Here is a 56,978-nt window from a genome sequence, read left to right as displayed (position 1 = left end):
CGACGCCGCCGCCCGCAATCTGTCGACACAGGCCGAGCTGGTGCGCTTCATCACCAGCCTGCGCGAAGACCACGCCCGCCACGGCACCGTATGGAAGCCCCAGAATCTCGCCACCTTCCTCGCCGCCCTTGAAACGGCAATGGCTTCGGCCAACGTTCCAGACGCGGAGCCGCGCTGGCGCACCATCGCGCGTGCCCTCCTTGCGGCAAGCAAGTGAATACAAAACGTAACGAGTTGAGCGCGTGAACAAGGACGAGCCAGCCTTCGGCGTCTACATCCACTGGCCCTTCTGCGCGCAGAAATGTCCGTACTGCGACTTCAACAGCCATGTGCGCTTCGGCGGCTGGGACGAGCCGCGGTATCTCGCGGCCTACAAACGCGAGCTGGACCATGTCGCGGCGCTCATCGCCGATGCGCCACGCGAAGCTCGCCCAAGGACCGTAAGCTCGATCTTCTTCGGCGGCGGTACGCCGTCGCTGATGAAACCCGAGACGGTCGGCGCAATCCTCGACCACATCGCGCACCTCTGGCCAGTCGATCCAAACGCCGAGATCACACTTGAAGCCAATCCAGGCAGCGTCGAAGCGGCCCGCTTCGCGGGATACCGCACGGCAGGCGTAGACCGCGTCTCGATCGGCGTACAGTCCCTGCGCGACGCGGATCTGAAGCGCCTCGGCCGCATCCACTCCGTCGATGAAGCGAAAGCTGCGATCGAGATCGCGCGGCGAACCTTCGATCGGTTTTCCTTCGATCTCATCTACGCCCGCCCCGAGCAAACTCTGTCCGGCTGGCGTACGGAGCTATCCGAAGCCCTCGAAATCGCGGGCCACCATCTCTCGCTCTATCAGCTCACCATCGAGCCCGAGACGCGCTTCGCGGATCTTTACGCAAAGGGTCGTCTCGTCATCCCGCCAGCCGAAGCCGCACACGATCTCTACGAGGCCACGCAGGAGCTGACAGCGAAGGCGGGCCTGCGCCAGTACGAGATCTCGAACCACGCCTGTCCCGGCGAGGAAAGCCGCCACAACCTGCTCTATTGGCGCTATGGCGAATACGCCGGCATTGGCCCCGGCGCCCATGGCCGCATCGAAACGGCAACGGGCCACCTCGCGACCTCGACCGAACGCAGTCCCGAGCGCTGGCTGGCGCGCGTGGAAAAGGCCGGACACGGTATCACGGAAACGGAAGAACTGTCGCCCGAAGCCCGCGCCGACGAAATGCTGCTGATGGGACTGCGCCTCGAAGAGGGCATCGACCTGGACCGGCTCGCACGCATCGGCGGTCTGGTGCCCCGAGCATTCGTCGTGTCCAAGCTGATCGAGCAGGGCTTGATCGAGCGCCTGCCGGCGCCCGACATCACGCCTGAAGGTCTCGACGAGATCCGCGCCTGCCTCGGGCCTGGTCTCCTACCCAGCCTCGTGCCGGCCGCTGCATACGGCGCGCGACTTGGCCGCATCCGGGCCTCCGGAAGCGGCCGCTTCATTCTGAACAGTCTCGTGCTCGAGCTTTCCGCGAGCTTCGAGCCCGCCACACATCCGGCGTCGCCACGATAGACAACCGGCCCCGCTGCCACTAAGCACGCCGGTGGCGTTTCCGGGGAGCACCGACATCATGCGGCGGTTGTACGATTGGGTGATGGCAAAGGCCAGCGACGAGCGCGCGCCTCACGCCCTGTTCTGGGTGTCCTTCATCGAAAGCTCGTTCTTCCCCATCCCGCCGGACGTCATGCTGGTGCCGATGGTGCTGGCCAACCGCCTCAAGGCTTGGTGGTACGCAACCGTCGCCACCATCGGGTCCGTCATCGGCGGCGTCGCGGGTTACGCGATCGGCTACTTCTTCTTCGAGCAGATCGGCCGCCCCATTCTGGAATTCTATGGCAAGTCCGAGGGCTTCGCCGATTTCCAGCACTGGTTCAACGAGTGGGGCGTTTGGATTCTCATCATCAAAGGCATGACGCCCTTCCCCTACAAGGTGCTGACCATCACCGCGGGCGTGACCCACATGCCGCTGCTTGAGTTCATGTTGGCGAGCGTCATCGCGCGGGCCATGCGGTTCTACCTGGTTGCCGGCCTCCTCTATTTCTTTGGCGAACCCATCCGCGACTTCATTGAAAAGCGCCTGAGCCTGCTGACCACGATTTTCGTGGTTCTGCTTGTACTTGGCTTCGTCTCCATCAAGTATGTGTTCTAGTTGACCGGCCAAACGCCGCTGCGGAGCGTAAATATGATGCTGTCGTCCGACTCCCCCGAGAAGAGCGCGGCCTATCGCTACGGCGGACTGACCCTGTTCTTCGCAACCGGCATCATTCTGGGGGCGCTCGCATTCGAGTATCTGGGCGGCTTGGCGCCTTGTCCGCTGTGTCTGATGCAGCGCTACGCGTATTACGCTGCGATCCCCGCGCTCTTCATCGGCATGGCGCTCGTTTCGGAAATGCCGCGCCTTGCGGCGCTGATCTTCTTCGCCGTCGCCCTTGCCTTCCTCGCCAATGCCGGCCTCGGCGTCTATCACGCGGGCGTGGAATGGAAATTCTGGCCTGGACCCGACACGTGCGCGACGGCTCAGACCCTCCCGACGTCGGCGTCCGATCTCCTGAATGGGCTCTCCGAAACCCACGTCGTCCGATGCGACCAAGCCGCCTGGACATTCATGGGGTTATCGCTCGCAGGCTGGAACGTGATCGCGTCGCTGCTCGCGTTCACCGGCGCGCTGAAAGCCGCCTCGCTCGCGGCATTCGCCCGAACCTGAAACCAGAGTCATTTCAAGCACTCAGGTTATCAACAAGCGATAGTGCTCGAACAATTATCGAGCCGCCGTAAGCTCTTGCGCACGTCGCATGTGGCAGTGTCGCATCAAGTCAAGATCATATCTCCGGCCAGCCAACTTTGCGCCCTCGCGTGGCCACAGTGTCACGGTTAAGTGTTCTCATTCGCGGAACACAAAAGGAACTTATGGTGTGAGCGTACCGCGTAGGGAGGAAATGGCGAACGAGGGTGTGTCCAATCGGAGTGATCAGCGCGAGCGCCTTGTGATCGGCGCAGCCTGGACTGTCTCTCCCGGTACTGCCCCATTCAAAGTTTTCGAAGACAGGAAAGAGCATCAACACTCCTTCCAAAGGTTATCAACAAGAGTCCGTTCCGCTAGCCGGAACCCTTCGAGTAGGCGTTGCGTCAATTGCGTACCGAGTGCCGTTGCGTTGCGTAAGCGTACCCCAGAGTTGCGTACCGAAGTGCTGCGTACCCCAGTCTTGCGTTCCCTAGTCCTGCGTACCGAAAAGTTGCGTACCCAGTTGCGTCCATGCGTACCGCGTAGTGTTGCGTCAGCGTATCCCCCAGCATCATCCCCCAAGAGCACGCTCGCCGGCGTGTTCGAAAGAATGAAGCGAGCCGCCCGGGCCCAAAAGGTCTCGCGTATCTCGGAGCGGCTCGCGCCCCAGTTCAAATCCTCGGCGCCTCCAGCGGAGGCTGCTCGTTGGCTCGCGGCAAAGCGTGTGCGTGAAAGCGAGAGAACGATCGAGGGCAGTGAGAGTGAGTAAAGTCTATGCCCTGCGAAGACAATGTATGGCGTTCGTTGCATGACGTGATCGGTGCCGTGCTCGAGAGTGCGCGAGACGGCAACTACGACCCGGCAACGGACGGCAGCGCTGAATAACACGGGAACAGGCCGAACCCGAAGTTTTGCGTATTTCGGCCGTGAGATTGGGAAGCCAGACGATCGGCTTCCAACGAGTAGGCAAGCATACCGGACACCTGACATCAGTCCCAGTTGGTGCCGCATGTACCGGTCGCGCGTAGCGGCACTGAAGAGCGCTGGTGTGCTTGCCGAAACTCTCTTGCGTAACAGTTGAATATCAGGAGCGATCGATGATCCCCGAGCACATCAATCCCATGCAATGGCATCAGGCTGTCGGCGTTGCGCGCCAGTCCTGCGCTCGCTTTTTCCGCGACGGCGGAACGGCAACGGACGCCATCCGCGCCTTCGGCGCCGAAACGGCAACCGCCGATGCAGCCGATTGGAGCAAGGCCGTCGAAGCCATCGCCCGTGTTCTCTGCGCAAAGCCCGAGAAGCGCGCCGCCTAAGCCGCGCTCCAGGCACGATGTTCGTTAGACCTTCCAATCTTGGCCCCTCGCAAGAGGGGCCTTTTTTCTTCGCGCAGCATCGAAAGGACGCGCAGTCTGACCGGGCGATCTTCGAAAAACTTGCGGAACAGGATTGGAACGCTGCCTACGGCTCGAGCTCGGTATCCCAATAGAGATAATCGAGCCAGCTATCGTGCAGATAGTTGGGCGGGAACAGTCGGCCGTTCCGGTGCAGCTCGAACACCGTGGGCCGGTACGGCATCTGGTAAGGGCGCATGCCGGCATCCCACGGCATCGCGCCGCCCTTCTTGAGATTGCAGGGGGCGCACGCTGTCACGACATTGTCCCACCGCGTCTGACCGCCACGCGAGCGTGGGATCAGATGGTCGAACGTCAGATCTTCGCGGCAGCTGCAGTACTGGCACGAGAAGCGATCGCGCAGGAACACGTTGAACCGCGTGAAGGCCGGATAAAGCGCTGGCTTGACGTAGGTTTTGAGCGAAACGACGCTCGGTAGCCGCATCTCGAAACTCGTGCTCCGGACCGTGCGGTCGTATTCGGAGACGATGTTGACGCGATCCAAAAATACGGCCTTCACCGACTCCTGCCAGCTCCAGAGCGACAACGGGTAGTAGCTCAGGGGCCGGAAGTCGGCGTTGAGAACCAGTGCCGGGAACGAGTCCGGCGTGGCAGCATGAGCATTCACAAGCTTGCTTCCAGTCGGTTCGACGAATCGGGGCGTCACCCCCGCTTTCGGGTGCGGATACTAGCGACGCATGTCAGCTCTGTGAAGCTCCAGGATTCTACGGGAACTTTTTGTCGGTCATCGCTGCGATACTCCTCAAAATACGGGCGAAATCGCCAATCGGATGACAATCCCGCTTCAGGCCCGGTGGACGTAGAACGCCCAAAGGAGCCGGGCGGCCACGCCACGCCACGGTCTCCAGCGCTCGGCGATCTCGACGAGGTCCTGCGCGGATGGGCGGCAATCGAGGTCCAATGCACGCTGCGCCGCGATTTGAAGCGCGAGATCACCGGGTGCAAACCCGTCCGCGTGTCCGAGGCAGAACATCGTGTAGATGTCCGCCGTCCAGGGACCGATGCCAGTAATGCCGAGCAACGCCTCCCGTAAGGTTTCGTCCGACTGTCGTTCGTCGAGCCGAAGCGCACCGGACCGGACGGCTTCGGCCGCAGCCCGCAACGTCCGGACCTTTCCTTGCGAGAGCCCAGCGCCCCTGAGCGTTGCATCGCTCTGCGCTAGGAGCGTCGGCGCATCGAACGGGTCGACGGCAACGACCACACGCTTCCAGATGGCAGCCGCACTCGCAATCGAGAGCTGCTGACCGACGACGACTTGCGCAAGCCCGACAAAACCCGACGCGTTACGGCGCAACGGCGGATCGCCGACGAGGTCGTGAATGCGCCGCATCGACGGGCAAACCTTCCTCAACGCAATCGCGCCGGCACGAATGTCGGCGATCGTTTCTATCGTCCGCGGCTTGATGGGCTTTGCTTTGTGTGGACGAGTTGCCTTCTGCACGATGCTCGCACGCTCCACGCTTTTCGACACGCACCGCTCAAAGTAGGGTGAAGTGCTTCAGAAGGAAACGTCTTGTGTGCATGGAGGGGCGTATGAGGCAGATCAGGAAAGGTCGCAGCACATCGTTGTTGTTGATGTTCGTTGCTGCGTGGATCGCCGGCACTGCCGCATCCGCCGCTCATGCCGGGGCGAAACTCAAGCAATGGCAAACAATCTCGAACGAGCGGTACGGATTTGAGATCGCTTACCCGGGATCGGTCTTTACCGAGCGCCAAGGAACGCCATCCCTGGATGGCCAGGTTCTTATCTCCCACGATGGAGGCGCGCGCCTCCTCGTTGGCGCGTTTCCGAATGACTCGGACGCCACGTTGGCCGAGTATCGCGCGCAAATCCTATCCGAAAGCTACCAGGGCGCAGAAATCGACTATGCCCCCATGAAAAAGCGTTTTTTCGTGCTGTCCGGCACACGTGGCGACACGCACTTCTATGAGCGCGTGAGCTTCACCTGCGATGGGAGGCTGATCAACAGTTGGGCCTTGCTCTATCCGGTTTCCGAACGGCATATCTACGACCCGATCGTGGAAGCAATAGCGCCCACCTATTCGCCGGGCGCAGGGCGCACGGGCCAATGCGATTGATGGGTTGCGAGAGAAAGCCCTCTCTATGAGTGCGAGACCTGTGCTGCGTTTTGCGCCGAGCCCCAACGGCGAGCTTCACCTCGGCCATGCGTTCTCGGCGATGGTCGGCTTCGATATGGCTCAGCACCTCGGCGGCCGCTTCCTCGTCCGCATTGAGGACATCGATACCACCCGCTGCCGCGAAGAGTACGTGACCCAGATCTTTGAAGATCTCCGATGGCTCGGCATCGAATGGGAAGAGCCCGTGCGGCGGCAGAGCGAGCACTTCACCACCTACAGCGCGGCCTCAGACTGGTTGCTAAAGCTGGGACTTCTCTATCCCTGCTTTGCGACGCGCTCCGAAATCAGCGAAGCCACCGAGCTCAATCCGCATCTCACAGATCCCGACGGCACACCGCTCTATCCCGGTCTGCACAAGAACCTTCCGAAAGAGGAAGTGGCCGTGCGCCTCACACGCAACGAGCCGTTCGCGCTACGCATCCACATGGACCGCGCGCTCGACGCGCTGGAAAGAATTACCGGCGCACGCACCGTCACTTTCACCGAGCTGGATGGTGCGGGCCACCCCCAGCATATCGAGATGAACCCCGCCGACTGGGGCGATGCGGTCATTGTGCGTAAGGATGTTCCGGCAAGCTACCACCTCGCAGTCACAGTCGATGATGCACGCCAGCGCGTAACTCACGTCACCCGGGGCCGCGATCTCTACGCTGCCACCAGCCTGCACCGCCTGCTGCAAGCGATCCTTGGCCTCCCCGAGCCCATCTATCATCACCACCGGCTCTTGACGGACGGGCAGGGCAACAAGCTCTCCAAGAGCGCCAGGGATACATCCCTGCGCTCGCTGCGGGAGGCCGGAGTGGATGCGTTGCAGATCCGACAACGCGTGGGACTTGCCAGCAACGAAACCGCCGCAAATGGTACGTAAACTAATTTTTCCGATGGTGAGACATTGGGTTATCGCGTAAAGTTCACGTATTGATTTCCCGTACTTTTATCGGGCTCTCGAGGTGAAGAAGCCACGCCAGCCAAAGCCGAAGGCAAGGGCCCGCCCGAGCAGCGTGGCGGCGATGCCGGTGCGCGTCCACCAGCTCTCCCATGAGCCCGTCCCGTTGGACGGCGTCCTAGATAACGCTCAGAAGAAACTGGCGGGCCTCGCACGCGCAAGCTCGGCCCTGGTCCAGCGCACCCGCGCCGGCGTGACAAGCTTCGCTCATCGCCTCGCAGACTATGACGTCAGGCCGACATTGCGCCGCCTGAGAGCAGACATCCGCTCGCTCGCTCTGCCCTACTCGCATGACGAACGTGAAGCGCTGGCCCTGCTTTTCCTGCCCTTCCTCCTGGTGGCGTCCGCGATGGTTGTCCACCAGTCGGTACGCACCTTGCAGTCCCTTCTCGTTGCCGTTTCAGCCCCCGAGACGGAGCTTTCGCCGGTACGCCCTGGCTCAGTGAGCGCCCCACTGGTGCTCGGACCAGCCCCAATCGTGCGCGAGACAACGCCTGATTTGGCCACCTTGGCAGCGGTCAGCGGCATTCCACCCGAACAGCAGGTTGCGAGGTCAGCCGGTGTGCCGCTCGTTCCAGTCCGGCTGGGTCAGCCGATAAAAGCTCCGGCCACTTCTGATCTGCAACAGCGGCCCGTGCGAATGACTGAGCTGGCACCAGCACAATCGCAATTGACCCTTTCGCGCGCAGCCAGGACGGACCTCGTTATGCTGGCCCCGTCTCCGGTACCCCCCGGCAGCATCCGGCCGGCCGGCCCAGACCTCATCGACGCCTACGAAGCGGATGACGAGGGCAACCTAATACTCCCCGGCATTTGCTCGATCGAGAATGGCACGCAGTCCGTTGCGAAAACCCCGATCCCCATTGACCCTTCATCGAGCGCCGAGGAATTCGGTCTTCGCCTCGCCGCCGCAGCGGAAACTCAGGTCGCAAATTTCGTAATCTACAACGATGCCTACCGCACTATTCCCTTTCCCATGGGAGACGTGAACCCGCTGTTCGGCGTCTGCACCGACGTTGTCATTCGCGCCTACCGTGCCTTGGGCATCGATCTTCAACCCCTTGTCCATGAGGCACGTACGGGCTCCGGGGATACCAGCATCGACCACCGGCGCACGGAAGTTCTGCGCCGCTTTTTCGCAAAGGAAGGCGAAAGCCTGCCCGTCACCTCGTTCCCGGAAGACTATCGTCCTGGCGACATCGTCACCTACCATCGTCCGCAGAACCGGCGCAGCCAGGCGCACATCGCCATGGTGTCCTCGGTGATCGCACCATCTGGACGCCCGATGATCGTGCACAACCGCGCTTGGGGACCGCAGTTGGAGGACGCCCTGTTCGTCAACGAGATCACGGGGCACTACCGCTATCGCGGCCCCACTTCGACCCGCAACGCCCGCCAAGACGGCGCCCCCGTCACGACGCGACCGGGCCGTCGACCTGCCGGCGCATCGTCGACGGTCGTCCCGACCTCATGGGGACGCGAACCGAACGGAGCCTCGGGCGTTTCAGGCAAGTGAACGGCGGTGGGCACCGTTCGTGTCCACATCGCCGGTCATCCGAATTTTCGCATTAACGAATAATTAGCTCTCCATTTTCAGTATCAATTTCCAGAAGTTGTATGTTGCGAAAAACCATACGGCACGAAACAGACTTGCATAACGCAGCGAATAAGCTCAGCTTTCCAGCGCCCACCGAAACGCTGCGAAAGCCATCTGCGCCGCAAAGCGCGGTCGCGACTTTTGCGTTGACTCTACAGCACACGGAAACTTTGAATGCTGGGATTCCGCATAAACCCGCCAGGTCCCTTCTGGCTCGAAGATTTCATCTTCTTCGTCGTTGACGAAACGCGCCGGCTGCCCGAGCGGGTTTCGAAAGCGGCTGGCGAGATCCGCAAACGCGCCGCCCGGGCAACCGAGTCCGCACGCGCGGCTATCGGTCCCGCAATTTCTTCACGTCGAGAGGTTGTAGCCGCTCAGGCACGGCAGAGTTCCCCGATCCTCGCACGAGAGGAAGACCGCCTTGAAGAGATCGAGGCCTGGAGTCTCGCCACGGAGCCTTTGACGGCCGTCGGCACCGGCGCAACTGCCGCCGTCGCGCTGCACGAGACCGCCGGCGAACAGCTGGATGCCCTATCGTATGTGCTGGACCGCATTCGCGACGATGTGCGCCCGCTGATGACCTATGCCGCCCTCCAGGGCGAAGGCGTGCACCAGCTCAACACCCAGGCCGCGCTCGACACCTCCATCGAAGCCCTGCTCGCCCTGTCACGCACCAACGCCGCCACCCGGCCCAAAAACCGGGTCCTTACGGCCGCCTGATCTTCGTTCGACGCTATTGGGCGCCCGCCGCTGACACCCGCCCATCCGGAGGCTGAACAGCCTGCGGTGGATCGAGCACATTGCCCCCGAACGTCTGAAGCTCGAGCACGGCAAGCCCACGCTCGGACAGCCCATCGGCGCGGAATCTCAAGCTGCCATCGACGCCGGTGAACCCGGCGGGCCGCGTCAACGCCTCGACCGTAAACCGCTGTCCCGGCTCCGCCGAGGACAACGTGATGGCGACGCTGACGGCGTCGTAGGCCAGACTCGCCAGCCGCGGCGGCGCTTGCCCGAACGATCGCGTGAAGCGCTGAGAGAAATCCGCCCAGCCATGCGGATCGGGGCCAGGATACCAGCCGCGAACAAACGCCGGACTACGGCCGGCATTGGGCGTATCCCAACCGCCCGTTCCGAGAAGCTGAAGCCGGTCGCTGCTGATACCCGCATAGGTCAGGATCGGATCGATCTGCGGCAGCATCTCGGCTCCTGCCGCCACGAGCAAAGCATCGATCGGCACGGCCGAATCCGCACTTTGCTTCACCTCGTCGGCAAGCGCACGGACCGGCGCCAGCATGGCGTTGGGTTCGAGAGGGTAGCGGCTGACGCCGGCCACCGTACCGCCGCTGCGCTCGACCGCGCGTCGGAAAGCAGGTTCGACCACTTGGCCGTAGGCGTCATCCGGCACCAACGCCGCGAAACGTTTCTTGCCACGGACAGCGGCGTAAGCGACGACCCGCTCGATCTCCTGCTCGGGCAGCACGCTCATGAGATAGACGCCATTGCCCGCAACGCGCCGATCGTTGGAAAAGGTGAGCACGGGAACATTGGACTTGCGCGCAACCGGCGCAACAGCGGATGCAGCGGCTCCAGTCAGCGGTCCAACAATGATTTCCGCGCCCTCGGAGATAGCCTCTTGCGCCGCCTGAGCCGCACCCTGAGGCGACCCCTTGTCATCCTTGACGATGAGCTGGACGAGCGGATTGTCGAGCTCGAAGAGAGCGAGTTCACCCGCCTGCTTCATCCCCTTCGCCGTGATCGCATTCGGCCCGTAACCCGAGACGGGAAGCAGCATGCCGATGCGAACTGGTTTTTTCGGTTTGCCATCCTCAACCGGTGGCTTCTGCTCGCTCAGCGCCGAAGTCGGATTGGCCCCGCCAAGATTCGTGGCGCAGGCGGCAACCAAAGAACCGGCGATGGCAACGGCGGCAAGAGAGCAGACACAACGGACACGAGCGCGAAGTGCGGACACCCAGCCCCGCCCGCGCACCGCGGGTCCGGCATCGGTCCTGTTTGCGATCCTCTGCGGGCGGCGAAACAGCGTCGTCACGCGGGAAGCACCATGACCATGTCGGCAGCGATCTCTCTCAACGTTCGCGGCCATGGGCGGCCTCGCGCAGTTTTGAGCGCCCTGGTTACAGGGCGCGACCGGCAGGGTGAAGTGAATTGTGTCACGGCGTTAGCAATATGTCCTGGATTTTCCACCACGAAAGGCGCGAAGAAAGGGGCCGCGACTTGGTGCTGGGGGACCGTAGTGTCCCGATTCCGAAGTTCGCCTCAGTTCGTTCCTAGGGACCGAGCGAACTTCGGAATCAAAGGGACACTACCAAGTCTATGATTGGCTAGTGTGATTCAGACCGAGAAATTCGCTTGGCACCTTGCCGCCAATGATGGCGAATTTCTCGATCATCACACTAGTCCCCGTTACAGGCGGAATGATGAACGACGAGACTTCTGAAATTGCGATGGTAAATGCGGCTGCGATCGCAGGGCGTGCATCGTTCGAGCTCGAACGCCAGCTTGCGCTGCCGCACCCTCCGGGTCTTTACCTCGTCGCTACACCGATCGGACATCTCGCCGACATGACCCTTCGCGCCATCGCAACGCTGGCCCGCGCCGACGTGGTTTATTGCGAGGACACGCGCCACAGCCGCACCCTCCTTGCGCACTATGCGATCCGCGCGCCGCTTCGCCCCTATCATGAGCATAACGCCGAGGAGCAGCGGCCTCGGATCCTGAATGAGCTCGCCGACGGGAAGGTCGTGGCGCTTATCAGCGACGCGGGAACACCCCTGGTGTCCGATCCCGGCTTCAAGCTCGTCCGCGAGGCTGCGGCGCATGGCCATGCGGTCGTCTCCGTGCCCGGACCATCTGCCTCGCTCACCGCTTTAACCGTGTCCGGATTGCCGACGGACGCCTTTTTTTTCGCGGGATTTCTTCCCGCCAAGGAAGGCGCGCGCAGAACACGTCTGGCGGAGCTGGCGGCAGTTCCCGGAACGCTCGTTTTCTTCGAGGCCCCCACACGCACCGCCGCGACACTGGCCGACCTCGCACACGTGCTTGGCGACCGCGAAGCAGCCGTCGCGCGCGAGTTGACCAAGCTGCACGAAGAGGTCCGCCGGGGTTCGCTCTCGACGCTCGCCCGTGACACGGCAGAAGAGGCATTGAAAGGCGAAGTCGTGATCGTGGTGGGACCACCCGCTGCCGGCGATGTGGACGACGCGGCCATTGAAGCGAGCCTTGCGCGGGCTCTCGAGACGTTGAGCATCCGCGATGCCTCCCGCATGGTGTCCGAAACGCTGAAGGTACCCAAGGCGCGGGTGTACGATCTCGCGCTTGAATTGAAACGTCGCGACCCCAGGTGAAAACGGTGCCGTCGCGTCTCAAACCGATGGACGGAGACAGACGGCGGGAGGAGCGCCAAGCCCGGGATCGCCGTGGCAGACAGGCCGAATGGTTGGCTGCTCTCGCTTTGCGGTTGCGTGGCTATCGCATCCTTGCGCGAAGAGAAAGGACACCGCTTGGCGAGATCGACCTCATTGCCGTTCGCGGTCAGCGCCTCGCATTCGTAGAGGTCAAGCGGCGTGCGACGCTCGAAGCCGCGGAAGCCTCTATCAGCGCCGCCCAGCGCACACGCATCCGGCGCGCGGCGAGCCTTTGGCTCGCTCAGAACCCCCGCTACCAGGCCCACGCGCAGGGTTACGACCTTATCTTCCTGATAGGCCGCCGCTGGCCACGCCATCTCGAAAACGCGCTCTGACAGCAGACTTGGTTCGACGACGGACTACACTAAAACACGAACATGTGTGATTGCCAGGTCTTCCCGTCCGTACCCGTGATGTCTTATACGCTACACTGTAACAAACGCATGCCGAACGAGGCCCTTGGAGGAGACACGATGAGAACTTCGATTGCCGCGCTGATGCTGGCCGCTGGGGCCGTGGCCGTAGGAGCCGGAACCGCTTCCGCCGCAAGCCTCGTTTCGGCGAAGAAGCTCGAGATCAATGTCGACGAGACGAAGACCGAAGCCGAGCGCAAGGCGCTCTGGGAAAAGATCGGCGGCTGGTGCGCGATCAAGGACTGGCACCCTGCCGTTGCCGCTTGCGATGAGAGCAAGGAAGGCGACGCCACGTTCCGCACGCTGACACTCAAGGACGGCGGGAAGATCAAGGAGAAGCTCGTCGATACGGGCACGACGAGCTACCGCTACGAAATCATCGAAAGCCCGCTTCCGGTGAAGAACTATGAAGCGCAGTTCTCGGTGACGCCCGACGACGACGACCTCGACGAGATCAACGTGAGCTGGAGCGCCACCTACGACCCGGCCGACGGCAAGGAAGACAAAGAGGCCCGCAAGGTCATCGATGGCATCTTCAAGGACGGCATCGAGAGCATTAAGGCCAAGTTCGTCGCCAAGAAATAGTCCGATCCTCGCGGACAACACCGGACAAACCCAAGGATGCGATCCCGCGATCGCATCCTTTTTTGTATGCGGTACCCGCGGAGGCCGGTGCCGAGTGAGCGGATGATGGTGCGGCGAGCGCACGCTGCGATTGACTTCGAGCGCAAAACCTCTTCATCCGCCGTCTGCGGACGGGGCCACTGCCCGCGGGTGACACGATAGGCAATCAGTTTTTTTCGGCTAGTATGATCCCCGAACAAAACCGACAAAAAATCCAAAACAGACAACGGAGGAAGCCTCCCATGAGCCGCCTTTATGGGCCCCAGCATCGCGAGTTTCAGGACGCGTTCGAGAGCCGTGCGATGGCCGACCGCGTAGAAGCCATCGCGGCTAAGACCGAGATCGACGACATGGCACGCGCCTTCATCGAAAGCCGCGACATGTTCTTTCTCTCAACGGTCGACCACCAGGGACGGCCGACGGTCTCCTACAAGGGCGGCGACCCCGGCTTTGTCCGCGTGCTCGATGCGACGACAATTGCTTTCCCGAGCTACGACGGCAACGGCATGTATTTCTCGATGGGCAACATCAACGCCCATCCGCAGATCGGTTGCCTCTTCATCGCTTTCGATCGCCCGTTCCGCTTGCGGCTTCAGGGCCGCGCGGAGGTGCTGAGGGAGGGCCCGTTGCTGGGTCTCTTCAAGGAAGCGGAATTGGTCGTGAAGGTCGCCGTGGAAGACGTCTGGATGAATTGCCCGCGCTACGTCCATCGCTACGAGAAAGTCGCCGCGTCTCGCTACGTGCCACGCGCCCAAGCAGAAACGCCGCTCTGCGAGTGGAAGCGCATCGACGGGCTGCAGGACATCCTTCGTCCGCACGAGCTGTCTGCTGTCGAAAACGCCGGACACATCTCCCTCGATGAGTGGATGGGTCACGTCCTGGCGGGCGACGAAAAGGCCTGAGATCGACGCTCAGCATCCTTTTGCTCTGCATGAGACTCGCGGCGTGGTGGTCATGAGCCGTCAAGATTAACGGCACGAGACCACCACGCGGATTGCAATGGCAAGGACACCCACGATTGATCCGGCTATGATGCTCTGTGCCGGGATCATGGAGTGTACCATGCGTATGACCTGGGGCTTACCGTTGTGCGGCCTCTTGACCGCAGTCGGCCTTTCAACGAATTCGGGAATGGCCCTGGCCCTTCCTGCCACCGCCGGTGCGGCTTCGAAACATGAGACGGCGACCGTCGAAGTCGGAGACCGCTGGTATCGCGATTACGAAGACGACGACTATTACTATCCGCCGGAATACTACCTACCTCCGCCGCCACCGCCGCCCCCAGTCGCACGCGTCGTACCACCGCCGGCTGCCGTCTATGAACCGCCGGTCTATGGTTGGATCTCGCCGCCGAGGCCGTCAAATTGCGGCAAGTATCGCTATTGGAACGGAGAACGCTGCGCCGATGCGCGGTTCGATCCGCCTTACGTGGGGCCGCGCTGGTAGGGCGCGCTGTTTCCGTCGTTAGTGTCGGGCCGGAAAGATGCCAATGCTGGTCTTCTGCACTGTCCTTGCGTGCACATTCGGTGCGACGCTCATTGCTGCCTACATCGCACCCACACTTCCAAAGGAGAACTTGACCGGTCCCTCGAAGGAGGTCGTGCACGCCTTCATGGCCGTCGTCGCCCTGCTGGCGGCCGTGATCCTTGGCCTGCTGATGTATGCGGCCAAGACATCCTTCGACAACAAAGATGCTGAGTTCCGGCACGCCACGGCAAAACTTGTCCTTCTTGATCGCGTTCTTGCGCACTATGGCCCTGAGGTGTCCAACGCGCGAAAGCAGTTGCGCGCAACCGTCGAACGGAAGCTTGCAGAGTCTGAACCCGGCCCGAAAGTAAGCAAGCAGGGCGGCTTCGCCGTCATCGAGCTGGTCCAAGACGAGCTTCGCGGCCTGACGCCGTCCAATGAAGGTCAGCGCTGGATTCAGAAACGGGCTCTCGACTTGAGCAGCGAGATTGCAGAAACTCGCTGGTTCCTGGTCGACGATCTCGACAGCAGCATGCCAACACCATTCCTCGTAATTTTGGTGTTCTGGCTTGCCCTCATCTTCTTCTGCTACGGGCTGTTCGCACCGCGAAACGCCACGGTATTAACGATAGCCTTCCTGTGCGCGGTCTCTCTGGCCGCATCCGTGTACCTCGTGCTTGAGATGGACAATTCTCTTGAAGGTCCGATCTCCATCTCGCTCGAACCCCTGCGCAAGGCCCTGGACCACATGGGCAAGTGACGAAGCCGCACCGCAGGTCCGGTGATCCGGCCGTTCTTGCGCACCCGTAGCCAACTCGTGCTAATCCTTCGCCCCGAGTCCAGCCAATCCCGAGAGACCTCCATGCAGCTTCGCATTGCCTGCCAGATGGATCCCATCGAGCGCATCGACATCCGCGGCGACAGCACCTTTGCTATTCTGCTCGAAGCCCAGCGGCGCGGGCATGAGATCTTCTACTATACGCCCCCCAATCTTGCACTCGAAGGCGACAAGCTACTCGCGCGCGGCCACGATCTGAGCGTGGTCGACAAGGAAGGCGCGCACTTTCAGCTCGGCAGTGCGCGCCGCGAAAACCTTGCGGACTGGGATGTCGTCCTGCTGCGCCAGGACCCGCCGTTCGACATGGCGTACATCACGACGACGCACCTTTTGGAGCGTATTCACCCGAAGACGCTTGTCGTCAACGATCCGGCGCATGTGCGCAACGCACCTGAGAAGATTTTCGTCCTCGACTTCCTGGACCTGATGCCCGCAACGCTGGTCACACGCTCCCTTGACGACGTGCTGGCGTTCAGGCGTGCCCACAAAGACATCATCCTGAAGCCTCTCTACGGCAACGGCGGCGCAAGCGTGTTCCGCATTCGCCCAGAGGACACCAACCTCGCCTCTCTCATCGAGTTGTTCCAGACGGTGTTCCGCGAACCTTTCATGGTGCAGGAGTATCGACCAGAAGTCCGCGCCGGAGACAAACGCATCATCCTGGTGGACGGAGCGTATGCCGGCGCCGTCAACCGCGTACCGGCGGACGGCGAAACGCGCTCGAACCTGCACGTCGGCGGCACGGCCGCCAAAACCGAGCTTACCGAACGCGAGCGCGAGATTTGCGCGCGTCTCGGACCAGAACTCAAACGCCGCGGCTTGATCTTCACTGGCATCGACGTGATCGGCGGCTATCTCACCGAGATCAACGTCACTTCGCCAACCGGCATCCGCCAAGTGAAGGCCTTCGGCGGCGCCGATATCGCCGCTCTTATCTGGGATGCCATCGAGAGCAAAGTGGCATCGAAAGCACGCTGACACTCACCGCACACCGCCGTTGCGACTGCTTTGGTTCGGCGGAGCCAAAGAAGAGAGCCGCCCGCTTTCGCGGGCGGCTCGGGCAAGGAAAGAACGGTGGTGTAGACCCAGTAGAACGACGGGGGCATCCTACCAGTTGGGTCTAAGCCCGCCCCGTTCCTTGCCAGCGCTTTCTTCTCTACGCCTTCAGCTTGCTGCTCAGTAGCGAACCGTCAGCTGCGCCGAGCCGATATGCGCGACGAAATCTTCGCGAACGTTGGCATCGTAGTTGAGCTGGAAGGTGGACTCGGCACCGATCGTGGCCAGCAGGCCGACGCCGAGTGCAGCTGAGTCACGCCCGACCCCGGGGCCAGCGGCCGTAAAAGTGCCGCCGCCCGCCGCGAAGCTCGCGGTCACGACCTGGGCCGTGTCCGAGAACTCGTGCAACCACACGGCCCGCGCTTCGAGCACCGTATCGTGAGCGATCGGCATCAACGCCTTCACACCCAGGCCGGACACGAGCGAGTCGTTGCTCTGACTGTCGATGGCGAGCGCCATCCCAGAACCACTGGCCTCGGTATAACCGTCCTGATCGAGATATGAGTAGGTCAACGATGCGACCGGCGTCAGCACGGAGCCTCCACCGGCGCGCATGGGCGCACCGAGTTCGACTGCCGCGTTGTACTGGTTTCACCGAAAGCACGGCCCCACAGTGCACTTCCTCCCGACGGCACACCCTCATCGATCGTCGAGGTGGCTGATGTCAACGGACGGAAGCGATCCGGATCTCAATGATCTGGCGGTCGCCGTGCAGAACCTCACCGAGGAGGACGAGGTGCGCCAGGCGGGCGAACAGCTGAAGCCGGAAACCAACTTCGCAACGCAGCAGGCGGCCATTACGCTGAACCAGGCGGTCGGACAGCATATCGATACGCGTCTCGCTTCGGTCGGCGCGACGGGCTCCAACGGCAGCTTCGCTCAGCCGTCGGGTCTTGGCATGAAGCAGAAGGATCCCAATCGCTCGAACCTGGGCGGTGCCGGGGGCTCAACCAAGACGACGGTGACGCCGGTCATCGACCACGTTGTTCACAGCGGCGAGTGGTTCCTTGTCGCCAAGGAGCTTTACGGCGGCCAGCTTCCTGGCGTCGAGGGCAATACCGTTCTCGTTTCGTGGGAGATCGACAAGAACGCCAGCAACGCGCTTGTCGTGGGCTCGACCGTCGCCGACGCCTCGATCATCGATGGGTTATCGAAACCGGGTGTCGCGACTCTCAACGCACTGATTTCCTCCTCGTTATTGTAGATGCCCGCGGCGATGCCGAGCGTGCCGGTGGTACCGAATCCGTCCTTTGCCGTGATGGCACCAGCCGTCGTGACAGCGATGTTCGTCAGAGGGCCGCGCTGGACCGAGATCGTTCCGGTGTTTTCGATCGTCCATGCCTCCGCATCGTTCTGCAGAAACACACCCGCGACCTCGCCAAGACCCTTGTGAGATGCGGAAATCGATCCGGAGTTCTCAAGAAGCCACTCTTCGATCCCGTAGGCGTCCGAACCCTTCATGCCGTACACGCGAAACTGCGTGTTCCCCGCGCTCAGCGTATCCAGGCTCGCGGCGATGTTATTGGAGTTCTCGACGACGGCCTCGCCGTCGTTCCCCGGCGTTGCCATTACCTTGACGGTGTAATTTCCATCGGTGGACGAGGCGCCCGTTGTCGAGAAATCGACGGAGTTATTGAACGGGATCTCGGAATCGTCCGTGCAGACGATGGTGCCCCCAACGGCACCCGAGCAAGCCGCGATCGCCTGATGCGAAACGGTCGTGCTGAGCAGGAACGCGAGCGAAGCCGATACCGAAACGGCAAAGATGCGTCGCGTCGTGGTGTACGCAAAACGAGTCATATCCTCCCCCATCAAAGGATGTTGGTACTGCTAGTTCGGATTTTTGATTTTTGTGAACGTTTTCAGCGCCTTGGAACGCTAAAGCGGCCCAGCTTTAGGGCCAGGGTCTCCGGAAGCGCCTATTGGAAGATTTTTGCGCGAAAGCGCGATCGGGCGTGTCACAGAGTACGCAATACATATCCCCTCCCGCCGAAGTCCCTCAGGAAGACTTCCGAGTGGCGCCGTGAGCTAATGAACCTTAGCCACGAGAACACCATAACGTTACACGCTCGAAAAGTGGCGGGATACCTTGGGTTTGGGAATAGGAGGAGTTCCCTACTTACGTAATAGTCCGGAGATGAGCATTAACCGTTGCAAAAGTATGACAAGGCCCCCGGCAACCCTAGGGTGCACGAACTAGGGAGAACAATTTTTCGCATCGCCGCAGAAACGCAAAAACACGTCTACGCGGCGTCTTTTATGGGCACACCACTCTCCGCCTGAACGCTCAGCGGATCGAAACTCGTCACCGTCTGCGCAGCGATGACAGCCTCCGCATACTCCACGCGATCAGCTGCAGCGACGGGATGCCGCCGCGTCATGCGCCAGATCACATACCCGATCAAAAGAAGATGGGCGCCCGCGGTGAACACGTAGAGCGAGGGCGACTGCATGTAATGACGCGCCAGCGAGGCCATCAACGGACCGATGGCGGCGCCGATCCCGTAAGTAAGAAGCAGTCCGCTCGACATCTCCACGTAGTCGGACGGCTCAGCGAAATCGTTGGCGTGCGCGACGGCCAGCGGATAGAGCGGAAAGGCGCCTGCGCCGAACAATGCGCCCGTGGCAATCATGAGACCCCGATCTCCCGCCGGCACGAACAGGACTGCAACAGCAGCAACCACGGCGATTGTCGCAGCAACGACCATGACGATGCGCCGATCCGTGCGATCTGACAGCAGGCCGAGCGGCCACTGCGCCAGTGCACCGCCCAGCACAACGGCGCTCATGTAAAGTCCCACGTCAGCGGCCTGCAAACCCTGGTTCTGCGCGAACACCGGACCGAGGGACCAGAATGCACCGTTTGCAAGACCGACCGCGAAGCAGCCTGCGACGCCGACCGGCGAAATTGCGTAGAGCCTCTTGAGACGCGGCCGTACGAACTCCGCTGGAGGTGGAGTGGTGGAAATCGTGAATGCAACCGGCAGCGCTGCGAGCGAGACCAGAATGGAGGCGACGCCGAACAAGACGAACGATTGCGGATCACCGAGGCCAATCATCATCTGGCCAGCAGTGATCACCGTGAGATTCACGATGGTGTAAACCGAAAACACCATGCCGCGGGTTGTGTTGTCGGACTTCGCGTTGAGCCAGCTCTCGATCACGATGTAGAGCACGGCGAAGCAGAACCCCGTAAAAGCGCGCAGCACCCACCACATCACCGGATTGATCTCCATCGCGTGCAACAGCGGCACGATGGACGCAAGCGACGTCATGGCGAGGAAGGCACGGATATGTCCCGCGCGCCGCACGACCGACGCCCCCTGGATGCAGCCCAAGGTGAAGCCGACGAAATAGGCGCTGCCGAGCAGACCGAGCTCGAGCGGAATGAAATGTTCGATATTCGCGCGAATGGGCAGCAGCGTTCCTTGCAAGCCGTTGCCCGCGAGCAGAAACGCGACGCTGATCAGAAGCGCTGAAACCGGTGAAATGGCCGCGGCCACAGAGGTGCGCGAAGTGGAAGCGTCAAGTGATGCAACGCATGAGCGATTCAACGGAAATGTCCCCGCAACATCGTAGATCGAGCCGATAACCCCTCGTGCCCGCTGGGTTTCTATCGGTCGACGTGTTGCAGATCGACGTTGTCGAGAATGAGGAAACTGTGAGGTGAATTGGAGAAGCCGGGTGCGATGTTGTCGCAAGGCGATCGGCGCACCACCCGCCTGGCATCCGGCTCGCCCGAAGCGCTCGATGCTGCGGCATTCCATACACTGGAAACGCCAAGCCGAAATGCAAATCTGAATTGCTTGGTAGGGGCTGCGCGGACCTTCGCATAGGCTCTTCCGTTCGGATGGATCGCCGTACGTGACGAACGATGCGATCCCAACAACAAGAAACAAACGACTAGGGACCCCGGAACGCCTGGCTTGAGGAGCGCTCAACGCCAAGAAAAAAGGGTCCAACGATGATCGAGCTTGCCTTAGTCGCCTGCCTCACCGCCGAACCAACCAAGTGCAAGGATGTCGGCCTCGTCTACGACACCGAGAGCCTGACGCCGATGCAGTGCATGATGCGCGCGCAGCCGGAGATCGCGAAGTGGGTCGACGAGCATCCGCAATGGACGGTCAAGCGCTGGTCCTGCGGACCCGCAGGCAAGTTCGCCAAGATATGATCCCGCCGCCAACAAAAGACGCGCCGCCGTTCGCAGCGGCGACGCGTTTCTCCGTCACGGACCTTCAGTTCGCAAATGCTATCCGCTCAGCACGGTGGTAACCTTTCCGCAGGGCATAGATCCGGATCAAATGAAATCAACGCATTTTGCCTCATGATTTGAGGCGAAACGTTCGTTGCTATTGGCATCGCGTTCAAGACTGACCCAGAGGGCGGGACGCTATCAGACCATGATCGCTGCGGACGGCAATCCCGCTGCTCCTTGTTGGAGGGGGGTGGAGTGATAGAGGCGCCGACACCTATTCGACCACTCCGGCACACATCTCCGACCTTTGCAGAGCTTTTCACACCGAAGCTCGTCACGCTCCTACGCGAAGGATACGGCCGCAAGGATCTCGCAGCCGACGCGATAGCGGGCCTCACGGTTGCCATCGTCGCGCTGCCCCTCTCCATGGCCATTGCCATCGGCTCGGGGCTGTCGCCGGAAAAAGGCCTTTTCACTGCGATTGTCGGCGGCTTCATGATCTCCGCTCTCGGCGGCAGCCGCTTTCAGATCGGCGGACCGGCCGGCGCGTTCATCGTCCTGATCGCCAGCATCGTCGAGCGTCAAGGCTATGACGGCTTGGTGTTGGCAACCATCATGGCCGGGCTCATGATGATCATCGCCGGCTTCCTACGGCTCGGATCCTACGTCAAATACATCCCTCTGCCGGTCACGGTCGGCTTCACGGCCGGCATCGCCGTCATCATCTTCGCCAGCCAAGCGAAGGAGCTCCTGGGGCTGGACATCGCCCATGAACCTGCTGCCCTGGCGCCGAAGCTCGCTGCCATCTGGCGGGCGCTCGGCACCCTCAATCCGGCAGCAACCATTCTTTCCCTGATCGCCATCGCGCTTATCGTCGTGGTACGCCGGGTGCGTCCCAAATGGCCGGGCATGCTGATCGCCGTCGCCGTGACGGCAGGTATCGCCGCCGTTCTCGGGCTCGATGTCGCGACCATCGGCAGCCGCTTCGGCGGCGTTCCGCATATGCTTCCCGCGCCATCGCTCCCGGGCTTCGATCTCGCAAAACTCTCCGCGGTATTTCCCGACGCGGTCGCCATCGCCCTGCTCGGAGCCATCGAAAGCCTGCTCTCGGCCGTGGTGGCCGATGGCATGAGCGGCCGCAAGCACCGGTCTAATTGCGAGCTGGTCGCGCAAGGCGCAGCCAACATCGCCGCCGTCACATTCAGCGGTATGTGTGTGACCGGCACCATCGCTCGCACCGCCACCAACGTGCGCGCCGGAGCCGTAAGCCCGGTCTCTGGAATGCTGCACGCGGTCTACCTTCTCCTGTTCATGCTCGTCGCGGCACCTCTCGCCTCTTATATTCCTCTAGCAAGTCTCGGCGGCGTTCTCGCCGTAGTTGCCTGGAACATGGCCGAGAAGGAGGAGTTTGCGGGCCTGCTTCGTAGCTCAAGGGGCGACGCAACCGTCCTCATGGCCACGTTCCTGCTGACCATCTTCGTCGATCTGAGCATTGCCATCGCTGTCGGCGTGACGCTTGGCGCATTTTTGGTGCTGCACCGACTGGCCGAGGACGTGGCAATTGCCACCGGCAGCCCGCTCGTGGCGGAGGATCAGGCCGACGAAACCGGAGCATCTCGCACAGAGTACGACCCGTCTCAATACGGACGCGAGATCGTCGTCTATCGCATCTCTGGAGCGTTCTTCTTCGCAGCCACGGCCAGCGTGCGCGGCGTGCTCGACCGCATCGGCGAGCATCCCAAAGCGTTCATTCTCGATTTTGCTGACGTGCCGCTGGTGGATAGCACCGCCGCCAAAGCCCTGGAAGGCTTCGTGCACAAACTCGACCGTTCCGGAACGCGCGTCTACTTCACCTCCGCGCGCCCGGGCGTGCGGCGCACGCTTCTACAAGCGGGGCTTCGCACACCCCTCGTCACGTACGCAGCGAGTATTCCGGACGCCGTCAACGCCGCGCGCAACGCTACAGGATCTTGAACGGTTCTCACACCGTCGCGACGGATTTCAGGCGCGCAATCGTTTTCCTACGGATCAGATCCGGGGGCGTTCGATGTATGGAACCATCTCCACACTCGCGTTTGTCGGCGTGGAAGCGCGCGCTGTCGAGGTCCAAGTGCGCGTGACGCCAGGCGCACAGGCGTTCGCAATCGTCGGCCTGCCGGACAAAGCCGTCGCCGAAAGCCGCGAACGTGTGCGCAACGCTCTGCATGCGGTGGGTCTGGGCCTTCCCTATAAACACATCACCGTGAACTTGGCTCCGGCCGACCTCCCTAAGGAAGGCAGCCACTTCGATCTCCCGATCGTGCTCGCTCTCATGGTTGCAATGGAGGCCGTTGCGCCCGATGCGATAGAGCGTTACGCCGCCATTGGAGAACTGGCTCTCGACGGATCCATCCGCGCGGTGCCTGGCGGCCTTCCCGCCGCCATTGGGGCCAACGCCTTGGACAAGGGCCTCATCTGCCCTGCCGAATGCGGGCCCGAAGCAGCATGGGCAGGCGAGAACGTCAACATTCTCGCAGCGCCGCACCTGCTCTCCCTCGTCAACCACTTCAAAGGCCTGCAGACCCTTTCGCGTCCCCGGCCGGCACTTGACCGCGACCGCACGGCTTTGCCGGACCTGCGCGACGTTCGCGGCCAGGAAAGCGCCAAGCGCACGCTCGAGGTGGCGGCCGCCGGCGGACACAATCTCCTGATGATCGGTCCCCCAGGCTCGGGCAAATCGATGCTCGCGGCGCGCCTAGCTTCGATCCTGCCGCCGCTCTCACCCGAGGAGATGCTGGATGTCTCGATGGTCCATAGTCTCGCGGGCGAGCTGATGGGCGGCAAGCTCTGCACCGACCGGCCGTTCCGGTCTCCGCATCATTCTGCCAGCATGGCCGCGCTCGTCGGCGGCGGCACGCGTCCGCGCCCGGTGAGGCAAGCCTCGCGCACCTGGGCGTCCTGTTCCTCGACGAGCTGCCGGAGTTCCAGCCCGCCGTGCTGGATGCCTTGCGCCAGCCGCTCGAAACCGGCGAGCTCATCATCGCGCGCGCCAACCATCGTATTGCTTACCCCGCGCGGCTTCAGCTCGTTGCCGCCATGAACCCCTGCCGATGCGGCGGCGGTCCCGGGCAATCCTGCAAACGTGGTCCGCGTTGCGCGGCCGACTATCAGGCGCGCATTTCGGGGCCGTTGCTCGACCGCATCGACTTGCAAATTGAAGTACCAGCCATCTCCGCCGCCGACCTCACCTTGCCGCCGCCGAACGAAGGCAGCGCCGAAGTGCGGGCACGCGTGACAACTGCGCGCGAACTGCAGCGCCAGCGTTTCAAGGCCCACGGCACGGACAAGCTCCGCACCAATGCCGAATGTGTCGGACATCTATTGGAGAAGATTGCCCAGCCCGATGACGCCGGCCTCGCCCTCATCCGCCAAGCTGCGGACACCCTAAAGCTCTCCGCCCGCGGCTTTCACCGCACCCTGCGCGTCGCCCGCACCCTCGCCGACCTGGACGGCTCCGAAACCGTCGGACGCATTCACGTGGCCGAAGCCCTCTCCTATCGCGGTGAGACGCTGCGATCACAGACAGCCGCATGAACTGGCACAAAAAAGGCAGCAGGGAGAACCCCGCTGCCCAAACAAGCTGCCCCTCGGCCGCAGACTAATCCTTGATATTGTACTGGATTTTCGCGGCCGTGATCGTGTTCTGCAGCAGGCATGCAATGGTCATGGGGCCGACGCCGCCCGGAACCGGCGTGATGGCACCCGCCACCTCGGCGCACTCAGCATAAGCCACGTCACCAACGAGCTTGTTCTTGCCCTCGGGCGTCGTGATGCGGTTGATACCGACGTCGATGACGACCGCGCCCGGCTTGATCCAGTCGCGCTTCACCATCTCCGGAATACCGACAGCTGCCACCAGAAGATCGGCCCCGCGGCAGACGGCCGGCAGATCCTTGGTCTTGGAATGCGCCACCGTCACCGTGCAGCTTTCGCGCAGCAGCAGGGCCGCCATCGGCTTGCCGACGATGTTCGAGCGGCCGATGACGACCGCGTTTACGCCCCTGAGATCGGGGATGACCTTTTTCGCCAAAATGGCGGAACCCGTCGGCGTGCACGGCACGAGCGCGCGCTCGCCGATCCAGAGGCGGCCAACGTTCGTCGGATGGAAGCCATCGACGTCCTTATCGGGGTCGATCGAGTTCAAGACTTTCTCGGCGTTGACATGCTTCGGCAGCGGAAGCTGCACGAGGATGCCGTTGACGTTCTTGTTGGCGTTGAGGCGCTGGACAAGCGCGAGGATGTCGTACTCCGACGTATCGGCGGGCAGCTTGTACTCGAACGACTGCATCCCGGTTTCGACCGTCTGCGCAGCCTTGTTGCGAACGTAGACTTGGCTGGCCGGATCTTCGCCAACGAGAACGACCGCGAGGCCCGGCGTCAGATCGTGGCTCTTCTGGAGCGCCTTCACATCCCTGGCAACCTCAGCCCGCACCTCTGCGGCAATGGCCTTTCCGTCGATAACTTGGGCTGCCATAGGCGTCTCCCCTTCCTCTTTTTGCGTTACGCGCGTTGCAATGCCTCACGAGAGGCTCGCCAGCCGCGTGGCCAGCCGAACCTCAAGTTCCTCTGTATTGCCGGTGATCTCGACCGATTTCACGCGCGATTTACCCCCTTGGGCTAGCCGCACGCTGCTCTTCGACACCCCTAGCCATTGGGCCAAAAGCGTCAAAAGCGCCGCATTCGCTTCCCCGTCGGAGGGCACTGCGCGCACCCGAGCCTTGAGGGCTGGCCCCTCAGCCGTCGTCTCGATGCCGTCAATTGTATCTTTGAACGATTTTGGCGTAATCCGCACGCGCACGATGACGCACCCGGCGCCGGACCGCCAGGGCCGGTCGGCAGCGTTCAGCAGCCCAGCCGTCACAGGAAGAGCTTGGCGATATTCGGAAGAACCACGCTCTGCACGAAGAAACAGCCAAGCAAGAGGATCAGCGGCGAGAAATCGATGCCGCCAAAATCCGGAAGAGAGTTGCGGATCGGTCGCAGCAGCGGCTCGGTCACGGCGGCCAAGCCCTGGGCGAGAGCGCTCACGAAACGGTTGTAGGGGTTCACCACCCCAAAGGCCATCAGCCAGCTCAGGATCACCGAGGCGAGGATGATGTAGACGTAGAGGTCGATGAGATAACTGATGAAGCCGAGCAGCTCGATCATTGTGCGCCGTATCCTGCGTCGCGGAAGGTCTGACGACGTGTACCCGCTAGGCGGCGAGGCGGCAAGGCGCTGCGGATACGCACGCACACCCTGGAACACCGGAAGCACGCCGAACTTGGGGGTGGTTTCCTTGACAACGTAAACAGCCGGACCGTAAATGCCCAAACCTTAGGCCGTGCTCCGCTGAAGGTTCATTAGCGCTCGCACGGCCTGATCCCATGGGTTCGGGGCCGTAGCTCAGATGGGAGAGCGCCGCAATCGCACTGCACCGGACTCCCCAAAGCGACTAAGCTCCAATCGAAGATGCACAGGTTGCGCTGAACCTGAGCGCAGAAAACCTCCGTGCTGACATCCGAAGTTCAGCACAGCAACTCATTTCGGACTACGGCCACTTTAGCGAACCACGAAAGGCGTGCCGCGCATCCACACACGCTTACACTCGCTCGCGTCGCGATCTGAGTTCGGTCGCCTCACCTCGGCAATGCCCCCGCGACCAACGCTAGAGTGAATAGCGCCAGTGCGCTGAGCCCCAGGAACATCGCGACCACCCCCGCGCGAACCAAAATTTCGAAGAACACCACTGTCGGATCATGCGACGGAAACGGTCCAAAGACCTCCCTGAGGAATTCCCAAAATACTTCATAACATCTCCCCTCCTCGACAGGTGTATCGAAGACTTATATCCAGATCCAATGTATACGTCGCAATAACAACAGCATAAAAATCAAGAACAAAAGTAAACATCACGATGACGAAACAAGAACTACGCTTTCATCGCAAGCTATACAGAGGGCTATTTTCTGTGTATTGACTTTCCCGTTTTGTTCTGCTATGCAGCGGTCAAAGGTTTTGCGCGACCGGTGGCTCGCCACACATAGTTCCGACGGCGTTTCAACCGCCTAAGCTAATCACCTAATTTCCCTTACAGGTTCAGCGCGACCGGTGAAACCGCACACAACGGATAACAACCGCATAAAAGCATTGACATATAGGTTGAAGGTGCAATACATAACCTTTTGATATTGCATATTAAAGGGGCCGTAGCTCAGATGGGAGAGCGCCGCAATCGCACTGCGGAGGTCAGGGGTTCGATTCCCCTCGGCTCCACCAATTAAATCAGCAAGTTATTTCAATTCCTGAAAATCGCCTTCGACTTTGTCGCATACAGACGCAGGTTCAGGCATGTATGTGCATGTCGTCGAAAGCTCGCGTAGCCGCGGCTCCGGCTGTCTCGCGACATATCTCAACGGTGGCATTTTCACTCGGCTAGGCTGTGGGCGCGCGCGACAAGTGCGCCATGATCAAGGCGCATCGCACGCCGATTTTCATTGGCACGAAGTATCGAGCAGCATCGCGTTCGTAAAGACCTACCCAGGCAATTCGTCGGCTCTTGCCAGCCAGTAGCTCGCGCTTCTGCCGCCGCCTTCGTTCATACCCTGAGCGGGACGATGCAGCCTGCCGCTCTGCTATCAGCGTGTCCTTGGCGAGATTGAAAATGACCAGAATCAGGCGATTGCTGAGCTGCGATATTTCATGGTAAGGCGCAGCCGCCCTCCGATCGAGCGAGCGCATGTCCGAACCAGAAGCCACACTCTCCATTCTCATTCTCGATGAGAACCGGCTCAGGGCTGCCGTCATTGAGGACGGGCTGCGTGACGCGGGCTACATCAAGCTGACCGTCATCCACGATATCGCGGGTATCGCACGGCGCATTGCCGATATCTCGCCCGATGTCATCGTCATCGACCTCGAAAACCCCAACCGAGACGTACTGGAAAGCATGTTCCAGCTCTCACGGGCGGTGAAGCGCCCGATCGCCATGTTCGTCGACCGTTCCGACCAGGCGGCCATCGAGGCCGCGGTCGAGGCCGGCGTTTCGGCCTACGTGGTCGACGGCTTAAAGCGCGAGCGCGTTAAGCCAATCCTGGACATGGCCATCAGCCGATTCAATGCCTTCGCGCGCATGTCACGCGAACTCGAGGAAGCGCGTTCACAGCTCGAAAGCCGAAAGCTCGTCGATCGCGCCAAAGGCATTCTAATGAAAACGCGCGGCATGTCCGAAGAAGACGCCTATGGGCTCCTCCGCAAGACGGCCATGAACCAGAACCGCAAGATTTCCGAGATTGCTGAGAGCTTGATTACGGCCGCTGGCCTGCTGGCTCCGCCGGAGGAGAAATGAGCGAGGGTCGTTCACACGAGATCGTCGCGGGCTTCATGCCCCTGCTCGACAGCGCCATTCTTGTCGCCGCCAAAGAGAAGGGGTTTGCGGCTACGGAAGGCATCGATCTCACTCTCGTGCGCGAAACGTCATGGGCCAACATTCGCGACCGCATGGCCGTCGGGCACTTCCAGGCGGCGCACATGCTGGCGCCTATGCCGATTGCGGCCAACCTCGGCCTCACGCCGCTTGCCGCCAAGACCATCGCCCCCCTCGCACTCGGCCTCGGCGGCAATGCGATCACTGTATCGAACGCGCTGTGGGCGCGCTTGGTGGAGCATGGCGCCAAAGCGGATCTCGACCCGGCTGCCGCCGGACGTGCCTTGCGGGGAGTCATCACAGCACGCGACGACGCGCGGGACGCAACTCTGCGTTTCGCCGTCGTGCATCCGTTCTCCGGGCACAACTACGAGCTCCGCTACTGGCTTGCCGCCTGCGGCATCGACCCGGAGCGCGATGTCGAGATCGTGTTCGTTCCGCCGCCTCTCATGGCTGACGCACTCGCGAGCGGGACGATCGACGGCTATTGCGTCGGCGAGCCGTGGAGCACGGCGGCCCCGAAAGCCGGCCTCGGCCGTATCGTCACCGTCAAGGCTGCGCTCTGGCGCTCGAGCCCGGAGAAGGTTTTGGGGGTCGCGGCCAACTGGGCCGAACGCGAGCCGGAGGCTCTCGCCGCCTTGCTGCGCGCCATGTGCCGCTCGGCGCAGTGGTGCGCTTCGCCTCAGAACCATCGCGAGCTTGCGGAGATCCTAGCCGGGCGCGCCTTCATCGACCGTCCCGCGGAGTGGATGCTGCACGGCCTTTCCGGTGCGCTCGACATCGGCGGAGGCGAGATCATGCGCGCCGAGGATTTCTTCGTGCCGTTCGCGAAAGCGGCGACGTTTCCCTGGAAGAGCCACGCGCTCTGGTTCTACTCGCAGATGGTACGGTGGGGACAGGTGGCGCATACTTTGGGAAACGCAGCGATCGCGCGCGAGACCTACCGGCCGGACATTTATCGCAGCGCTCTCAAACCGCTTGGCGTCGCGCTTCCCGCTGCGAATGCGAAGGTCGAAGGGGCCCTGGTCGCGCCCACGCCCGTCGGCTCGGCAGGCGCGAGCCTCACGCTCGGCCCTGACGGCTTCTTCGACGGCGCGTTATTCGATCCTGACAAGCTCGGCGCCTACATTGAAGCCCAGCGGCGGTAAACCCACCGCGCGTGCACTGCACAAAATTTGTGCCGCTGGTGCGCAAATTGTCTATTCTTTGGCCTTGCTGATGGCCCTACGACGGGCGTATCCGTTCTCATAACAGGTTGATCCTGAGCGAATTGCTGCAGCGCCAAAGCTGGCGCGGCTCCCTGCTCCGGTCAGCTTCGGCGCCCAACGACGGGCGCTCCTCAGGCAAAGCCGCCGCTCAAGCCATTGCGCATCTGCGCAGGGGTTTGACCGGCGGCTTTTTGTTTTTCAAGCCCCGCAGGGCGGAAGGCGGATCGATGCAGGAAAACCATCACGCAGGTTTTGGGTTAGCACACGCTGAAGGCCGCGCGCTTTGGATATCGACGTTCGCGTTCACAGTGTGCTTCGCCGTGTGGACGATCTTCTCCATCATCGGCGTGCGCATCAAACAGGAGCTTGGACTCACGGAAACCGAGTTCGGGCTTCTCATCGGCACGCCGATCCTGACCGGCTCACTCTCGCGCATCTTCCTCGGCATCTGGACAGATCGTTTCGGCGGCCGCCTCGTATTCACGCTGACCATGCTTGCCACGAGCGTAGCAACCGTGCTGCTCGCCTTCGCCCACACATATCCGCAGATGATTGCCGCGGCGCTTGGTGTCGGCCTCGCGGGCGGGTCGTTCGCGGTGGGCGTCGCCTATGTCTCACGCTTCTTCCCGCAAAAACAACAGGGCGCCGCGCTCGGCATCTTCGGTGTCGGCAACGTCGGCGCAGCGGTGACCAAGTTCGCCGCTCCGTTTGTGCTTCTCGCCTGGGGCTGGCAGGCGGTGGCGCTGGTGTGGGCTGCCGCGCTCGTCGTCATGGCCGGTGTGTTCTACGTCACGACCACCGACGATCCGGTAACCATCGAACGCCGCAAGACGGGTGCTGCGGCCAAGCCCTTCCTGCTCGAGCTTTCGGCGCTGCGCGATATCCGGGTCTGGCGCTTTGCGTTCTACTACTTCTTCGTGTTCGGCGCGTTTGTCGCGCTCGCGCTTTGGCTGCCGCGCTATCTGATCGGCGTCTACGGCTTCGACATCGCAACCGCCGGCATGATAGGCGCCCTCTATTCAATCCCCGCCAGCATATTCCGGGCGTACGGCGGCATGCTTTCGGACCGCATCGGCGCCCGTTCGGTGATGTACTGGAGCTTCGCCGTCTCGGCGGTCGCTACGCTCATCTTGTCGCTTCCGCCGACCAGCTACGTCATGCGCGGCATCAACGGCGAGATCTCCTCCCACTTCGAGATCGGCGTCGGAGCCTTCATCGTCGCGGCCTTCGTGCTCGGCTTCTTCATGAGCCTCGGCAAAGCGGCTGTCTTCAAGCACATCGCCTCCTACTACCCGAACAGCGTCGGCGCCGTCGGTGGCCTCGTGGGCATGATCGGCGGTCTCGGCGGCTTCGTGCTGCCCATCGCCTTCGGCGCGCTCAATGACCTCACTGGCCTCTGGTCCAGCTGCTTCATGCTGCTGTTCGTGATCTCGGCCGGCCTCTTGGTGTGGATGGATGTCGTTGTCCGGCACGTGAACCGCAGCGACTCTCCCGCCGCGAAGAGTTTGCCTCATCAATCTTTCGTCGCTGCCGAATAGTCGACAGAGGGATACGCACAATGACCGAGAAGCTCGTCATCATCGGCAACGGCATGGCGCCGGGACGCATGCTCGAGCATCTGCTCGAGAAGGCTCCGGGACGCTACGACGTCACGATCTTCAACGCCGAGCCGCGCGTGAACTATGATCGCATCATGCTTTCGCCGGTGCTGTCCGGCGAGAAGGACTATGAGCAGATCATCATCCACGGCGACGGCTGGTATATCAAGAACGGCATCACGCTCTACAAGGGCCATAAGGTCGTCAGCATCGACAGAGCGGCGAAGTCCGTCGCTTCCGACAAGGGCGTGACGGCGCGCTACGACAAGCTCGTGATTGCCACAGGATCGGTACCGTTCATCCTGCCTGTGCCCGGCAACAACCTCGCCGGCGTGCTCAGCTATCGCGACCTCGACGATGTGCAGGCCATGCTTCTTGCTGCGCAGTCGCGTACGAAGGCGGTCGTCATCGGCGGCGGTCTGCTCGGGCTGGAAGCGGCGGCCGGGCTCAACGAGCGCGGCATGGACGTCACCGTGTTGCATCTCATGCCGACCCTTATGGAGCGCCAACTCGATGCGGCCGCCGGCTACATGCTGCAGCGTGAGCTCGAAAATCGCGGGATCGCCGTGAAGTGCAAGGCTAATACCAAGCGCATCCTCGGCGAGACCAAGGTGGAAGGCATCGAGCTTTCCGACGGAACCGTCATCCCATGTACCCTCGTCGTCATGGCGGCGGGTATCCGGCCCAGCGCATGGCTGGGCAAGAGCGCCGGACTCGAGGTCAACCGCGGACTCGTCGTCGACGACCACATGCAGACATCAGATCCCGACGTCCTCGCCCTTGGTGAATGCGCGGAGGTCGGCGGCCACGTCTACGGACTCGTCGCACCCCTCTACGAGATGGCCCGCGTCACGGCGGCAAAGCTCGCCGGCGAGGACGTGCAAGGTTTCGTTCACAGCGATACGCCAACCAAGCTCAAGGTCACCGGCATCGACGTGTTCTCGCTCGGCGACTTCGCCGACAGCGCGGATCGCCAGGAAATCGTGCTCCGTGACGCGGCGGCCGGTGTCTACAAGCGCCTCGTGCTCAAGGAGAACCGCATCGTCGGCACCGTGCTCTATGGCGAGACGGCGGACGGCGCCTGGTTCAACGACCTCAAGAAGAAGGCCGTCGACATCTCGGAGATGCGCGACACGCTCATCTTCGGGCAGGCCTACCAGGGCGGTGCGCCGCTGGACCCTACGGCGGCCGTTGCAGCATTGCCCGATGACGCAGAGATCTGCGGCTGCAACGGCGTGTGCAAGGGCAAGATCGTCGGCACCATCAAGGACAAGAGGCTGACTTCCCTCGAAGAGGTACGGGCGCATACGAAGGCCTCAGCCTCATGCGGTTCCTGCACGGGCCTTGTCGAACAGGTGATGAAGGTCACGCTTGGAGACGCTTTCAATCCCGTCGCAGTGCAACCGATGTGCTCCTGCACCTCTCTCGGCCACGACGACGTGCGCCGCCTGATCAAGGCAAAAGGCCTGAAGTCCATCCCTGCCGTCATGCAAGAGCTCGAGTGGAAGACCTCATGCGGCTGCGCCAAGTGCCGGCCGGCGCTCAACTACTATCTCGTCTGCGATTGGCCGGGTGAGTACGCCGATGACTACCAATCCCGCTTCATCAACGAGCGTGTGCACGCCAACATCCAGAAGGATGGCACCTACTCGGTGGTGCCACGCATGTGGGGTGGCGTGACGAACGCAAAGGAACTGCGCGCCATCGCCGATGTCGTCGACAAGTTCCAGATCCCGACGGTGAAGGTGACCGGCGGCCAGCGCATCGACATGCTGGGCGTGAGAAAAGAGGACCTTCCTGCCGTCTGGGCTGACCTCGGCAAAGCCGGATTCGTCTCGGGGCATGCCTACGCCAAAGGACTGCGCACGGTGAAGACGTGCGTCGGCAGCGATTGGTGCCGCTTCGGCACGCAGGATTCGACCGGCCTCGGCATCAGGCTGGAGAAATTCATGTGGGGCTCATGGACGCCGGCCAAAGTCAAGCTGGCGGTGTCGGGCTGTCCGCGCAACTGCGCCGAGGCGACATGCAAGGATATCGGCGTCATCTGCGTCGACAGCGGATTCGAGATCCACTTCGCGGGGGCTGCGGGCCTCGACATCAAAGGCACGGAGGTGCTCGGCCTCGTTAAGACCCAGGACGAAGCCCTCGAAGTCATCGTCGCGCTCACGCAGATGTACCGCGAGCAGGCGCGGTATCTGGAACGCATCTACAAATGGGCGAAGCGCGTCGGCGTGGATGAAATCCGCCGGCAGGTGCTCGACGATGTGGAGCGTCGGCGCGGCTTTTTCCACCGCTTCGTCCACTCGCAGAAGTTCGCACAGGTCGACCCGTGGTCCGAGCGCGTCTCTGGCTTGCACAGGCATGAGTTTCGCCCGCTCGCTGCGGTCGGCGTCCCACAGGCAGCGGAGTAAGGCCCATGCAATGGATCGCCATAGGCAATGTTTCTGACATTCCGCAGCGCGGCGCGCGCTGCATCGAGACACCGCGAGGAAAGGTTGCCGTCTTCCGCACGGGCGACGACCGCATCTTCGCCATCGATGACCGTTGCCCGCACAAGGGCGGCCCATTGAGCCAGGGCATCGTGCACGGCGCGTCGGTGACATGCCCGCTGCACAACTGGGTCATCTCACTCGAGACCGGCAAGGCTCAGGGCGCCGACGAAGGCTGCGTGCGCACCGTACCAATCAAGGTGGAGGGCGGCACGGTCTATATCGCGAGCAACGTCGCGGCAGAGGCAGCCTAACGCATGGATATGCGCGCCCCGCGTTCGGTCCAGACGACGTGCCCGTATTGCGGCGTCGGCTGCGGTGTGATCGCCGAGGTCGGCACCAGTGGCGATGTCAACGTCCGCGGCGATCCGGATCATCCCGCAAACTTCGGCCGGCTCTGTTCGAAGGGGTCTGCGCTCGCAGAAACGATCGGGCTCGAGGACCGGCTGCTATATCCAGAGATCTTCGGAGCCCGGTCGGACTGGAATACGGCGCTGGATCTCGTGGCTGCGAAGTTCAACGATGCAATCCGCGAGCACGGCCCGGACTCCGTCGCCTTCTACGTTTCCGGGCAGCTCCTCACCGAGGACTACTACGTCGTCAACAAACTCATGAAAGGCTTCATCGGCTCGGCCAACATCGACACGAACTCGCGCCTCTGCATGGCGTCATCCGTTGCAGGCCATCGCCGCGCGTTCGGCTCCGATACGGTGCCCGGCTGCTACGAGGACCTGGAACTCGCCGACCTCATAGTTCTCGCGGGATCGAACCTCGCCTGGTGCCACCCGGTGCTCTACCAGCGCATTGCCGCTGCGAAGGAGAAGCGGCCGGAGATGAAGGTCGTGCTCATCGACCCCCGTCGCACCGCCACGGCCGATATAGCGGATGTGCATCTTCCGATCCGGCCCGACGGCGATGTTCCGCTGTTTCTGGGGCTGCTGCGCCACCTTTCACTCAACCGCGCTATCGATGCGCACTACATCGCGCAGCATACGACAGGCTTTGATGTCGCCCTCAGTGCGACAGGTGCGCTCGACATCTACACGCTCGTCAGCCGGACGGGCATTCCGCTCCCGACGCTCGAAGAATTCTATCGCCTGTTTGCCGCAACCGAGCGCACGGTCACGATCTACAGCCAGGGCGTCAATCAATCCTCCTCGGGCACCGACAAGGTCAACGCCATCATCAATTGCCATCTGGCGACGGGGCGCATCGGCAGACCCGGCATGGGGCCGTTCTCGGTCACCGGCCAGCCGAACGCCATGGGCGGGCGCGAGGTCGGCGGCCTTGCCAATATGCTCGCTGCCCACATGGCGATCGAGAACGCGGAGGACCGCGATCGCGTGCAGCGTTTCTGGAACGCGCCGACCATTGCCACAAAACCCGGTCTTAAAGCCGTCGATATGTTCCGCGCGGTCGCAGACGGACGCATTAAGGCGCTGTGGATCATGGCGACCAACCCGGTCGTGTCGATGCCCGAGGCCGGCGCCGTCAAGGACGCGATCTCTGCTTGCCCGTTCGTCGTCGCGTCGGACGTGACTGCGGAAACCGACACGGCTCGGCTGGCGCATGTGCTGCTGCCTGCTCTCGCCTGGGGCGAAAAGAGCGGCACTGTAACCAACTCGGAGCGACGCATCTCGCGCCAGCGCAGCTTCCTGCGCGCTCCCGGTGGCGCACGACCCGACTGGTGGATCGTGTCTGAGATCGCTAAGCGCATGGGCCACGGCGAAGCTTTCGCCTATATTGATCCGAGCGAGATCTTCGCCGAGCACGCGGCGCTTTCGGCCTTCGAAAACGAGGGCACGCGCGATTTCGACATCGGCGGATGCGCGACACTCGACCCAGCCGCCTACGACGACCTCGCGCCGTTCCAATGGCCGCGCCGCGCCGGTTTCAAAGGTGCCGAACGCCTGTTCTCCGACGGCCGGTATTTCACACCAGACCGCAAAGCCCGCATCGTACCCGTCGCTCTCGGGGCTGCAGAAACGGCGACGCCCGGCTTCCCGCTCACGCTCAACACCGGCCGCGTGCGCGACCACTGGCACACGATGACTCGCACGGGCAAAAGCCAGCGGCTTTCTCAACACTATGCCGAGCCGTTCGTGGAGATCCATCCCGACGATGCAGAGCGTTTCCGCATCGGAGACGCGGATCTCGTGCGCGTCTCCACAGGACTCGGCGCGATGTTGGCGCGCGCGCTCGTCACGCCGCGGCAGCAGCCCTGCTCGATCTTCGTTCCCATGCACTGGAACGACCAGTTCGCTTCGGGTGCGCGCGTCGATTGCCTGGTCCCCGGTGTCACCGATGCGATCTCCGGACAGCCGGCCTCCAAGAATAGTCCGGCGCGCATCGAGCGGTTCGTTGCCGCGACGTATGGCTTTGCCGTCCTTCGGCACAAGCCCGAGCGGATTCCCGGGGAATACTGGGCGATCGCGAAATGCAACGGCGGCTGGCGCGTCGAGATGGCCTTGGCAGACGATCCTGCTGATTGGTCTTCCTTCGCGCGCAAGTTTCTCGGCAGGTCGAGCGAACCCATCGTCTATCGCGATGTACAGACTAGGCGCATGCGGTTTGCCGCCTATGACAACGGGCACCTTACGGGAATGCTGTTCCTTGCACCCGAGCCGGTGGCCGTCTCGCGCGAATGGGCGATCTCGCAGCTCGCCGTGGAGGCTCCCATCGGGCGACGCAACGCCGTTCTTGCCGGAGGCCCCGGCGCGGGCGTCGTCGATCGCGGCGCGACGGTGTGCGCCTGCTTCGGCATCGGCGCCATCGAGATTGCCTCCGTCGTCAAGAAAGGCTGCCGCACCGTTACGGCCGTGGGCGAGGCCACGCAGGCGGGAACCAACTGCGGATCGTGCCGGCCCGAGATCAAGAGAATCATACATGAGAACGCGCTCGCGAAAGTCGGCTGAGGAAGCCTCTCGGCAATCACACCAAACGGACCGCAGGAATGAGACGACGTTCAGCTTCGCCAATTTTTCAGTTTGCAATTGCGTCGGCGGTTTGCATTTGCGCCGGATACGCAGAGGCAGCGGATCTCAGTGGGGATTGCTGCGCTGATCTCGATGAACGGATCGCGGAGCTTGAGGCGACTGCAGCGCGTAAAGGCACTCGCAAAGTGAAGCTCACGATGTCGGGCTACGTTGCGCAGGAGATCACTGGGTGGGACGACGGCGGCAAAAGCAACGTCTACCTCCACGGGCTCGGCCCCACGCAGGCGACGCATATCAAATTCAACGGCGAGGCCACGATCTCCCCCGGCTGGACGGCCGGCTACATGATGCGCATCCAGAATCTGGATGACAATCCATTCGGCCGCAGCGGCACAGCAGCCATAACACAGGACAGGAGCGCCTTCAGCCAGGGTCTAAATGTGCAGATGTCCTACTGGTATCTGCAGAGCAAAGCTCTCGGCACGGTGAGCGTCGGCAGGCAGGCGCCGGCGGCCAAGAGTGCGGCCATGTTCACCGACCAGTCGGGCACGCAAATCATCGACAACTACACGTTCCTCGACGGCTTCCCGCAGTTCATCATCCGCAGCGGCGGCGATCTCTCGCCGGCGGCACTCACGTGGGGACAGCTCGCCTTTTGCTATTCGCAATCCGTGCCGCTCGGCGGCGACTGCGACGGCCTCGTCATGAATGCGGTGCGCTACGATACGCCCGTGATCGCAGGCTTCAGCGCCTCCGCGAGTTGGGGCGAGGATGACGACTGGCAGGTCGCCGCGCGCTATGCCGGCGAGTTCTCCGGCTTCAAGGTTTTGCTTGGCATCGGCTACTCCGGAAGCACCGATGAGCGTTTGGCTGTGGCGCTCCCAAACTTGATCGCGAAGGATTCGAGCTACTTCCAGGCTGGCGGCTATGCCGAGCACCTCGCGACCGGGTTGTTCCTCCACGGCGCCTACGGGTACGAGGACAACAGCGGGACGCTTCTGGCAGGTGACGCCACGCCTCCCGACGGCGAGCATTGGTACGTCAAGGTCGGCATCCGGAGAAAATGGACGCCGCTCGGCGCGACTGTCGTTTACGGCGACTATGGCCAATACATTGACCAGATCGGACCTAGTGCCCTCGCACTCGGTGTGAGGTCGAGCGAGATCGATTTGTTCGGCGGCGGTGTGGTGCAGGAGTTGGACAGCGCGTCGATGTCTCTCTGGCTCAAGTATCGCAACCAGAGCGCCAACATCTCAGGCGCCAGCGGTGTGGGCCCGCTCGACGATTTTCGTGCCCTATCAACGGGCGCTCTCATCAGATTCTAGGAAGCTTGGTCCAGTCCGCTTCGCGTGAGCAGCATTGAGATTTGACTATCGGCCAAGGATATCCGCCGAACAAATCGCTAGCTGTCGTCCGTTCTGTATCCATAAGCGGACGTTTCGAGAACGGGCCTCGCTGGGTACGACCAGCAGCTCAAATGTCCATAATTGGGATCTTTCAGCCGAAGTCGCAGCGTCAGCGAAGGGCCATTTGCGTAAGGTTTGGGCGGGGAAGCATGCATAACGCGCGCAATGGACATCGAGTAGAGCTGTGCCAATTGGCAAGACCTGCAGCGCCTCTTCAAAGGTCGCTCTCTTCGGTGGTCAGCAGCGTCTACCAGTGTAGAATAGCGTAGCAATGCATATGGGCAGGACGTCATTGATGTCGGATTGGTTGCTCAATCTCCCTGTGTCAGGCATGGCCTCGATTGTCTTCCTGGCGACTTATCTCATCGCAGGGGGAGTGTATCTAGTTGTGACCAAGCTCGCAGTGACCGAGTGGGCACGGGCTTTTAAGGCTGTGTCGCCCGGCATATTGTCCCCACTGGGCATTCTTTTCGCGCTGTTGGTTGGCTTCATTGCGGTCGAGGTCTGGAATAATTTCGACAAGGCAAAGACCGCCGTTGCCGCTGAGGCGAGCGCGCTTCGTGCCGTCGTTTTACTCGCCGGAACTTTCCCTCAAGAACAGAAGGCCCATCTAAGTGGTTTGATCAACCGCCACATAGAGGTAGCGGTGAATGAAGAATGGCCAGAAATGGCGCAACAGCGAGCGACACTCTCGGCATTTCCCACGGCCTTGATGGGCGCACTGGATTACGCCCTCGCTATAAAGCCCGCCGATGATAGCGAACGAACCGCACAGCCGGAAATGGTCAGAGCGCTCAATACAGCGCTTGAGGCGAGACGCCAACGCATTGTTATCAGCGAGTCTACTGTTGGGGCAGTCAAATGGATAGGAATCCTACTTCAGGGGCTCTGCACGTTGGTCGCCATTGCCATGGTTCACAGCGATAATCGGCGTGCCTGCGCTATGACATTGGCGCTCTTTGCGACAGGCATTGCACTGTCTGTGCTGCTCATCGCCGCTTATAGTCGCCCGTTTACGGGCGGAAACTCCGTGGGACCGCAACTCCTCCAGCAAGTCATCGCAAGTGAACGCGGCCCTACCGGTGGCATTGCCCCGATCCCTTTTGAGGTCCGTTAAGGGTCATCTGCAGTCGCTTGAGGTGACAGATCGACATCTGCTCTTCGGCGGAGGTAGATGCCCCACGCACAGCGCGGCGATCGTCCAGTGGACCAATGTCCGCGAATGGGACCGAGCGGTCTAGAGCGGACTAGAAATGACCGGTAAAGGCAAGCCGCTATTGACCCGAAGCCGACATGCATAAACCTAGGCACATGGTAGGGGCTATGATGTCAGTCGTCATTCGAGCGGCGCGTGGCGAGGACAAGCATAACCTAGGAACCCTTAAGCTGAGATCTTCGCTAGCTTGGGGAGATCATATCGAAGAGCTGCAAGCGCTTCCGGAAGCGAGGGAGGTTCCGGCCGTGCACTTGCCACATGTCATCGTCGCGGAGTTCGTCGGCGAGATTGTGGGTTTCGCCACTGTCCTCCCTGGCAGGGATGCTATTCAGGCCGAGTTGGAGGATCTGTTCGTCGCGCCCGAGGTATGGCGAAGGGGGATAGGTGGATCGCTGCTCGCCGAAGCTGAGCGCCGCGCCGCAGCACTCGGCGCACGATCGCTACATGTCGTAGCTGGCGAGCGGGCCCGTCCATTCTACGAGGCTGCCGGATATCTGTTTGCTGGAACGATCAGGACAGATCTTGCGCCCGCGGTCGAACTGCAAAAGGATCTTCCGACAGCTCGAGTCACATAGATTGCGCCGCGCGCACAGACACTGGGATCGATTTGTAGGAGGGAGTTCCGCTCCGGGGGTCGTACTGGTCGATAGCAACAAGATTGTTCGCTTCGGGATAATATGTTGCGACTGAGCCGATCGCGATATCGAACGAAACGGCTGTCAGGCCCGCAAGCGTTCGGGGTACCTCATCTTCGTTGCAAAGGGTCTCAACATCAACAATGTCGCCATGTTGAAGCCCGCGTGCTGCGAGGTCCGCCGCGTTCATAAATAGGATGTCACGCCGCCCCGTTATTCCACGATAGCGATCGTTGAGACTGTAGATGGTGGTGTTGTATTGATCGTGGCTGCGCACAGTTGCCAGTACGAGCGCGCCAGGTTCATAGCATCGCCGATCCTCTTCAAGTCCTGAGACAATCAGGAATTCCGCTTTCCCGGATTTCGTCTTCCACACCCGTCGTGATGCTGGAACGGTCAGCCGGAACCCTCCGGGGCTCGCGATCCGCTCATTGAAGTTTGAGAAATCGGGAAACACGGATTCGATCTTGTCACGGATAAGACGATAGTCGCCAATCAAAGTAAGCCACGGCACCTTGCTGTCCGGCAGCGTTGCTATGGCCAACTCACCGATGATGGCCGGCTCCGACTTGAGATGCTCAGACGCAGGCTTGAGACCACCTGACGAGGCATGGACCATCGACATCGAATCTTCCACGGTGACGGCCTGCCTGCCAGTGTCTTGCATGTCCAGCTCTGTGCGGCCAAGGCAAGGCAGGATGAAGCTCTCCCGCGCGATGAGCAGATGTGACCGATTTAGTTTCGTCGCGATATGCACCGCCAGATCGAGCTTGCGCATGGCCGGGAAGACGACGTCCGGATCGGACATCGCGACTGCCAGATTGCCGCCCAACGCTACCAGTGCTTTTGACCGACCATTGACAATCGCTTCAATGGCTTCGACCGCGTTATGACCCTTCTGGCGGGGTGCCTTTATGGAAAAGGTCCGCTCAAGATTGTCGAGAAGTTCCCTGGAGGGGACCTCCGTGATGCCAACGGTGCGGTCGCCCTGCACATTGGAGTGGCCCCTGAGAGGGCAAATGCCAGCGCCTTCCTTGCCGATGTTGCCGCGCATGAGCAACAGATTGGCGATTTGATTGACGTTCGAAGTCCCATGCCGGTGTTGCGTGATGCCCATGCCGTAGCAGATGATGACACGCTCAGCTTCCGCGTAGACCTTGGCAGCGGCTTTGATATCGGTACGAGAAAGCGCCGAGAAGCGCTCTATCTCCGTCCAGTCGGTGCCATCAATATTAGTGACAAGTGCATCAAACCCGTTGGTATGCTCGGCGATGAACTGCCTATCGATGAGGCCCCTTTGACCAGCCGCAATCGCGGCGCGGTCTGCATCAATCAACGCTTTCATCATGCCTTTGAGCACGGCGACGTCGCCGCCAATTCCTACCTGATAGTATGAGGAGGCGATCGGCGTGGAGCCGAGCGTTACCATTTCGAAGGCATTTTGCGGGTTCTGAAATCGCTCGAGCCCCCGTTCGCGCAGCGGATTGAACACGACGATCTTGCATCCGCGCTTTGAGGCTTCGCGGAGCGTAGCAAGCATGCGCGGATGGTTGGTGCCGGGGTTATGGCCGATGCAGAAAATCGCGTCGGCGTGATCGAAATCCTCAAGCGTGACCGTTCCTTTACCGACACCGATCGAATCCGGAAGTCCGACGCTGGTCGCCTCGTGGCACATATTGGAGCAGTCGGGAAAATTATTTGTGCCGTACTCGCGCGCGAAAAGCTGGTAGAGGAATGCCGCCTCGTTGGAGGCTCGGCCTGACGTATAAAACTCCGCCATGTTGGGGTCGGGCAGCGCCCGGAGTGCGGTTCCGATGCGTTGAAGCGCATCAGCCCAAGCCACCGGTCTAAATGTATCTGTGGCATGATCGTAGGCCATCGGGTGCGTTAGGCGGCCTTCACCTTCGAGTGCGTAGTCGGACCATTCCCACAGTTCTGTCGCCGTATGTGCGGCGAAGAACTCAGGTGTTGTTCGCTTGCTCGTGGCCTCCCAAGCCACGGCCTTGGCGCCATTCTCGCAGAACTCGAATGACGAGGTGTGCCTCGGATCGGGCCACGCGCAGCCCGGACAGTCGAAACCGGTCGGTTGGTTCATCTGAAAGAGCCCGCGAACCTCGCGCGAAACCGCCATCTCGTTGTTGAGTGCTTTCGCCACGGCCTTGAGGGCCCCCCAGCCACCGGCGGGACCAGTGTAGCGCTCTATGCCGTCAGCCTGCCTTCTGACCGACGGCCTGCTTGTGCCCTTGAAAGGTGCGTCGGCCATCCTGGGCTTCTGATCAAATGTCTCTGCGGGTGATGGCCTATTATCAATACGCAGAGGCTGTTGCTGCTCGCTTTCAACGCCGGTTATCCGATGTGGGCTCTTGGACATGGTCGGCTCCCGAGACCTTTCTGCGGCACTTGGCTTGGACGTTCCTTGTGAATGTGGATGCGCCTACGGACGAAACAAGCCTCACGCTAAGCACTCATTTGCAGTTGAGGTCTGCTGGTGGGGCGGTGACTCGACCGCAATCCGGAAGACGTGGGGCCGCACCACCGCATCCACTTGCGTCCTAGAAATTTAGAAGCCCCAGGCTGTGGCGGACAGCTGGGTGCGAGTGCTTTAAAGAAGGGGACCTTGCCATGAAACTCAGGACCACTCCCTAATACGTCCGACCGGCCTACAGTACCCCGCCTGGTCCTCGCGTGGGACTCTCTAGGGGGAGGCGCCCCCATGTTTCCAGCAAGATCAGATTTCGATGATGGTGAGTTCACACCCCAAAGCGTGCCTTTGGGGCCGCATGCGCTGCACCCAAAGGCACCCCCAAGACAAGGGGGAAGCGCCAGCGATTACCTCAATTGAATTGCGAAACTGCGCGATGGCCGAAGAGAATAACTGACCTTTGACAACTCAACTCCTGCCGAGACGGACCTCGGGTCAGGACAATCCTTCACCCATAGATTGTCTGATGGTTAGGCGAAGCGCTTTGCGCCCGCCACGCAGACGACGACGACCGCGGTTGAGGCGATCATGGTCCAGGCGATTGGTTCGTGCAGGAGTAGGGCCGCCAGCATAAGTCCGAAGAAGGGCTGCAAGAGCTGCAACTGACCGACCCCGGCGATCCCCCCGAGGGCAAGGCCGCGATACCAGAAGATAAACCCGACCAGCATGCTGAAGATCGAGACATATGCGAGGCTAAGCCATGCCGGCGCACCGATATCGATCCAGCTAACCGGCATCGAGAACAGCGCCATCATCGCCATCATCGGCAATGACAGCAACAAGGCCCAGGAGATGACTTGCCAGCCACCGAGCCGGCGCGAGAGCGTCGCGCCTTCGGCGTAGCCGAGCCCGCAGAGCAGAATACCGGCGACCATCAGGAGGTCGCCCACAACCGATCCACTGTCGCTTCCAGAAAGAGCGAATCCAGCGACGGTCGCAGCCCCGAGAGTTGAGAACAGCCAGAATTCCAGTCTCGGCCGTTCGCCGCCCCGAAAGACGCCGAAGATGGCTGTCGCGAGTGGCAGTAGGCCTATGAAGACGATCGAGTGAGCGGCAGAAATATGCTGAAGCGCAAGCGCCGTCAGTAGCGGAAAGCCGATGACCACGCCGAGCGCCACAACGGCGAGCGGGACCATATCGCTGCGTGCTGGCCTTGCCTGACGGAGCGCGAACAGGAAGGTCGCGCCGAGCAAGGCTGCGATCACAGCGCGCGCAGACGTGAGAAACAGCGGCGAGAGGTCGGCGACCGCGACGCGCGTCGCCGGTAGTGATCCGCTGAAGATGATGACGCCCAAGAGGCCATTGCCCCAGCCCGCGGTGGTTCGTTCCATGCGTCCTCGCTCTCCAGGCCACGGAGTTAGCGCTTAGGAGCTGACTCGGACACGAACGATACGATACGGTTTTGCCAAACTGTATGGGTAACACAACCAATACAGTTAAGGACCAAAAGAGCTCAGGAGGCGCGAATGACTGCCGGAGAGGGGACGCGAACAGAAGCGCTCATGAACGCGATCCGGACCAAAATTGCCAGTCGAGCACTTTTGCCTGGGGATCGCGTGCCCTCGGTGCGCCGTTTCGCCAAAACCATGAATGTTTCGTCATCGACTGTGGTGGAAGCCTATGATCGCCTCGCCGCCGAAGGTCTCATTTGCGCGCGGCGGGGCTCTGGCTTTTATGTGACGAGCATGAACCTGCCGCCAATGGCGCTAGCCCAGATGGGGACGCCGCGTGATCGCGCCGTCGATCCTTTGTGGGTGTCCAGGCAGTCCCTGGACGCCGACCCCTCAGTTCTAAAACCAGGTTGCGGGTGGTTGCCGGCCGATTGGATGCCGAACGCCGCGCTTCGGCGCGCCATCCGCTCACTTGCTCGAACGGATGACGCGGTCCTATCCGAATACGGAAGCACGCGTGGATCGGTAAACTTGCGGCGTCTTTTGTTGGGACGCTTCGCCGAAGAAGGCATCAACGCAATACCGGACCAAGTCATGCTCACGGGTTCTGGGACGCAGGCGATCGACCTGATTTGCCGCTTCCTGTTGCGGTCCGGCGATACGGTTCTGGTGGACGATCCCTGCTACTTCAACTTTCAGGCGCTTCTTCGCGCCCACCAGGTCAAGATCGTCGGCGTTCCCTATACGCCCACCGGACCGGACTTGGCGGCATTCGAGGCCGCAGTGGAGGCGGAACGGCCGCGCCTCTACATCACGAATTCGGCCCTGCATAATCCCACCGGCGCGAGCCTGTCGCCTCAGACCGCGTACCGGTTGCTCAGCGCTGCATCCGCTCGCGACGTGACGATCGTCGAAGATGACATTTTCGCCGACTTCGAGCCTGATCTCTCCCCACGTCTCGCCGTGCTCGACGGCCTGAACCGCGTCATCCGCATCGGCAGCTTCTCGAAGACGCTCTCGGCGTCGGTGCGCTGCGGGTACATTGCAGCGCGGGCGGACTGGATCGAAGGTCTAGTGGACCTCCAAGTGGCCACGAGCTTTGGCGGCGCGAGTCCAATCGCGACCCAACTAATCGCGAACGTTCTGGCGGGGGGCAGCTACCGCAAGCATATGGACGAGGTACGTCAGCGTTTGACGCGGGCGCGAAAGGTGGCGGCAGCTCGGCTGGCGCCGCTGGGGATCGTGCCCTGGATCACGCCGCGCGGCGGATTCTATCTCTGGTGCCGCCTACCGGATGGTCACGATTCTACCGTGATCGCCCGCCGGGCCGTAGCGCACAATGTCGTTCTCGCACCAGGAAATGTGTTCAGTGTTTCGCAGTCCGCCGCCAACTTCCTGCGGTTCAATGTCACCCAATTTGGGGGTGAGAGGGTATTGTCGGTCTTGCAGAGTGCTATGGAAAAATACAGCGCCGAATAAAGCGACAGGAAACTTGCAGAGGCTTTGATCTAAAGGCGGGCCCGAAGTCCGCTCCGCCCGGCGCGGGCGTGAGTCCGGCGTTGATGGCACTGGAATGTCGACACTGCCTTAGAGAGCGGAAATGATCGAGCTGATGCGTGGGAGCCCGGGCGCATCGCTGTATCCGTTTGCAATCACGTGGGGTAAGTGATGTCGCGGCGTAGGTTTGCCGCTGCAGCGATGGCTGCTTGCGTTTTTCCATACAGCTCAGAGCTTGTCGCACCCCAGTGCTGGTTTCCTTCTCGGCGCCCCTGAATCGGATCAAAAGCCGTCCGCCCTGTGTGTCGGGTGGTAGCGCCTGAACGCTTCCGACGGCAGCTCCCCGAACATCACCTTGTAGTCACGTGCAAACCGCCCGAAATGCCAAAAGCCCCAAAGCGTAGCGGCCTCCGCAACGGAGCAGGCGTGCTTTATGGCGCGGCGCGCGCCGTTCATCCGAACAGCGCGCAGATAGGTCGAGGGCTTGAGCCCAAGTGTTTCCTGGAACGACTGCTGCAGTGCACGGCGGCTGATGCCAAGTGTCCAACAAAGCTCTTCCACGCTCGCGTAGCGATCCGGGGATTCGACCACCAGTTCCCGAACATCCCGCACGACGCGCGCACGCTTCGCCAGCGAAATCTCTGACTGTTCGCTCTCAGCGCCGGAGAGCGCCGTCGCCACGACATCGGTCACATCCCGCGCCATCGCTGCCAAACGGAGGGGATTGTCGGCATACTCCGGGCTCTCTGCGATGATCTCGCAAATGTCCGCAAAGATGCGACGCATATGGCCGGCTGCGCTCGGCTCGACCGGACGCAGGTGGGGATTTAGAAGCGTCGGCAACACCGTTTCCAGTTGGTCCGACGGCAATGCGCCGTGCAGGTCACGCTCGGTCAGCACGAAGCCTGCGATGTCCAATCCGCTGGGAGAGAAAAACTCGAACGAGTCATTTCCGGAGAAGACGTGCAGTTGCGTGCCGTCGCAATGTTGTCCGCAGAACGTTGCATTGCCACATAGCGCAATCGGCACCCCGACTGCGATTGATCCTGGCGGCAGATACCCTCTCTGATGCAGGGCATTGCTGGTTACTTCCCGGAACAGCAGCACCCCACCGAGCTCAGCTTCCAGAAACGATCCTTTGAAGGATCCCGCAGAAATCTGATCGTAGGTCTGGTTCCAGCCGCGGAGCAGAGCCGCTTGTTCGTCGATATCGTGCGTGCTGGCCGCGTGAACCGTTGCCGCCTTGCCGCCAGGCGAGGTCATTGGAGTGTGGCGATCAGACAAGGCCACCATGCGCGCCGTCCGCTCGAGCTAACCAAAACTTGTCTCGCGCACCACCACATCCGACTTAAGTCGAGGACGGGCACGACGTGCCGAAATTGGATAGACGACATAATAGCGCATGACTAGCGTCCTCCAATACCAAGAGTGAAATTGCAGTCGTCCTTTTGGGGGCCGATGCGCTTGCTGGCATATGCCGTGTTTCTTGCTTCAGCGTCGGCCCCGCTGGAGCCCGATGGCCGATGCTGCACTGCAAAACGAAAACAAAACAAACATTAGTTCAAGGGGATCGCCATGGAGCCAACGGGACACTCAGGTGTCGAGTACGACAAGGTCGGGCAAGACTACTTCGAAAAGAGACAACTTAAGCGCGGCGCAGCCGGATGGCTGCTGCTCGTAGGTCTTGGCGTTGCCTACGTCATCTCCGGTGACTACGCGGGCTGGAACTTCGGCCTTGAGCAGGGCGGATGGGGCGGCCTGATGATCGCCTCGATCCTTATGGCGATCATGTACACCTGCATGTGCTTCGCACTTGCGGAACTGGCGACGATCGCGCCCACCGCAGGCGGCGGCTACGGTTTCGCCCGACGCGCGTTCGGCCCCTGGGGCGGCTTTCTCACCGGCACGGCCATTCTCATCGAATATGCGATCGCGCCGGCGGCCATTGCCGTGTTTATCGGCGGCTATATGAAATCGCTGTTCGAGATCGACATTCCGCAATGGGTGATCTCGGCCAGCTTCTTTGGCATATTTCTGGGCATCCATATCTATGGCGCGGGTGAAGCATTGCGCTTAATCTTCGCCATTACGGCACTCGCCGTCATCGCGCTAGTCGTCTGGATTTTCGCCATGGCTCCGTTCTTCGACAGCAACAAGCTGTTCGACATAGCGGTCAATCCGGAGGCGGTCGGCTCGTCGCCGTTCCTGCCGTTCGGATATTTCGGCATCTGGGCGTCACTTCCATTCGCCATGTGGTTCTTCCTGGCCATCGAGGGCGTTCCGCTCGCGGCCGAAGAGACCAGCGATCCGAAGCGCGATCTACCGCGCGGCCTCATCGGCGGCATGTTCGTGCTGCTCGCCTTCTGCGCGCTGATCATGGTGTTCGGTCCGGGCGGCGTCGGCTCGGAAGCGCTCAAAACCAACACGAACCCGCTGGTGGCGGCGCTCGAGCATCCGTCCACCTACGGCGGCCCGACCTGGATCTCCAAGTTCGTGAACTTCGTCGGCCTGGCCGGCCTGATCGCGAGCTTCTTCTCAATCATCTACGCCTATTCGCGGCTGGTCTTTGCCATGTCGCGTGCAGGCTACCTACCGCGCGGCCTGTCACTGACCAATGCGCGCAAGTCGCCGTGGGTCGCGCTGATCGTGCCGGGCTTCGTCGGGTTCCTGCTCTCGCTCACGGAGCAGGGTGACCAGCTCATTTTGATGGCCGTGTTCGGTGCAACCATCTCCTACATTCTGATGATGGCCTCGCACATCAAGCTCAGAATGTCGGAACCGGATCTGCCGCGGGCGTACACGACCCCGGGCGGAGCGCTGACGTCGGGTATTTCGCTCGTGCTGGCGTGCATCGCGCTAGTAGCCGTATTCCTCACGGACAAGAAGATGGCCCTCCTCGGGATGAATGTCAGCGTCGCCGCGCTGTCGGCCATCGCCTACGCACTCCTGGTCGCCTACTTCGCCCTCTATAGCCGTCATCATTTGGTGGCAGCCGCACCGGGCGAGGAAGATGTATTCTGAAACTTGAGAAACAGCATTCGGCGGGCCCCATCATGAGCTACTCCTATACTATCGCCGGTCACCGGTTCACTTTCGAGAACCTGCGGGTTCTCATGGCGAAAGCCACACCAGCGCGGTCGGGTGACTATCTCGCGGGTGTGGCGGCAGGTGACGACGAGGAAAGGGTGGCTGCACAGATGGCGCTCGCCGATGTGCCGCTCAAGGTGTTTCTCGTCGAGCATCTCGTTCCCTACGAGACCGACGAGGTTACGCGTCTCATTATCGACGATCACGATGCGAGGGCGTTCGCGCCCGTCTCTCACCTGACCGTCGGCGCATTCCGGGATTGGCTACTCTCGGACGAGGCAAACGAGCGCTCCCTCGCGGCGCTCGCACCTGGCCTCACGCCAGAGATGGTGGCAGCTGTCTCCAAGATCTGCCGCGTGCAGGACATGGTGCTGATCGCGCAGAAATGCCGGGTCGTCACCAAGTTCCGCAACACCATCGGGCTCAAGGGACGGCTATCGACCCGCCTCCAACCCAATCATCCGACCGACGACCCGACGGGGATCGCAGCCAGCATCGTGGACGGTTTGATGTACGGCAACGGCGATGCGGTGATCGGGATCAATCCGGCCACCGACAGCATCGCAGCCGTCACAACGCTGATCGAGATGCTGCACGAGGTCATCCAGCGCTACAACATCCCAACGCAGTCGTGCGTGCTGACGCACGTTACGACCAGCATCGAAGCCATCAACCGGCGCGCTCCGGTCGATCTCGTCTTCCAGTCCATTGCTGGAACGGAAGCCGCAAACAGCAGCTTCGGCATCAATCTATCCGTTCTGAAGGAAGGCTACGACGCCGCGCAAAGCCTCCAGCGCGGCACCGTCGGCAACAACGCCATGTATTTCGAGACGGGCCAGGGCAGCGCCCTGTCGGCCAACGCCCATCACGGCGTCGACCAGCAGACGCTGGAAGCACGGGCCTATGCGGTCGCACGGAAATACAAGCCGCTCCTCGTCAACACCGTCGTGGGCTTCATCGGTCCCGAGTATCTTTACGACGGGCGGCAAATCATCCGGGCCGGACTCGAGGATCATTTCTGCGGAAAGCTGCTCGGCGTCCCGATGGGCTGCGATATCTGCTACACGAACCACGCCGAAGCCGATCAAAATGACATGGATACCCTGCTGACGCTTCTCGCCGTCGCAGGGATCACATTCATCATGGGCATCCCCGGATCCGACGACATCATGCTCAACTACCAGACGACGTCGTTCCATGATGCGCTGTACGCTCGGAAGGCTCTCGGGCTCAAGCCATCGCCGGAGTTCGAGGAGTGGCTCCTGAATGTCGGCATCTTCGAAAAGAGCGAAGCATTGAAACTGGCCGACACATTACCGACGCCGTTTCAACGCGCACTGACGCATCTTCACTAAAGCGGGAGGGGGTCACATGTCAGAGGACAACAAGCCTATTGTCGTTCCCAACCCGTGGGACAAGCTCCGGCGATATACGCCCGCGCGTATCGCCCTGGGCCGCGCCGGCACCAGCCTGCCGACCAAGCCGCATCTCGAATTCCAGCTTGCACATGCGCGGGCGCGCAACGCCGTACATCACGAGCTGGATGTTGCAACCCTCGAAGCGGCGCTCAAGGCGCGGGGACACGAACCCTGCGTCCTGCACAGCGCAGCCGACAACCGTCCCATGTATCTTCAGAGACCCGACAAAGGCCGGCGTCTCGATGAGCCCTCTCAGCAGGAGCTCGCGAAAATGGCGCGCCCCCCGGAGGGATACGACGTCGTATTCGTCATCGGGGATGGCCTGTCCTCGTTTGCCATCGAAGAGAATGCCGCACCGTTTCTCGACGTGATTCTGCCTCCGCTTGCCGATCAGAAATGGCGCGTCGCGCCTCTCGTCGTCGTGCGCGAAGCGCGCGTCGCAGTGGGCGACGAAGTCGGCGAGCTCTTGGGCGCGAGCATGGTTGTGGTCCTGATCGGCGAACGGCCGGGCCTCAGCTCTCCCGACAGCATGGGCATCTACATGACGCTCAAGCCACGCGTGGGACTGACAGATGAAGCCCGCAACTGCATCTCGAACGTGCGCCGCGAGGGGCTGAGCTATGACCTGGCAGCCCACAAGCTGCTCTACCTCATGACCGAAGCGCGCAAACGTGGCCATTCCGGTGTCCAGCTCAAGGATGAGGCGGAAACGCTGTCGAGCGCCCTGCCGACAGGTCAGAAGAGCTTTTTGATCGAGTCGAACTGAGGCACCAAACGCCGTCGCGAAACGATCGCGACGGCAGAACAGGACTCGCGTCAATCCGGCTTCTGAGAGCGCTGCAAGCGAGCCGTGTCGCGGCTTGCTGCTTTCTGGATCTCTTCCATTTCCCTTCGAACGAGATCGAGATCGGCGTCGCGCACGGCCGCATCTAACTGTTCACGAAACGACCCGACCTGCCGCTTGGCCCAACCCGCATAGCGGCCGATGGTGCGCATGAGGACAGGAAGATCCTTGGGACCGAGAACGATCAAGGCCGCAACGCCGACGATCATCATCTCGCTCCAGCTGATCTCGAACATGCGGATCTCCTCCCGGGAGCGAACTTCAACGGGCCTTTGAGCGTTCGCGAAGCGTCGCGTCAGTCTCTACGACGAGCGGAAGCATGGCCTGCTCTGCCTCGTCACTCTCCGCCATCCCCTTCTTGAAGCTCTTGATGCCCTTGGCAACGTCGCCCATGAGCTCGGAGATCTTGCCCCGGCCGAAAAGCAGGAATGCGACTGCCAAAACCAGAAGGATGTGAATTGCGCTCAAGCCCATTTTTCTCTCCAACCCGAAAACGCTACGTTCAGTGCTTTGAGGGTTCCGTTGGCAAAATCTCGAACTGCGCATTGATGATCGGATGGATCCAGCACTTGATGGTTGCCGGTCCGGCCTGCCGGAGCGTCAGAGATTTTTGCGTGCCCGGGATTTGCGTGTCGAGATTGTCGACTGTCCCGTCTGGATACGTAATGTAGAGATTGTGGGCCATGTCCGACTGATTGTCGAATGTGACGACGTCGCCTACGCGCATCGTTCCACCGACCGACTGGATCTCCATGTGATGGATGACGATCGTGTGCTCCTCGGCATGGGCTGCACAAACCGCGAGCACCGAAAGCAAAGCCACGCCGAGACTTCGGAAGATTGCCATTTGATCGTTACCTCGTTGGCCTAGGGTAGCCTGGGAACCGGCGTTTCCAGCGGCGCGCCTTGCACCGTATGTAGGAAAGCCATCAGGTCTTCGCGCTCTTGCTCAGTCAATTTGATTGACTTCATGTCCGGCGAGAGGCTGGGCCGCGCCTTTCCGCCTTTTTCGTAGTGCGCGATCACTTTGTCGAGTGAGGGCAGCGATCCATTGTGCATGTACGGACCTGACGTCCGCAAGTCGCGCAGCGACGGCGTCTTGAACGCATGCTGCATGATCAGAACGCTCGGCGGTGCAAACTGCCCGCGGCCGATGTCGTCGGTCTCAAGACCGATGTCATGGAAACTATCATCGGTGAAACGCCAACTCGCGTGGCACTTGCTGCAGCGCGCGGCGCCGTTGAAAACAGCAAAGCCACGTTTCGCCGAGTCCGAGATGGCTTCTTCGTCACCGTCGATCCAACGGTCGAACGGCGCCTTTTGCGAAACGAGCGTGCGCTCGAATGTGGCGATTGCACCGAGCATGGTCTCGACGCGGATCTCCCCGCCCGGATACGCCGTCGCGAAGAGAGCCTTGTAGCCCTCGATTTCACGCAACCGTTCGGCAGCCCTATCCAACGGCATGCCCATTTCGTGCTCCGCCGTCAGCGGCAGTGTCGCCTGCTGCTCGAGAGTGGCCGCCCGGCCATCCCACATCAAAGCCGTCAGCCACGCCGCGTTGAGCACGCTGGGCGAACGGCGCGGAAGCGGCACGCCCGTCACTCCGATGCCGCGTGCAAGACCGTCAGACCAATCGAACGCAGGATTGTGACAGGTCGCGCAGGACACGGTTCGCGTACTTGAGAGGCGGGGATCGAAAAAGAGGCGCTTTCCGAGCTCGGCTTTCGCCGGATGGTATGGATTGGACTTCGGATAGGGGATCGCGTCAGGCCGACGGTACTTGTCTTTGATCTCTTGCGAAACGTGGGCAAGCCCCAACGGATCGGCCGTCGCAATGGGTCCGACAAGACCCGCGAGCGCCATGTAGAGCGCAGCGAGACCAATCGAATAAGCTGTGAGAGCGCGCAGTGTCATCACGCGTCCACAGTCACAGGTTCGTTGGCATCGGGAGCAACCAGAAAACCGTCGGCCCGCAGCGCGGACAGAAGAAGATCGCGGGCGACGAGATCCACCAGGTTGGCCAACGCGGCAAGTGCGCCCTCGGCGTGATAGTCCCCACCGTCCAAATCTGCGGTCTCGCCGCTCGGCGCGAGCATCGCCAGCAGCATTCGCCGCGCCGGCTCTGCGATATCACGCAGATCCCGAGCCGTAGCGCCTTTCAAGCTCGAATAGGAAATCAAAGTACCGCTTCTAACGAGCATATCCATCGTAATGACGTGCTCGCCGAAACGGCTATCCGATGCAAAGGGGGCGATCCCATCCACAGCGGCGTTGAGAATGGCCCCCGCGCTCAGCAGTCGCCACATGGCGCTCGGCGCAGACCGAGCTTCCCGATAGAGGCGAAGCATCTTCCTATAGGCCTGCGGGACGTCCTCCGAAGCTGGCTCCGCAATGAGGGCGCTCGGCCTGAACGGGATACAGCGCCAGCGTGCACCATGCGCAATGTCCGCGACACGCCATCCACAAATCTCGAAACCACGACCGTATTGTAACGCTTTGCGGTCGAGATCGCCCGTCACATCTCGGAAGGAAGACGCCAACGCCGCCGTCGCGCTCGTCGAGCTGAAGGTGTAGATGATCTCTTCGAGCTTGCCCGCCAAATTCGCGCATTCGTCCACCGCGCAAGGTTTCCCGTCGAGTCTGACCTCACGGCTCGCAGTCACCTGCGAGACCAGGACATCAGTCTCCCAAGCCCGGGTCACGGGATTGCGCAGAAAGAAACCCACGACGAAGGTGCGTTCCTCAGTCGCTGCTTCCGATGCCAGGATCGTCGGCTTCGGCGTCTCTGCCTTCAAAGGTGCGAGCAGATTGTGCGGAATCCACATGGGGAAGCCTTTCGAGCTCTCGACGGCGCGTGCGATTACGATTTCGGCTTGACCGTAATCTTGCCCTTCATGAACGGGTGCGGCGTGCAGATGTAGCTGTACTCGCCGGGTGTCGTGAACTTGAGCGCCACAGATTGGCCTGCGCGCAGCATGTCGCCCACGACCTCGAATGGTTCTTGGACGAATACATTGTGAGGAACGGCGTCGCGGTTGGTCCATTTGATGACCGCGCCCTGCTCGATTTCGAGATTGCCAGGCGCGAATTTCATCTTCGCGATGTCGACGCTGATCGCATCAGCAGGAACTCCGTCCGGCTTGACGATTTCGATCGCGTCAGCGGCGAGTGCGGCATTGGCAGTCGCCGCCAGAAAAACAGATAAGGAGAGGATAGTCCTGAGCTTCATGTTCGTTTCCGCGTTTGTGATATGAAAAAAGGGGCGGCAATGACTTCCGTCATTGCGCCCCAGTCTGGACTGCGAAACCTACCCAGCTTTGCCCACGATCGGAGAAATCGTGCAGTGATAGGTCATCGCTTCGTCATCGGCGCCGAAGCACCAGATGATGTCGTTGCCGAACTCCGGACGATAGACCGGCAATTCGCCTTCCGTGTTGAGGCACGGGCAGGTCAGCGCCACGTTCTTGCCGCAGCAGTCGCGATAGGCGATGAGGTAGCTCTGCTTGTCGCCAGGATTGTAGCAGCTGGCGACCCAAGAGCTCGGCGAGAGCTTGGTGCCCGGAGGGCAGTCGGTGAGCGTGCCGCCCGAGCATCCGCAGACATAACCGTCGAGCGAGCAGTGGCGCCAGTAGTCGCACTGCGTGATATCGTTGTCCTGCGGCTGCCAACCTTCACGCGATCCTGCCCCAGCGTGCGCACGGCTCACACGGCCACTGCGATCGACGGGAAGAAGGGGCACGAGGGCTGCACCGGCGACGACGGTACCCACGCGGCTGATGAAGCTGCGCCGGCTGGTCCGCTCGGCGATGTGGCGGGAGAACTTCTCGACGATTTCATCGAACTTGCTTCTGTTCGTCATTTTCATTGTTCCGTTATTTGAATGATGGTCCCTAGACGTTGCGAGTTTCTATGCCTTCACATCGTGAGCGGCGGAGGCGAGTGCTCGGCACCGTTCTTCTTCGCCATGTAGTCCTGCAATGACGCGTGACCGGTCCGGCTGGCTTCAAGCAAGCTCTCGACATGCTCGCGCGTGTTGCAGAGACCCTTGGCTTTGATGATGCCCTTCTCGTCGATCAGGACGCCGTAAGGCACCTTCCCGACCTGGAAGCGCATGCCGATCTCGGCCGAGATGACGTACGGCAGGCCATCGAGCTTGTTCTTGGCCAGGAACGCCTTGTGCTCCTCCTCCGCGCCATCGCTGATCAGCATCACGTTGATGCCTTCAGCGCGGGAAACGGACTTCACGATCGGCAACAACTTTTCGCAGACAGGGCACGTGGGAGAGGTGAAGAGGAGCATGGTCTCGTGACCCGCCGGATCATCTCCGCCGATCTGCCGCTTTTGGCCCTTGACGTCGATGATGCTGAAGGACGGAGCCTTGTCTCCGATTCCAGGACCGTGGTCGGTGATCATCGCGCCCAACGGAGCCGAACGTTCATGGAGGAGGCCGACCTGCCGGGCGATGCCAAGAAGGACGATGCCCCCGGCGCAAAGGGCGGCCCATTGAAGGACGCTCGATGCAATCAACAGTTCATTTGTCATGTGACAGTCCCTTCCTTGGCAATCTTACGCTCGCTCAACGGAAGCTGACGGAGACCGGTTAGCTCGTTGGCGCACAAGTAGATGAGGATCACAGCTGCAGCGGCGAGCGCTGCAATGATGAAGTCGTAGGCGCTGGCAGGTCGCGACCAGGCCGGTTGCGCGGCGAGCCAAAAAGCACCCGCACTGAGGACGACGTTCCGCGTGACAAGCGCCCAACTCAGGCGCTGACGCATTCCTTGACGGAAACACCCGCAATCGATCTCCGTGCGCCCGCGAGCGATATTGATCGCGATTGCAACGGCGAAGATCACCAGGAGGGTTCCGGCTGCAGCCCCGCCCACATGAAGGGCGAAGCCGGTCAGCAAGGACGCAGCGACGACAAGCTCGACCCAAGGCAGGGCGATGGCGAACGCGCCATCGACCCGCTCGGGAAGCAGACGAAAGTTCCGGACGACACCATGGAACTCGTCTGCATTCCGAAGCTTGGAGATCGCCGCGCCGCCAAATACGACCGCCAGCAGAAACTGCAGGAACAGGTCGATGATCGGGACGGACGAAACCATCATGACATCCTCACTCAATCAATCGCGGTGAGGATCAGAGGAACGCGACCGATGCCTTCCACCTTGGACGTCTCTTTGCCGGTCGCCGCATCGAAGATGTAGAGCGTGCGATCGTGCGCAGAGAGAGCGTACAGCTGCGGTTCCTTGTCAGCGCTAACGGCAATCGAGTTGATCTCGTGCTTGAGCTCGATCTTGGAGAGGCGCTTGCCCGTGGCCGCGTCATAAACGAACACGAAACGGCTCGGATACTTGTGCGTCCACTGCGCGCGCTGGTCTGCGAGCAGGAAGATGCGGTTGCTCTCACGATGATAGGAAACGAGGTTCCAGCCACCCGGCGCCCACTTTTCGGCCTTCTCCTGATCAGTGAAGGCTTCGAACGTGTTGAGGAACTTGGCTTCGCCCGACGAGAAATCGACCTGGTAGATCGTGCCGTCATAGCTCGGCCACACGAGGCGCTTGGCCTTGGTCGAGTAGGCCGGCGTGTTGACGAGATGCTTGTCCTCCGGATGAAGGATCTTCGTCTTCTCGTGCTTGATGTTACCTTCCTTATCGAAGGTGGCCTTCAGAAGATGCCCTTCGCGACAGTGCATGTAGAAGGTGTCGTTGGCGGTCGGGAAGACGTGATAGCAATCCGGAACGTCCATCAACTTCACGAACTTCTTGCCCTCGAGATCGACCAGACCGACGCCGGGGCTCGGCGAGAACTGATAGATCAACATGCTCTTGTCGTCGGGCGTAAGAGCCGTCATCCACGGATAGGTGTTCACGAGGAGGCGGATCTCGGGGATGTCGATATCGGCAATGGGTTCGTGCGTCTGCGCATCGAGCACTTCGACATAGTCGTCACGCTTGCCCTTGGAGACACGCGAATAGACGGTGCTCGCGTGCGCGAAGAACTTGCCGTCGGAGGAAACGACGGGGTTCGGCACCAAGCCGGTGTCCGAATTCGCCAGCAGCTTGGCGTTGTTTCCGTCAATCGTGACGATACGGGTGGCCACGTTGAAGTCATCGGGATCGGTGACATAGACGCGGCGCGCATCGGACGGCGGAGCCGAGAGAATTTTCGGATTGTCTTCGAGTGTCGCCGTTCCCTCCTTCCCGAGTTGCTTGGGAATCGCGCCGCCGGAGATGGCATACGAGCTGAAAACCGCAAGCGCCAAAGCCGAACAAGCGGCTGTAAGCGTGAGCGAAGAGACCTTCATTTCATTCCTCCTTTTTGGATTTATGATGTGTCGTTGAGGTTCGAAATCGACGAGCGGGGCCATCGGGCGTTGCGCGACCGCAGCCCAGCTCATGAGTGAAGAAGACGTGAGGTCAGGACGCGCCTGGTCAGGCGAGCAGCATGGCTCC

54 protein-coding genes, 1 tRNA gene and 2 pseudogenes (2 of these 57 running past the window's edge) are annotated in these 56,978 nt (G+C 61.4%); 33 read left to right on the top strand and 24 right to left on the bottom strand.

Translation table 11 applies throughout. The annotated features are described in order from the left end of the window. The 5 genes from rdgB to VHO05_RS10150 all read left to right on the top strand — a co-directional run. Positions 1-217 carry the final stretch of an RdgB/HAM1 family non-canonical purine NTP pyrophosphatase gene (gene rdgB, locus VHO05_RS10170; protein ID WP_329646466.1) on the top strand. It extends 662 nt beyond the left edge of the window, so the window shows 217 of its 879 coding nt (coding positions 663-879); its start codon lies beyond the left edge, outside the window; the stop codon is at positions 215-217. Positions 218-242: 25 nt separating this feature from the next. Then, on the top strand, positions 243-1,553 hold the full coding sequence (hemW, locus tag VHO05_RS10165) for a radical SAM family heme chaperone HemW (RefSeq protein ID WP_329646465.1): 1,311 nt from the start codon (positions 243-245) through the stop codon (positions 1,551-1,553). Between the two features lie 55 nt (positions 1,554-1,608). After that, the gene (locus VHO05_RS10160; RefSeq protein ID WP_329647504.1) at positions 1,609-2,190 is read left to right on the top strand and encodes a YqaA family protein; all 582 of its coding nucleotides are present in this window, start codon (positions 1,609-1,611) and stop codon (positions 2,188-2,190) included. 33 nt (positions 2,191-2,223) lie between these two features. Continuing rightward, positions 2,224-2,745: a disulfide bond formation protein B gene (locus tag VHO05_RS10155; protein WP_329646464.1), complete on the top strand. Its 522-nt coding sequence runs from the start codon at positions 2,224-2,226 to the stop codon at positions 2,743-2,745. A 1,115-nt stretch (positions 2,746-3,860) separates the two neighbouring features. Further along, on the top strand, positions 3,861-4,076 hold the full coding sequence (locus VHO05_RS10150) for a hypothetical protein (RefSeq protein ID WP_329646463.1): 216 nt from the start codon (positions 3,861-3,863) through the stop codon (positions 4,074-4,076). A gap of 145 nt (positions 4,077-4,221) precedes the next feature. Here the strand turns inward: VHO05_RS10150 and VHO05_RS10145 are convergent, their stop codons facing one another. Next, a complete protein-coding gene (locus VHO05_RS10145) occupies positions 4,222-4,782 on the bottom strand; it encodes an HNH endonuclease (protein ID WP_329646462.1) in 561 nt (186 codons plus the stop codon). A gap of 177 nt (positions 4,783-4,959) precedes the next feature. Further along, positions 4,960-5,646 carry a DNA-3-methyladenine glycosylase 2 family protein gene (locus tag VHO05_RS10140; protein ID WP_329646461.1) on the bottom strand — a complete coding sequence of 229 codons (687 nt, stop codon included), beginning with the start codon at positions 5,644-5,646 and terminating at the stop codon, positions 4,960-4,962. A gap of 62 nt (positions 5,647-5,708) precedes the next feature. Here VHO05_RS10140 and VHO05_RS10135 point away from each other — a divergent pair, with 62 nt between their 5' ends. From VHO05_RS10135 to VHO05_RS10120, 4 genes are all read left to right on the top strand, one after another. Next, on the top strand, positions 5,709-6,254 hold the full coding sequence (locus VHO05_RS10135) for a hypothetical protein (protein ID WP_329646460.1): 546 nt from the start codon (positions 5,709-5,711) through the stop codon (positions 6,252-6,254). Positions 6,255-6,279: 25 nt separating this feature from the next. Next, a complete protein-coding gene (gene gluQRS, locus VHO05_RS10130; protein ID WP_329646459.1) occupies positions 6,280-7,182 on the top strand; it encodes a tRNA glutamyl-Q(34) synthetase GluQRS in 903 nt (300 codons plus the stop codon). 82 nt (positions 7,183-7,264) lie between these two features. After that, positions 7,265-8,776: a DUF1287 domain-containing protein gene (locus VHO05_RS10125; protein WP_329646458.1), complete on the top strand. Its 1,512-nt coding sequence runs from the start codon at positions 7,265-7,267 to the stop codon at positions 8,774-8,776. A gap of 255 nt (positions 8,777-9,031) precedes the next feature. Continuing rightward, on the top strand, positions 9,032-9,577 hold the full coding sequence (locus VHO05_RS10120) for a hypothetical protein (protein ID WP_329646457.1): 546 nt from the start codon (positions 9,032-9,034) through the stop codon (positions 9,575-9,577). A gap of 13 nt (positions 9,578-9,590) precedes the next feature. Here VHO05_RS10120 and VHO05_RS10115 read toward each other — a convergent pair whose 3' ends face one another. After that, positions 9,591-10,958: a penicillin-binding protein activator gene (locus tag VHO05_RS10115; protein ID WP_329646456.1), complete on the bottom strand. Its 1,368-nt coding sequence runs from the start codon at positions 10,956-10,958 to the stop codon at positions 9,591-9,593. 334 nt (positions 10,959-11,292) lie between these two features. Between VHO05_RS10115 and rsmI the strand changes: the two genes are divergently transcribed. The 7 genes from rsmI to gshB all read left to right on the top strand — a co-directional run bounded on the left by rsmI (position 11,293) and on the right by gshB (position 16,599). Further along, positions 11,293-12,219, top strand: a complete 927-nt coding sequence (rsmI, locus tag VHO05_RS10110; protein WP_329646455.1) for a 16S rRNA (cytidine(1402)-2'-O)-methyltransferase — start codon at positions 11,293-11,295, stop codon at positions 12,217-12,219. A gap of 5 nt (positions 12,220-12,224) precedes the next feature. Continuing rightward, the gene (locus VHO05_RS10105; RefSeq protein ID WP_329646454.1) at positions 12,225-12,614 is read left to right on the top strand and encodes a YraN family protein; all 390 of its coding nucleotides are present in this window, start codon (positions 12,225-12,227) and stop codon (positions 12,612-12,614) included. A 138-nt stretch (positions 12,615-12,752) separates the two neighbouring features. Continuing rightward, positions 12,753-13,277, top strand: coding sequence for an SRPBCC family protein (locus VHO05_RS10100; protein WP_329646453.1), 525 nt, complete (start codon positions 12,753-12,755; stop codon positions 13,275-13,277). 281 nt (positions 13,278-13,558) lie between these two features. After that, positions 13,559-14,218 (top strand): pyridoxamine 5'-phosphate oxidase family protein, encoded by a 660-nt coding sequence (locus VHO05_RS10095; protein WP_329646452.1) that lies wholly within the window; start codon positions 13,559-13,561, stop codon positions 14,216-14,218. A 160-nt stretch (positions 14,219-14,378) separates the two neighbouring features. Further along, entirely contained in the window at positions 14,379-14,762 is a 384-nt protein-coding gene (locus VHO05_RS10090; RefSeq protein ID WP_329646451.1) for a hypothetical protein, read from the top strand. A 166-nt stretch (positions 14,763-14,928) separates the two neighbouring features. Beyond that, positions 14,929-15,543 (top strand): DUF4239 domain-containing protein, encoded by a 615-nt coding sequence (locus tag VHO05_RS10085; RefSeq protein ID WP_329646450.1) that lies wholly within the window; start codon positions 14,929-14,931, stop codon positions 15,541-15,543. Between the two features lie 102 nt (positions 15,544-15,645). Beyond that, positions 15,646-16,599, top strand: coding sequence for a glutathione synthase (gene gshB / locus VHO05_RS10080; protein ID WP_329646449.1), 954 nt, complete (start codon positions 15,646-15,648; stop codon positions 16,597-16,599). A gap of 198 nt (positions 16,600-16,797) precedes the next feature. Here gshB and VHO05_RS10075 read toward each other — a convergent pair. From VHO05_RS10075 to VHO05_RS10065, 3 genes and pseudogenes are all read right to left on the bottom strand, one after another. Further along, positions 16,798-17,256: pseudogene (locus VHO05_RS10075) on the bottom strand (autotransporter outer membrane beta-barrel domain-containing protein); the annotation flags it as partial. Between the two features lie 444 nt (positions 17,257-17,700). After that, positions 17,701-18,477 (bottom strand): hypothetical protein, encoded by a 777-nt coding sequence (locus tag VHO05_RS10070; protein WP_329646448.1) that lies wholly within the window; start codon positions 18,475-18,477, stop codon positions 17,701-17,703. 443 nt (positions 18,478-18,920) lie between these two features. Beyond that, entirely contained in the window at positions 18,921-20,180 is a 1,260-nt protein-coding gene (locus VHO05_RS10065; RefSeq protein ID WP_329646447.1) for an MFS transporter, read from the bottom strand. A gap of 461 nt (positions 20,181-20,641) precedes the next feature. On the opposite strand from VHO05_RS10065, the gene VHO05_RS10060 reads away from it, so the two are divergent. The 3 genes and pseudogenes from VHO05_RS10060 to VHO05_RS10050 all read left to right on the top strand — a co-directional run bounded on the left by VHO05_RS10060 (position 20,642) and on the right by VHO05_RS10050 (position 24,445). Next, entirely contained in the window at positions 20,642-20,848 is a 207-nt protein-coding gene (locus VHO05_RS10060) for a hypothetical protein (RefSeq protein ID WP_329646446.1), read from the top strand. 279 nt (positions 20,849-21,127) lie between these two features. Further along, positions 21,128-22,846 (top strand): SulP family inorganic anion transporter, encoded by a 1,719-nt coding sequence (locus tag VHO05_RS10055; protein ID WP_329646445.1) that lies wholly within the window; start codon positions 21,128-21,130, stop codon positions 22,844-22,846. A gap of 73 nt (positions 22,847-22,919) precedes the next feature. Further along, a pseudogene (locus VHO05_RS10050) lies at positions 22,920-24,445 on the top strand (YifB family Mg chelatase-like AAA ATPase). A 64-nt stretch (positions 24,446-24,509) separates the two neighbouring features. Here the strand turns inward: VHO05_RS10050 and folD are convergent. Genes folD through VHO05_RS10035 form a run of 3 tightly spaced genes read right to left on the bottom strand, consistent with a single transcriptional unit; the run spans position 24,510 to position 26,059 of the window. Further along, positions 24,510-25,385, bottom strand: a complete 876-nt coding sequence (folD, locus tag VHO05_RS10045; RefSeq protein WP_329646444.1) for a bifunctional methylenetetrahydrofolate dehydrogenase/methenyltetrahydrofolate cyclohydrolase FolD — start codon at positions 25,383-25,385, stop codon at positions 24,510-24,512. A 45-nt stretch (positions 25,386-25,430) separates the two neighbouring features. Beyond that, positions 25,431-25,772, bottom strand: a complete 342-nt coding sequence (locus tag VHO05_RS10040; protein WP_329646443.1) for a DUF167 family protein — start codon at positions 25,770-25,772, stop codon at positions 25,431-25,433. Beyond that, positions 25,769-26,059: a YggT family protein gene (locus VHO05_RS10035; RefSeq protein WP_329646442.1), complete on the bottom strand. Its 291-nt coding sequence runs from the start codon at positions 26,057-26,059 to the stop codon at positions 25,769-25,771. The genes VHO05_RS10040 and VHO05_RS10035 overlap by 4 nt, the downstream gene beginning before the upstream one ends. 1,034 nt (positions 26,060-27,093) lie before the next feature. Between VHO05_RS10035 and VHO05_RS10030 the strand changes: the two genes are divergently transcribed. After that, positions 27,094-27,169: transfer RNA gene (locus tag VHO05_RS10030), tRNA-Ala, on the top strand. A gap of 156 nt (positions 27,170-27,325) precedes the next feature. On the opposite strand, the gene VHO05_RS10025 is transcribed toward VHO05_RS10030, so the two are convergent. Beyond that, complete coding sequence (locus VHO05_RS10025) at positions 27,326-27,631, bottom strand: hypothetical protein (protein WP_329646441.1); 306 nt, start codon at positions 27,629-27,631, stop codon at positions 27,326-27,328. On the opposite strand from VHO05_RS10025, the gene VHO05_RS10020 reads away from it, so the two are divergent. From VHO05_RS10020 to VHO05_RS09980, 9 genes are all read left to right on the top strand, one after another. Further along, positions 27,630-28,238 (top strand): ANTAR domain-containing response regulator, encoded by a 609-nt coding sequence (locus tag VHO05_RS10020; protein WP_329646440.1) that lies wholly within the window; start codon positions 27,630-27,632, stop codon positions 28,236-28,238. The genes VHO05_RS10025 and VHO05_RS10020 overlap by 2 nt on opposite strands. Then, positions 28,235-29,464, top strand: coding sequence for a CmpA/NrtA family ABC transporter substrate-binding protein (locus tag VHO05_RS10015; RefSeq protein ID WP_329646439.1), 1,230 nt, complete (start codon positions 28,235-28,237; stop codon positions 29,462-29,464). Before VHO05_RS10020 ends, VHO05_RS10015 begins: the two co-directional genes overlap by 4 nt. A 287-nt stretch (positions 29,465-29,751) precedes the next feature. Next, the gene (locus VHO05_RS10010) at positions 29,752-31,062 is read left to right on the top strand and encodes a nitrate/nitrite transporter (protein WP_329646438.1); all 1,311 of its coding nucleotides are present in this window, start codon (positions 29,752-29,754) and stop codon (positions 31,060-31,062) included. Positions 31,063-31,082: 20 nt separating this feature from the next. After that, positions 31,083-33,533: a nitrite reductase large subunit NirB gene (gene nirB, locus VHO05_RS10005; RefSeq protein ID WP_329646437.1), complete on the top strand. Its 2,451-nt coding sequence runs from the start codon at positions 31,083-31,085 to the stop codon at positions 33,531-33,533. A gap of 5 nt (positions 33,534-33,538) precedes the next feature. After that, positions 33,539-33,865, top strand: a complete 327-nt coding sequence (gene nirD, locus VHO05_RS10000; protein ID WP_329646436.1) for a nitrite reductase small subunit NirD — start codon at positions 33,539-33,541, stop codon at positions 33,863-33,865. A gap of 3 nt (positions 33,866-33,868) precedes the next feature. Next, entirely contained in the window at positions 33,869-36,526 is a 2,658-nt protein-coding gene (locus VHO05_RS09995; protein WP_414653741.1) for a molybdopterin-dependent oxidoreductase, read from the top strand. 38 nt (positions 36,527-36,564) lie between these two features. Further along, positions 36,565-37,872 (top strand): porin, encoded by a 1,308-nt coding sequence (locus VHO05_RS09990; RefSeq protein ID WP_329646435.1) that lies wholly within the window; start codon positions 36,565-36,567, stop codon positions 37,870-37,872. A gap of 376 nt (positions 37,873-38,248) precedes the next feature. Continuing rightward, positions 38,249-39,070 (top strand): hypothetical protein, encoded by an 822-nt coding sequence (locus VHO05_RS09985; RefSeq protein WP_329646434.1) that lies wholly within the window; start codon positions 38,249-38,251, stop codon positions 39,068-39,070. Between the two features lie 344 nt (positions 39,071-39,414). After that, positions 39,415-39,744: a GNAT family N-acetyltransferase gene (locus VHO05_RS09980; protein ID WP_329646433.1), complete on the top strand. Its 330-nt coding sequence runs from the start codon at positions 39,415-39,417 to the stop codon at positions 39,742-39,744. On the opposite strand, the gene VHO05_RS09975 is transcribed toward VHO05_RS09980, so the two are convergent. Then, complete coding sequence (locus VHO05_RS09975; RefSeq protein WP_329646432.1) at positions 39,737-42,067, bottom strand: FdhF/YdeP family oxidoreductase; 2,331 nt, start codon at positions 42,065-42,067, stop codon at positions 39,737-39,739. The two genes, VHO05_RS09980 and VHO05_RS09975, sit on opposite strands and share 8 nt — an antisense overlap. Before the next feature lie 689 nt (positions 42,068-42,756). Further along, positions 42,757-43,617, bottom strand: coding sequence for a DMT family transporter (locus tag VHO05_RS09970; RefSeq protein ID WP_329646431.1), 861 nt, complete (start codon positions 43,615-43,617; stop codon positions 42,757-42,759). A 135-nt stretch (positions 43,618-43,752) separates the two neighbouring features. Here VHO05_RS09970 and VHO05_RS09965 point away from each other — a divergent pair, with 135 nt between their 5' ends. Further along, positions 43,753-45,156: a PLP-dependent aminotransferase family protein gene (locus tag VHO05_RS09965; RefSeq protein ID WP_329646430.1), complete on the top strand. Its 1,404-nt coding sequence runs from the start codon at positions 43,753-43,755 to the stop codon at positions 45,154-45,156. 300 nt (positions 45,157-45,456) lie between these two features. Here VHO05_RS09965 and VHO05_RS09960 read toward each other — a convergent pair whose 3' ends face one another. Next, positions 45,457-46,467 carry a helix-turn-helix domain-containing protein gene (locus tag VHO05_RS09960; RefSeq protein ID WP_329646429.1) on the bottom strand — a complete coding sequence of 337 codons (1,011 nt, stop codon included), beginning with the start codon at positions 46,465-46,467 and terminating at the stop codon, positions 45,457-45,459. A 282-nt stretch (positions 46,468-46,749) separates the two neighbouring features. Between VHO05_RS09960 and eat the strand changes: the two genes are divergently transcribed. From eat to eutC, 3 genes are read left to right on the top strand one after another with little or no spacing between them, the layout of a single operon-like run. Next, positions 46,750-48,195, top strand: a complete 1,446-nt coding sequence (gene eat / locus VHO05_RS09955; RefSeq protein WP_329646428.1) for an ethanolamine permease — start codon at positions 46,750-46,752, stop codon at positions 48,193-48,195. Positions 48,196-48,227: 32 nt separating this feature from the next. Continuing rightward, positions 48,228-49,616: an ethanolamine ammonia-lyase subunit EutB gene (locus VHO05_RS09950; RefSeq protein WP_329646427.1), complete on the top strand. Its 1,389-nt coding sequence runs from the start codon at positions 48,228-48,230 to the stop codon at positions 49,614-49,616. Between the two features lie 16 nt (positions 49,617-49,632). Beyond that, on the top strand, positions 49,633-50,445 hold the full coding sequence (gene eutC / locus VHO05_RS09945) for an ethanolamine ammonia-lyase subunit EutC (protein WP_329646426.1): 813 nt from the start codon (positions 49,633-49,635) through the stop codon (positions 50,443-50,445). A gap of 50 nt (positions 50,446-50,495) precedes the next feature. Here eutC and tatB read toward each other — a convergent pair whose 3' ends face one another. The 11 genes from tatB to VHO05_RS09890 all read right to left on the bottom strand — a co-directional run. Next, positions 50,496-50,759 (bottom strand): Sec-independent protein translocase protein TatB, encoded by a 264-nt coding sequence (gene tatB, locus VHO05_RS09940; protein WP_329646425.1) that lies wholly within the window; start codon positions 50,757-50,759, stop codon positions 50,496-50,498. Positions 50,760-50,784: 25 nt separating this feature from the next. After that, the gene (tatA, locus tag VHO05_RS09935) at positions 50,785-50,997 is read right to left on the bottom strand and encodes a twin-arginine translocase TatA/TatE family subunit (RefSeq protein ID WP_329646424.1); all 213 of its coding nucleotides are present in this window, start codon (positions 50,995-50,997) and stop codon (positions 50,785-50,787) included. A 28-nt stretch (positions 50,998-51,025) separates the two neighbouring features. Next, complete coding sequence (locus VHO05_RS09930; protein ID WP_329646423.1) at positions 51,026-51,370, bottom strand: methylamine utilization protein MauL; 345 nt, start codon at positions 51,368-51,370, stop codon at positions 51,026-51,028. A 20-nt stretch (positions 51,371-51,390) separates the two neighbouring features. Then, a complete protein-coding gene (locus tag VHO05_RS09925; protein WP_329646422.1) occupies positions 51,391-52,437 on the bottom strand; it encodes a cytochrome c peroxidase in 1,047 nt (348 codons plus the stop codon). Further along, positions 52,437-53,348: a methylamine utilization protein MauJ gene (locus VHO05_RS09920; protein ID WP_329646421.1), complete on the bottom strand. Its 912-nt coding sequence runs from the start codon at positions 53,346-53,348 to the stop codon at positions 52,437-52,439. Before VHO05_RS09920 ends, VHO05_RS09925 begins: the two co-directional genes overlap by 1 nt. Before the next feature lie 35 nt (positions 53,349-53,383). Further along, on the bottom strand, positions 53,384-53,752 hold the full coding sequence (locus tag VHO05_RS09915) for a plastocyanin/azurin family copper-binding protein (protein ID WP_329646420.1): 369 nt from the start codon (positions 53,750-53,752) through the stop codon (positions 53,384-53,386). Between the two features lie 78 nt (positions 53,753-53,830). Continuing rightward, on the bottom strand, positions 53,831-54,382 hold the full coding sequence (gene mauA, locus VHO05_RS09910; protein WP_329646419.1) for a methylamine dehydrogenase (amicyanin) small subunit: 552 nt from the start codon (positions 54,380-54,382) through the stop codon (positions 53,831-53,833). Positions 54,383-54,438: 56 nt separating this feature from the next. Beyond that, a complete protein-coding gene (mauD, locus tag VHO05_RS09905) occupies positions 54,439-55,065 on the bottom strand; it encodes a methylamine dehydrogenase accessory protein MauD (RefSeq protein WP_329646418.1) in 627 nt (208 codons plus the stop codon). Next, entirely contained in the window at positions 55,062-55,631 is a 570-nt protein-coding gene (locus VHO05_RS09900) for a MauE/DoxX family redox-associated membrane protein (protein WP_329646417.1), read from the bottom strand. Before VHO05_RS09900 ends, mauD begins: the two co-directional genes overlap by 4 nt. A gap of 11 nt (positions 55,632-55,642) precedes the next feature. Further along, positions 55,643-56,830 (bottom strand): methylamine dehydrogenase (amicyanin) large subunit, encoded by a 1,188-nt coding sequence (gene mauB / locus VHO05_RS09895; RefSeq protein ID WP_329646416.1) that lies wholly within the window; start codon positions 56,828-56,830, stop codon positions 55,643-55,645. Between the two features lie 127 nt (positions 56,831-56,957). Next, positions 56,958-56,978: the 3' end of a cytochrome c biogenesis CcdA family protein gene (locus VHO05_RS09890; RefSeq protein ID WP_329646415.1), read on the bottom strand. It continues 834 nt past the right edge of the window; only the last 21 of its 855 coding nucleotides appear in the window; its start codon lies beyond the right edge, outside the window; its stop codon occupies positions 56,958-56,960.

This window comes from Hyphomicrobium sp., assembly GCF_036262015.1.
GTDB lineage: Bacteria > Pseudomonadota > Alphaproteobacteria > Rhizobiales > Hyphomicrobiaceae > Hyphomicrobium_C.
The sequence above is the reverse complement of the archived record's forward strand: the minus strand, read 5'-3'. Positions and strand labels throughout refer to the sequence as shown.

Coding starts and splice junctions, on each gene's coding strand:
- VHO05_RS10060 (WP_329646446.1), top strand. CDS start 20,642: ATGATCGAGCTTGCCTTAGTCGCCTGCCTCACCGCCGAACCAACCAAG.
- VHO05_RS10155 (WP_329646464.1), top strand. CDS start 2,224: ATGATGCTGTCGTCCGACTCCCCCGAGAAGAGCGCGGCCTATCGCTAC.
- nirB (WP_329646437.1), top strand. CDS start 31,083: ATGACCGAGAAGCTCGTCATCATCGGCAACGGCATGGCGCCGGGACGC.
- VHO05_RS09900 (WP_329646417.1), bottom strand. CDS start 55,631: ATGATGGTTTCGTCCGTCCCGATCATCGACCTGTTCCTGCAGTTTCTG.
- nirD (WP_329646436.1), top strand. CDS start 33,539: ATGCAATGGATCGCCATAGGCAATGTTTCTGACATTCCGCAGCGCGGC.
- VHO05_RS09950 (WP_329646427.1), top strand. CDS start 48,228: ATGAGCTACTCCTATACTATCGCCGGTCACCGGTTCACTTTCGAGAAC.
- VHO05_RS09965 (WP_329646430.1), top strand. CDS start 43,753: ATGACTGCCGGAGAGGGGACGCGAACAGAAGCGCTCATGAACGCGATC.
- eutC (WP_329646426.1), top strand. CDS start 49,633: ATGTCAGAGGACAACAAGCCTATTGTCGTTCCCAACCCGTGGGACAAG.
- VHO05_RS10025 (WP_329646441.1), bottom strand. CDS start 27,631: ATGCGCTCGCTCGATCGGAGGGCGGCTGCGCCTTACCATGAAATATCG.
- mauD (WP_329646418.1), bottom strand. CDS start 55,065: ATGACAAATGAACTGTTGATTGCATCGAGCGTCCTTCAATGGGCCGCC.
- VHO05_RS10090 (WP_329646451.1), top strand. CDS start 14,379: ATGCGTATGACCTGGGGCTTACCGTTGTGCGGCCTCTTGACCGCAGTC.
- VHO05_RS09960 (WP_329646429.1), bottom strand. CDS start 46,467: ATGGTGGCCTTGTCTGATCGCCACACTCCAATGACCTCGCCTGGCGGC.
- mauA (WP_329646419.1), bottom strand. CDS start 54,382: ATGACGAACAGAAGCAAGTTCGATGAAATCGTCGAGAAGTTCTCCCGC.
- rsmI (WP_329646455.1), top strand. CDS start 11,293: ATGAACGACGAGACTTCTGAAATTGCGATGGTAAATGCGGCTGCGATC.
- folD (WP_329646444.1), bottom strand. CDS start 25,385: ATGGCAGCCCAAGTTATCGACGGAAAGGCCATTGCCGCAGAGGTGCGG.
- VHO05_RS09995 (WP_414653741.1), top strand. CDS start 33,869: ATGGATATGCGCGCCCCGCGTTCGGTCCAGACGACGTGCCCGTATTGC.
- VHO05_RS09915 (WP_329646420.1), bottom strand. CDS start 53,752: ATGAAGCTCAGGACTATCCTCTCCTTATCTGTTTTTCTGGCGGCGACT.
- gshB (WP_329646449.1), top strand. CDS start 15,646: ATGCAGCTTCGCATTGCCTGCCAGATGGATCCCATCGAGCGCATCGAC.
- VHO05_RS10100 (WP_329646453.1), top strand. CDS start 12,753: ATGAGAACTTCGATTGCCGCGCTGATGCTGGCCGCTGGGGCCGTGGCC.
- tatA (WP_329646424.1), bottom strand. CDS start 50,997: ATGGGCTTGAGCGCAATTCACATCCTTCTGGTTTTGGCAGTCGCATTC.
- mauB (WP_329646416.1), bottom strand. CDS start 56,830: ATGAAGGTCTCTTCGCTCACGCTTACAGCCGCTTGTTCGGCTTTGGCG.
- VHO05_RS09970 (WP_329646431.1), bottom strand. CDS start 43,617: ATGGAACGAACCACCGCGGGCTGGGGCAATGGCCTCTTGGGCGTCATC.
- VHO05_RS09985 (WP_329646434.1), top strand. CDS start 38,249: ATGTCGGATTGGTTGCTCAATCTCCCTGTGTCAGGCATGGCCTCGATT.
- VHO05_RS10095 (WP_329646452.1), top strand. CDS start 13,559: ATGAGCCGCCTTTATGGGCCCCAGCATCGCGAGTTTCAGGACGCGTTC.
- VHO05_RS10120 (WP_329646457.1), top strand. CDS start 9,032: ATGCTGGGATTCCGCATAAACCCGCCAGGTCCCTTCTGGCTCGAAGAT.
- VHO05_RS10020 (WP_329646440.1), top strand. CDS start 27,630: ATGTCCGAACCAGAAGCCACACTCTCCATTCTCATTCTCGATGAGAAC.
- gluQRS (WP_329646459.1), top strand. CDS start 6,280: ATGAGTGCGAGACCTGTGCTGCGTTTTGCGCCGAGCCCCAACGGCGAG.
- VHO05_RS09975 (WP_329646432.1), bottom strand. CDS start 42,067: ATGGCCGACGCACCTTTCAAGGGCACAAGCAGGCCGTCGGTCAGAAGG.
- VHO05_RS10150 (WP_329646463.1), top strand. CDS start 3,861: ATGATCCCCGAGCACATCAATCCCATGCAATGGCATCAGGCTGTCGGC.
- VHO05_RS10135 (WP_329646460.1), top strand. CDS start 5,709: ATGAGGCAGATCAGGAAAGGTCGCAGCACATCGTTGTTGTTGATGTTC.
- VHO05_RS10115 (WP_329646456.1), bottom strand. CDS start 10,958: ATGGCCGCGAACGTTGAGAGAGATCGCTGCCGACATGGTCATGGTGCT.
- VHO05_RS09925 (WP_329646422.1), bottom strand. CDS start 52,437: ATGACACTGCGCGCTCTCACAGCTTATTCGATTGGTCTCGCTGCGCTC.
- tatB (WP_329646425.1), bottom strand. CDS start 50,759: ATGTTCGAGATCAGCTGGAGCGAGATGATGATCGTCGGCGTTGCGGCC.
- VHO05_RS10015 (WP_329646439.1), top strand. CDS start 28,235: ATGAGCGAGGGTCGTTCACACGAGATCGTCGCGGGCTTCATGCCCCTG.
- VHO05_RS10085 (WP_329646450.1), top strand. CDS start 14,929: ATGGCCGTCGTCGCCCTGCTGGCGGCCGTGATCCTTGGCCTGCTGATG.
- VHO05_RS09920 (WP_329646421.1), bottom strand. CDS start 53,348: ATGTGGATTCCGCACAATCTGCTCGCACCTTTGAAGGCAGAGACGCCG.
- VHO05_RS09990 (WP_329646435.1), top strand. CDS start 36,565: ATGAGACGACGTTCAGCTTCGCCAATTTTTCAGTTTGCAATTGCGTCG.
- VHO05_RS10010 (WP_329646438.1), top strand. CDS start 29,752: ATGCAGGAAAACCATCACGCAGGTTTTGGGTTAGCACACGCTGAAGGC.
- VHO05_RS10070 (WP_329646448.1), bottom strand. CDS start 18,477: ATGACTCGTTTTGCGTACACCACGACGCGACGCATCTTTGCCGTTTCG.
- VHO05_RS09930 (WP_329646423.1), bottom strand. CDS start 51,370: ATGGCAATCTTCCGAAGTCTCGGCGTGGCTTTGCTTTCGGTGCTCGCG.
- VHO05_RS10035 (WP_329646442.1), bottom strand. CDS start 26,059: ATGATCGAGCTGCTCGGCTTCATCAGTTATCTCATCGACCTCTACGTC.
- eat (WP_329646428.1), top strand. CDS start 46,750: ATGGAGCCAACGGGACACTCAGGTGTCGAGTACGACAAGGTCGGGCAA.